This is a genomic window from Nonomuraea sp. B5E05 (assembly GCF_039880665.1).
Lineage (GTDB): Bacteria > Actinomycetota > Actinomycetes > Streptosporangiales > Streptosporangiaceae > Nonomuraea.
Map to the genome: position 1 here is coordinate 1 of NZ_JBDPMJ010000035.1, position 55,368 is coordinate 55,368.

Here is a 55,368-nt window from a genome sequence, read left to right on the forward strand (position 1 = left end):
CGTACCAAGGAGTACCTGGACGAGTACGTGTTCGGGGTCAAGGACCACCAGGAATATCTGGACAAGGTGGGCGCCCGGCGGCTGCTGGGTCTCCAGCAGACGTTCCGCTGAGCGGGGTCGGCGCGGGGCCCGGGCCGGGGAAGATGGCGTCGAGGCGGTCGAGCGTCTTGTCGTCCAGGTTCACCTCGAAGGCGCGGGTGGAGGCGTCGAGCTGGGCCAGGGTGCGCGGCCCGATGATCGGCGCGGTCACGCCGGGGCGGCCCAGCAGCCAGGCCATCGCGACGTCGGCGGGGCTCGCGCCGAGCTCGTCGCACAGGTCCTCGAAGGCCTGGACGGCGGCGCGGTGCCGGTCCAGTTTGATCAGTCGCTTGCCTCGGTGGGTGGCCACCTTGGCGCCGGGCAGCGGGGCGCCCATCCGGTTCTCCCGCTCCTTGCGCAGGATCCCGCCGAGCAGGCCGGCGTCGAGCGGCGACCACGGCATCATGCCGACGCCGTAGTGCGCGCAGGCGGGCAGGACCTCCAGCTCGGCGGTGCGTTCGAGCAGGTTGTAGATGGTCTGCTCGCTGACCAGGCCCAGGTGACCGCGCCGGGCGGCGGCCTCCTGCCCGGCGGCGATGTGCCAGCCGGGGTGGTTCGAGGACCCGACGTAGACGATCTTGCCCTGGGTCTTGAGGATGTCCATCGCCTCCCAGATCTCCTCCCACGGGGTCGATCGGTCGATGTGGTGCATCTGGTAGATGTCGATGTGGTCCGTGTTCAGCCGCCGGAGCGACGCCTCGCAGGCCCGCCTGATGTGCAGCGCGGACAGGCCGGCGTCGTTCGGCCAGGCGGACATGCGGCCGTACAGCTTGGTGCTGAGCACCATGCGTTCGCGGCGGCCCCCGCCGGTGGACAGCCACCGGCCGATGATCTGCTCGGTCAGTCCTTCACCGAACTGCCAGCCGTACACGTCCGACGTGTCGATCAGGTTGATCCCCAGCTCGTGGGCGCGATCCATGATCTGGAACGCGTCCTCCTCGGTGGTCTGGGTGCCGAAGTTGTCCGTGCCGAGCACCAGACGGCTGACGGTCAGACCGCTGCGACCGAGTTGGGTGAACTCCACGAGATCTCCAAATTCCATTTATCGGACGATGAGTCCTATATTTGAATTTCGATGGTAGCGTTCCGGTGCAGACGAGGTAAAGAGCGCTGGTCCGGCAGGCAGTCACGGTTCTGGCCGCATCTGGACCTGGGCCATGGCACAGATCTGCCCAAGGAGACTCCTCGATGAGCACCAACCTGTCCGAGCACATCGCCGTCGCGGAGTTGCCGGCGGCGCACAGCTTCGCCGGAGGGGCGCTGCGCGGTGGCGGCGGAGAGGTCTTCCCGACCTGTCATCCGGGTGACGGCTCGCTGATCGCCCAGGTCGAGGCGGCCACGGCCGGGTTCGTCGACGAAGCCGTCGCGGGCGCGGTCGCGGCTCAGCCCGCCTGGGCGCGCACCTCCCCGCACGAACGCGCGCGGATCCTGCGCACGGCCGCCGACCTGATCGAGGCGCAGGCCGTACGACTCGTCCACCTGATCGCGCTGGACAACGGCAAGACGACGGCGGAGGCGCGCGGTGACGTCTTCGTGGCGGCGGCCCACCTGCGTGCCGCGGCGGGGTGGGCGCCCACCCTCGAAGGCGGCACCCTGCCCGCGGACGGCTCCACGCTGCGGATGACCTTCCGGGAGCCGGTGGGGGTGGTGGCGGCGGTCATCCCGTTCAACACCACGTTCATGTTCGCGGCGCAGAAGGCCGGCCCGGCGCTGGCGGCGGGCAACGCGATCGTGATCAAGGCCCCCGAGCTCAGCCCGCTGGCGGCGCCCGCGTTCGCCGAGATCCTCACGGCCGCCGGACTCCCCGGCGGCCTCGTCCAGGTGCTCCAGGGCGCGGGAGAGGTGGGCCGCCGGCTGGTCGAGCATCCCGGGGTGAGCATGGTGTCGTTCACCGGCAGCACCGCGGTCGGCCGGCAGGTGATGGGCTCGGCGGCGGACGGGATGAAGCGCGTGCTGCTGGAACTCGGCGGCAAGTCAGCGAACATCGTCTACGCCGACGCGAACCTGGACGCCGCCCTGCACGCCACGGTCGGCGGCATCTTCCGCAACGCCGGGCAACGATGTTTCTCCGGCTCCCGGCTCCTGGTCGAAGAGCCGATCGCGGACGCGTTCGTCGAACAGGTCGCCGACGTGGCGCGCTCGATCAGGGTCGGCGACCCGTTCGCGCCGGACAGCCAGCTGGGCGCGCTGATCTCGGCCGGCGAGGCCGCCAGGGTCCGCGCGATGATCGACACGGCGGTGGAACAGGGGGCGCGCGTCCTGGCGGGCGGTGATCGGCCGCCCGGCGTCCATCCCGCCGGCGCGTTCGTCGCGCCGACCGTGCTGGAGATCCCCTCCGGGCTGCCGCGCGTGCCCGCCATCGTGTACGACGAGGTCTTCGGACCGGTGCTCACGGTCCAGCGGTTCAGCGGCACGGAGCAGGCCGTCGCGCTCGCCAACGACTCGCCCTTCGGCCTGGTCGGCGGCTGCTGGACCCGTGAACTGGGCCGGGCGCTGACGACCGCCAGAGCGGTGCGATCCGGCTATTTCTGGATCAACTCGTATGGGGCGCTGGCGCTGGACGCCCCCATCGGCGGCGTCGGCCTGTCAGGGCTCGGACGGGAGCTCGGCCGGGTGGGGCACGAGGCGTACACGGAGCTCAAGACCGTGATCGTGGACACCGTCGCGGCCGACGCGCCCCGCTGGTACTGACCTTCAGCTCGATCCTAGGGAGTGATCCATGTCCGAGCACTACCAAGGCGCCGTCGTGCGAGAGGCGCACGGGCCGCTGAGCTTCGAGGACATCCCGCTGCGGGGCCTGACCGGCGACGAGGTGCTGGTCAGGGTGACCGCCTGCGGGCTGTGCCACAGCGACGTGCACTTCATGCACGGCACGTCGGGAACGGACTTCCCCTACCTGGTCGGCCATGAGGTGGCCGGCGTCGTCGAGGCCCTGGGGCCGGACGCGACGGGCGTCGCGCCGGGTGAGAGCGTCGTCGTCGCGCCGATGGTGGCCTGCGGAGACTGCAGGCACTGTCGTTCGGGACGGCCGGAGGCGTGCGCGTCGAAGTTGCCGCGCCGGCCGAAGGTCACCCTCGGCGACGGCGCCGCCGCGACTCCGGTGCTCGGCGTCGGCGGCCTGGCCGAACGGGTCATCGTCCCCGCCCGGCAGGCCATCGCGATCGACCCGAGGGTGCCGCCGCCCGTCGCCGCGCTGCTCGGCTGCGGCGTGCCCAGCGGCTTCGGCGCGGCCGTCAACACCGCGGAGACCGGGCCGGCCGACGACGTGGTGGTCATCGGCTGCGGTGGCGTGGGCATCGCGGCCATCGCCGGGGCCGCGTACGCGGGGGCACGGCGGATCATCGCGATCGACACCAATCCCGGCAAACTCGCCGTCGCCGAACGGTTCGGCGCCACCCACCTCATCGACGCGTCCCAGGAGGGCCCCGGCGAGCGCGTCCGCGAGTTGACCGACGGCCTGGGCGCGGACGTCGTCCTGGACGCGGTCGGCGGGCCCGCCACCTTCGCGACGGCCGATGGCCTGCGGGCCCCCGGCTCGCGGCTGGTGATCGTCGGCGCCCCCAAGCAGGGGGACGTGGCCGAGGTGCCGCTGCGCCGGCTGTTCCTGACCGGCGGGTCGATCAGGGTCTCCATCTGGGGAGACTGCGTCGCGGCACGGGACCTGCCGCTGCTCGCGAACCTCTATCTGGAGGGCCGGCTGCCGCTGGACGAGTACGTCTCGGGGACGTTCGAGCTCGCCGACGCGCAGAAGGGTTACGACCGGCTGCTGGCAGGAGAGGCGCTGCGCAGCGTGGTCGTTCCCTGAGGCCGTGGTTGACAAGTTGACATCCACGGCCGGACAATCGATTCAAATTCCGGACGAGTTGTCCGATAATTGACACACACCGAGGATCAGATGATGGCGACAGCCGATCTCCGCGCACCGCGCTCGCTCAACCACATCGCCTATCCGACGTGGGACTCCCAAGCCACGCACGACTTCTACACCGAGGTACTCAAGTGCGAGCTGCTCACCGCGATCCAGCTGGACGAGGTGCCTTCCAACGGAGCCCGCACGCCCTACCTGCACACCTTCTTCGGGCTCGGCGACGGCAGCGCCATCGCCTTCTTCGAGGTCGAGGACATGCCCGACCCCGGACCCGACTCGGTGCCCTCCTGGGTGCGGCACATCGCGCTCAACGTCGACTCCATGGAGGAGCTCAACGAGTGGAAGGCGCACTTCGCGGCCAAGGGCGTGGAGACGGTGGGCATCGTCGACCATGACGGGGTCTGGGAGTCGCTGTACCTCTTCGACCCGAACGGGATCCGGGTCGAGCTGACCTTCCAGACCCGCCCTCTCGACGACGCCGACGCGCGCGCGGGCGTCGAGACGCTGCGGAAGTGGACCGCGCGCGGGTAGCGCTCAGCCCGCCGATCCCACCCCTGCCACATCCGCGCTGATCAGGAGCCGCCCCGTGCTGTCCCGCGAACTACTCCCCATACCGATGACGCCTGGTGGACGCCTGGACATCAACTCCGGCGTCGCCCGGATGAGCGGGAAGATCTGGGCCACCCTCTGGAAGAACGATCTGCGGCCGCCGTCGACCGCCGTGCTGATCGTGCACCCGGCGTCCAACTTCATCGGTCACTACGCCCTGGAAGACCTCGCCGCCCGCGGGGTGGCCGCGGTCGGGCTCGCCACACGTTACGTCGGCAACGACTCCGCGCTCATCATGGAGAACTGCCTCCTGGACATCGGCGCGGCGATCCGCCACCTTCGCGAGCTGGGCTACCAGCGGGTCGTCCTGGTCGGGAACTCCGGCGGCGGCGGGCTCGCCGCGCTCTACCAGGCGCAGGCGGAGAACCCCACCATCACCCACACCCCGGCCGGCGACCCCGTCGACCTGGCCGGGGCCGGGCTCATCCCGGCCGACAAGATCGTCATGGCCATGGCGCACCCCGGCCGTGCGGTCGTCTACACCGAGGGGCTCGACCCGGCCATCACCGACGAGCAGCGGCCCTTCGACCGGGACGCCTCACTCGACATGTTCGATCCCGCCAACGGCCCGGCCTACGGCGAGGAGTTCGTCGAGCGTTACCGCCTCGCCCAGATCGACCGCAACCGCCGGATCACCGCCTGGGCGCGCGAGCAGATAGAAGCGCTGCGCGGGTACGTCCGCGAGTCGGCGGCGGGGGAGGCGGGGGAGAAGGTGGCCCCCGACGACCTCCCCTTCGTCGTGCACGGCACGGCAGCCGACCCGCGCTTCCTGGACCTGACCCTCGACCCGTCCGACCGGCGGCCCGGCACCCTGTGGGGCAGCCCATGGGCGGCCAACTTCCAGCCGGCGTCGCTGGGCCACCTCACCAGCCTGCGGTCCTGGCTGAGCCAGTGGAGCTACGACCACAGCCGGGCCAACGCCTACGTCGCCCTCCCAGAGGTGCAGGCGCCGGTCATGGTCGTCTACGGCTCGGCCGACTGCGCGGCCTTCCCCAGCCACGCCCGCACCATGTACGAGGCCGTCGCGCACGACAGGCGTGAGCTGGTCGAGATCAAGGGCGCGGACCACTACTTCCAGGGCCGCCCGGATCTGGCCAGGATCATGTGCGACCACATCGCCGAGTGGAGCAAGTGATGGGCATCCTCGACGTGGCCGTGGTCGGCGCAGGCCCGGTCGGGCTCACCGCGGCCCTCGCCCTGGCCAGGCGCGGCGCGTCCGTCACCGTCTTCGAGCAGGCCGACCGGCTCAGCACCGAGTGGCGGGCCTCGACCTTCCACCCGCCGACGATCGAGATCGCCCGCGACCTCGGCGTCGTCTCCACGATGCTGGAGGCCGGCATCGTCGCGCGGAAGTACCAGGTGCACGATCGCCGCGACGGGCTGATCGCGGAGTTCGACTTCGGCATGCTCGCCGACGAGACCGCCTATCCCTTCAGATTGCAGCTCGAACAGTACAAGTACACACAGATCATCAAGGACGCGCTCAACGAATGCCCCGCCCCGGTCGACGTACGGCTGGCCACGGGCGTGACGGACGTGAGCCAGGACGAGGACGAGGCGGTGCTGAGCACCGCCTCGGGAGAGCGGGTCGCGGCCCGCTGGGTGCTCGCCGCCGACGGCGCGCGGAGCACCATCCGCAAGGCTCTCGGGAGCACGTTCGAGGGGCTCACCTACGAGCACCGCTACCTGGTGCTGAGCATCGACTATCCGGTGGAGACGCTGCTGCCGGGCATCTGTGACGTCAACTACATCGCCGACCCGGTGGAACACCTGCTGATCCTGCGGGTGCCGGACGTCTGGCGGATCGTCGTCTCGGTGCCGCCGCACGTCACCACCGATGAGGCCATCTCCGACCGGTACGTCGCGGACCGGCTGCGGGGCGTCTTCGGCGACCATCCCGAGTTGCCGCTGCGCGAACGGAAGATCTACTCCGTGCACCAGCGGGTGGCCGACACCTTCCGTAAGGACCGGGTGCTGCTGCTCGGCGACGCGGCGCACGTCAACAGCCCGATGGGCGGCATGGGCCTCAACGGCGGCATTCACGACGCCTTCGACCTGTCCATCCAGCTCAGCGCGGTGCTCCGGGGCGAGGCAGGCACCGACGTGCTGGACGCCTGGGCACACCGCAGGCGCAAGGCCGCCGTCGAGGCGGTGCAGGAGCTTACGCACCGCACGACCACCGCCATGGCGGAGCAGGACGAGTCCGAGCGGCGCAAGTTCCAGCGGCAGATGTCGGAGATCGTGGCCGATCCGCTGCGCGCGCACGACTGGATGATGGACGCCGCGATGATCTCCAACGTACGCGCCCACGACCTGCCGCCGCGGGCCGGATGACCGGCGTACCGAAGGAGGGCCGATGGACTTCGAGCTGAGTGACGAGCAGCGCGACATCCGCGACACCGTGCGCGCCTTCGTCACCAAGGAGCTCCTCCCGCTGGAGGAGGACTTCCTCCGGCTGGTGCGCGACGGCGGCGCGCGGCTGCCCCGGGAAGAGGAGCGCCGGCTGCGCGCCAAGGCACGCCGGTTCGGTTTCTGGGGGCTCAGCACGCCCGAGGAGTACGGCGGGATGGCGCTTCCCGCGGTCACCCAATCGCTGATCCACGTCGAGCTGGCCAAGACCTGCGTCCCCTTCCGCTTCGGCGGGGAGGCCGACAACATCCTGTACGGCGCCGACGCGGCCCAGCAGGAGGAGTACCTGAAGCCGACGATCGAGGGCGAGCGCCTCGGCTGTTTCGCGCTGACCGAGCCGGGCGCGGGGTCCGACGCCGGGGCGATCAGCACCTACGCGCGGCGGGACGGCGACGACTGGCTGATCAACGGCGAGAAGACCTTCATCAGCAATGGCCACGAGGCCGACTACGCGATCGTCATCGCGCTCACCGACCGGGACAAGGGCGCCCGCCACGGCGCGACCGCGTTCCTCGTCGACCGTGAGGCCGGCTGGACCTCCTCGCCGATCAGCACGATGGGCAGCTGGCACCAGCCCGCGTCGCTCACCTTCGACGACGTACGGGTGCCGGCCGGCAAGGTCCTCGGCGAGGTCGGCGGCGGGTTCCAGCTGGCCATGCGGTGGGTCGGCAAGGGCCGCTACGTGATCTCCGCGCAGTGCGTCGGCATCGCCGAGCGCTGCCTGCGGATGGCGGTGGACTACGCCGGCCTGCGCGAGACATTCGGCCGCAAGATAGGCCAGAACCAGGCGATCCAATGGATGATCGCCGACTCCGAGACCGAACTCGAAGCGGCCCGCTGGCTGGCCCTCCGCGCCGCCTGGGACGTCGACCGGGGGGCCGACGCCAGACACGCGTCGGCCATGGCGAAGCTCTTCTGCACCGCGATGGTCGGCCGGGTCGTGGATCGGGCACTCCAGATCCACGGCGGGATGGGCTATACCAAGGAGCTTCCCCTCGAAGGCTGGTATCGCGCCGTCCGGGCGATGCGCATCTTCGAAGGCACCGATGAGGTGCAGCGGCTCATCCTTTCGCGCGACCTGTTGCGCGGCCATACCCGAATCGGAGGCCACCTTGCCTGACTCCACCGACCGCACGATGAGCGTTGCCACGGCCCTGCGCGCCGCGGCCGAGGTGGTGGGCGACCGGCCCGCGGTGATCCAGGGCGACCGGTCCGTCGGCTACGCCGAACTGGACGCCCGCTCCTCGCGGCTCGCCGGGGTGCTGGCCGAGCACGGGGTCGGCCCGGGCTCGACCGTCGCGATCTCCCTGTACAACTCGTTCGCGTACCTGGAGATCATGTACGCCGTCTTCAAGCTGGGCGCGCAGCCGGTCAACATCAACTACCGCTATCTCGCCCCGGAGCTGCACTACGTGCTCGACTACACCGATGCGGCCGCGTTCGTCTATGACAGCAGCCTGGCCGCCCAGGTCCAGCAGATCGACGGCGACCTCCCCAAGCTGGGCCTGTTCCTGGAAGCCGGATCGGCCACCGAGCCGCCCGCACCGGCGGTGTCCTTCGCGTGGGCGGCCGAGCACGGCCCGGTCCACGAGGCGATCGACACCGGCTCGCCGCACGGCATCATCCTGCTCACCGGCGGCACGACCGGCCGGCCGAAGGGCGTCGTCTGGGACCGTGACGGGCTGCTGGGCATCATCGCCTCGGTCTTCCGCCAGCACGGACTCCCGGCGCCGGAGACGCCGGACGACGTGCGGGCGCGGGTCCGCGAGCTGCACGAGAGGGGCCTCGTCCCCACCGTGCTGCCGATGTCGCCGCTCATCCACGGCACCGGCCTGCTGCAGACGCTGCGCAGCCTGTACGGCGGCGGCACGATCTGCTTCTGCACCTCCAAGTCACTCAACGCGGACGAGGTGTGGCAGACCGTCCAGCAGCACGCGGTCACCGACATGGTCATCGTCGGCGACGCGTTCGGCCGCCCCCTGGTGGACTCCCTGGCCGCCGCCGAGAGCTCCGGGAAGCCGTACGACATCAGCAGCCTGCGTACCATGACCAGCTCCGGCGTCATCTGGAGCGCCGACGTCAAACGCCGGCTGCTGCGGCACGGCGACGACCTGACCCTGATCGACAACATCTCCGCCTCCGAGGGCGGCCCGTTCGGGATGGCCGTGGCACGCTCTGAGGCCGACCTGGCGGACGGGCGGTTCACGCTGGCCCCCGTGGCCCGCGTCCTGGACGAGAACGACCAGGACATCAAGCCGGGCACCGGTCAGATCGGCATCCTGGCCAGCGCCGGACCGCAGCCGGTCGGATACCTTAAGGACCCGGAGCGGACGGCCAGGGTCTGGCGGGTCGTCGACGGCGTCCGCTACTCGGTGCCGGGGGACCTCGCCTCGCTGGACGCGGACGGGAAGCTGATCCTGCTCGGCCGGGGCGACGGCGTGATCAACACCGGGGGTGAGAAGGTCTTCCCCGAGGAGGTCGAAGAGGCGCTGCTGACCCACCCGAAGGTCACCGACGCGGTCGTCGTCGGCGTCCCGGACCCGCGCTGGGGCCAGATCGTGGTGGCCGTCGTCGCCCCGGCGAGCGCGCTCGCCGACATCGAGGACGAGACGCTGAGCGGCCTCGTGGCCGAGCGGCTCGCCGGATACAAGCGCCCGCGCCGGGTCGTCCGGGTCGACTCGCTCCCCCGGAGCCCGGCCGGCAAGATCAACCGCGCGTCGGCCCGTGAAGTGGCCACCCGCCACCTGCAAGCAGAGGAGACAGCGTCGTGACCGGCATACCGTTCCCGATCGAGCAGGGCCACGTGCGGGCCTTCGCCCGCGCCCTGGGCGAGGACACCGACGCAGTCCCGCCCACCTTCCCGATCGCCTTCGCCCAGTTCGACCCGGACTGGGGGCTGCGGATGCGCCCCGGCGCGCCCTGGAACGGCTCCGGGAGCGGGCCCGGCGTGTCATCGGGCGGAGCCGGCGGCCTGCACGCCGAGCAGGAATTCGAATACTTCCGCCCGATCCGGGTCGGCGAGACGCTGACGGCCCGCAAGCGCGAGGGCCGTACGTGGAGCAAGACCGGCGGGCGCGGCGTCCTCAACTTCGCCGAGCGGCACGTCGACTTCTACGACGCCGACGAAGAACTGGTCGCCCGCTCGACCACGGTCTCGGTTACGGTCACCCCCAAGACCGACGACACCCCGGAGGCAGGCCGATGACCGCGACAACCGACCAGGAAGTACGTCAGGTCGTCGTGACGGACCTCAAACGCACGCAGATCGTGATGTACGCCGGCGCCGGCGGAGACTTCAACCCGCTGCACACCGACGAGCCGTTCGCCACCCGGATCGCCGGCCACCCGACCGTCATGGCCCACGGGATGCTCACCATGGGCCTGGCCGGCCGCGTGCTGACCGACTGGTTCGGGCACGAGAACATCCGGCGTTACCGGGCCCGGTTCAAGGCGCCCGTCTGGCCCGGCGACACCATCACCGCGACGGCGACCGTCACCTCGGTGGAGACGGTCGACGGGCAGCGGCGCGCCGAGCTCACCCTCTCGGCGGTGAACGCGGCGGGCGTGGAAGTGCTGTCCGGCAGCGCCACCGCGATCGTCGCCGAGCAGGAAGAGAAGGCGTGATGGACATCACCGCGCTCGACGCGATCGACGTGCACACCCACGTGCAGATCTCCGTCCACGACACTCCTGGGTCCGGTGACGACAGGTTCTCGGCGATGGCCGACTACTTCAAGGCCGGCGCGGTCCAGAGGTTCACCGTGCCCATGATCGCCGAGTACTACCGCGAGCGGAACATGGCGGCGATCGTCTTCGGCGTCGACTCCATGCACGTCAGCGGCAAGGAGCAGTCTCCCAGCAACGAGGAGATCGCCGAGCAGGCGGCCCTGCACAGCGACGTGCTCATCCCGTTCGCGAGCATCGATCCGCATCGCGGCGCGGCGGGCGTACGGGCGGCGCGGCGGCTGGTCGAGGAGCACGGCGTCCGCGGCTTCAAGTTCCATCCCACCTCGCAGGGCTTCTTCCCGAACGACCGGATGGCCTATCCGCTCTACGAGGTCATCGCCGAGCACGGGCTGACCGCGCTCTTCCACACCGGCCAGACCGGCGCGGGCGCGGGCACGCCGGGCGGCGGCGGGCTGCGGTTGAAGTACTCCAACCCGATGCACATCGACGACGTGGCCGTCGACTTCCCCGACCTGCAGGTCATCCTCGCGCACCCGTCGTTCCCCTGGCAGGACGAGGCGCTGTCGGTCGCCATGCACAAGCCGAAGGTGTACATCGACCTGTCCGGGTGGTCGCCGAAATACTTCCCGCCACAGCTGGTCCAGTACGCGAACACGCTGCTCAAGGAGAAGGTGCTCTTCGGCTCGGACTTCCCGATGATCACCCCGGAGCGCTGGCTGGCCGACTTCGCCAAGATCGCCATCCGGGACGAGGTTCGCCCGAAGATCCTCAAGGAGAACGCGGCCAGACTGTTCGGGCTCGGTTAGGGAGGTCGCGATGCACTGCACAGGTCCCTTCGACAGGACCGTCGACGTGGTCGTACTCGGTCTGGGCGACGCGGGCGCGGTCGCCGCGGTGACCGCGCACGACGAGGGCGCCGAGGTGCTCGTCATCGAGAAGCAGCGGGCCGACGACCACCGGCCCAACAGCCGCTACGCCGCCGGCTACTTCCTCGTGCCGCAGGACGTGGACGGCGCGGTGGAATACCTGTCCGCGATGTACGCGGTCAACGGCGAGCTGCCCCTGATCGATCCCGGCCTCATCCGCACCTGGGCGGAGGAGACGGCGGCCAACCCGGCCTGGCTCGACGCGCACGGCGGCAAGTACCAGAAGACGAACATCCATGGCGAGCACCCCTCCCTGCCCGGTCACGACTCGATCAGGGTCTACAAGGCGCAGCCCACGAACGCCCCCGACGGCTACACCGGCTGCCCGATGCACGGCTTCCTCCGGAGCCTGGTGGCCGAGCGCGGGATCGAGGTCCGGTACGCCACGGCGGCCAAGAGGCTGCTCACCGACGACCGCGGCGCGGTCGTCGGGGTGGAGACCGAAGGCGCGGGCGGAGCCCAGCGGATCGGCGTGCGTCGCGGCGTCGTCCTGGCGGTCGGCGGTTATGAGGCCAGCGAACGGCTCAAGAAGCACTACCTGCCGGTTACTCCGGTGCATTTCTACGGCACCGAGCACAACACCGGGGACGGCATCACCATGGCGGCCGAAATCGGCGCGGAGCTGTGGCACATGAATGTCTGGCCAGGTCATTTCGTGGCGAGATTCCCCGGCGGCGGATACACCGGGGGAACGGCCGTCGACCTGTGGGGATCAGGCCGGTTCGGACCGGCCGAGGGCGTGACACCCCCCGGTTCGATCTTCGTCGACGGGTCGGGCCGGCGATTCATCCGCGAGCCGGGCAAGCAGCACACCGCCCATCTGGCGCTTTTGGCGATGGACGCCGATCAGCTCACTTACCCCCGGATTCCGACGTGGTGGATATTCGACCAGGCCCGTTTCGAGCGGGCGGCGCTGGTCCCCACCTATTCGGGCCCCGCCGGCCCGGTCCAGGACTACACCTGGAGCGCGGACAACGTGGCCGAACTGCGGCGCGGCTGGATCCAGTCGGCCGCGTCGATCCCCGAGCTGGCCCGAGCCTGCGGGCTCGACCCGGAGGCGCTGGAGCGGACGGTCTCCCGCTACAACGAGCACTGCGCGGCGGGCGTCGACGCCGACTTCGGCCGCGACCCCGGCACACTCACGCCGATCAGCGGTGATCGCTATTTCGCGGTCCCTCTGTGGCCGGGCGGCTCGCATACCGCCGGCGGGCCGCGCCGCGACGCGAAAGCGAGGGTGGCCTCGATTCACGGAGGTTGGATAGACAATCTGTACTCCGCCGGTGAGCTAGGATCAATGCACGGCCTGCTTTATCCGACGGGTGGCGGCAGTATCGCCGAATGTCTTGCGTTCGGTCGGATCGCTGGGCGTAATGCCGCAGCTGACCGGACCGTCGGAAGTTGACTCTCTTGCGACGAGTGATATCAGGCCTGATCGATATCAGCATAATGCGCGTTGTAAAAACTGACAGCGGTAGGGATGGCTTGACGTGAGCACTGGTGATCGCGCCGGCGACAGCGGGAGTCAGGGCAGCGGGTCCCAGACCTTGGATCGGGGTCTGAAACTGTTGGAGCTGCTCGCCGTGGAAGACCGTGACATGACCGTCGCGGAGCTGGCCACGTCGTTGGGCATGCACCGCCAGGCGGTCTATCGGCTGCTCACCACGCTGCGCAACCACCGCCTCGCCGCCGAGGGCAGCTCGGGCCGCTACCGGCTCGGGCTGGGCGTGATCCAGCTGGCCAGGCAGGCCAACCCGCAGCTGCGGCGCGCGGTCGTCCCCTACCTGCGCACGCTGGCCGAGGAGCTCGGCGTCACCACGCAGTGCGTCGTGTCGGAAGGCGCCGACGCCGTGGTGCTGGCGGTGGTCGAGCCGTCCGACGCGGTCTTCCACCTGTCCCAGCGCAGCGGCGCCCGCCATCCCCTCGACCAGGGGGCCAGCGGCCTGGCCATCATGCTGGCCAGACCGCCCGAGACCGACGACCCGGCCGGGGTGGTCGAGGCGCGGGAGCGCGGATACGCGGTGTCACGCGGCAACCTGACACCGGGCGCGGTCGGCATAGCGGTGCCGCTCTACGACCGCGACGGGCATTCCCTGGAGGCCAGTCTCGGCATAGTGTCGATGGTCGACCTGGACGTCGAGCGCACCGCCAAACGCCTGCTCGCCACCGCGGAGCAGATCACCGCCCGCGTGTAACGGCCCGAGCCGAACCCGCGGGCGGCTCGCGGACGAGTCCGAAGACACTGAAGAACGGCGACTTAATTGGCGCAATGGCGATTCTGAACGACCGGACTCTCTCCATCGAATGACCGAGATTGACATACCGAAATTGGCTGTGTCGTTCGCTGCCCCGCGCTGATCGACCCCGGCGCGAAATCGGTGCGCTTGCGCGATGGCCGACCGCGACGGGTTCGGAGCGCAGGCGGATGCCCGCCTGCCGCTCCACCTGTCCGGCCTGGGTGTGCAGCGTGGCGGCGCGGTGTATGTCCTCACCGGCAGGTGTCACGAACCGCCACCACGGCTGGTAGTTGTAATGATTCCACGCGATCAGCGCGGTCAGCATCACTGCCCGCAGGACGCACAGGGTGGGCACCACTAGCGGTGTCACGCCCGTGGCCAGGGCGGCCCACACCACCCCGACCGTCACCGCCGCCGCGGTCCAGCCCAGCACTGCTACTCTTGCGACCCGCCGGTCAATTTCGGAGTAGGTCGTCTCCCGCCCCGCCGCGCAGCACCGGCTGCGCACTGATGGCGGCGATCCTCCGCACTCCTGCCTCGGTCATGGCCTGCGAGATCGCCACCCGGCTGGGCGTCTTCCTGCCCAACGCCAGCGACCTGGTGAGCGACCTGTGCCGGGCCGGCTTGGCCGACCGCGCGCCCGACCCGGCCAACCGGCGGCGCACCCTCGTCCACCTCAGCTCCGAGCATCGCGCTGCCGTGGAGGAGTTCCTTCACATGCGGGCAGCCCCGCTGCTGCGCGCGATGGACACGCTCACGCCGCGGCAGCGGGAGGGTTTCCTGGCCGGGCTACGCGCGTGGGCGGCCGAAGTCGCCGATTGAGGATGAGCCGTTCGGCGTCTGAGAACGCCACCGCCGCCGGTGACGCCCGCCATCAGCGCGAGGGCCCGGGCATCACGGGCGGTTCGGGCAAGGTGAGGGCCGAATGGGCCGGTCGCCCCGCTGAGGAGGGGATGGCGGTGAGCTTGCGCAGCCTGTCGTTGCGCTGCTCCAGGGCCTCGGCGGTGGTGGGGAAGAGCGTTGCGCCGCCCTCGCCGACCAGCCCTTGGTTCAGGGTCACGAACGCGCGGGTTCCTTGTTCGTAGGCGGCGAAGCCCGCGGTGTGGTCCCGGCCGGCCAGGGAGTGGGCGAGCATGTACGCGCCGACGAGCGCGAGGCTGGTGCCCTGTCCGGTGAGGAAGGAGGGTGCGTGCGCGGCGTCGCCCACCAGTGCGACCCTGCCGCTGGACCAGCGGGGCATGCGGATCTGGGCAACGGCGTCGAAGAACACGTCGTCCGCGTCGCGCATGGCGGCCAGCATGCCCGGGACCTCCCACCCCGCGTCGGCGAAGACCTCGGCGAGCAACTTGTTCTGGGCCTCCGGGTTCGGGAAGGCGTCGAACGGCGGCTCCGGACGGGCGAAGTTCAGGAAAACGTGCACTCTGCCGTCGTCCCTCGTGGCGTACAGCGCCGCGGCCCGGCCCGGGGTGTTCCACATCACGGTCTCGTGGGAGAGCCCGAAGGTGTTGCGCATCGTGAACACGGCGAAGCAGTAGCCGAGGTACCGGTGGAACTGCTCCTCGCGGCCGAACAGCATCTCCCGCGTACGGGAGTGCATGCCCTCCGCGCTGAGCACCATGTCGAACCTGCGGCTCCCGCCCCCGTGGAAGGTGACGTCGACCCCGTCGCCGGACTGGTCGAGGGTCTCGACGACACCAGGACCGTGCGCCTCGGCGCAGTACGGTTATACGTCATTCTTTGACTCCTTTGTCCAGCTTTCGGACGGTCAACAGGGACAGCACCGCGATGGCGCCGCCGATGACGAAGCCGGTGATGAAGGCCGATTCGGTGGGGACGTCCGATCCGGCGGGGATCCCGGCGGTCAGGAAGGCGCCGCCGATCTGCGCGCCCGCGGCGAAGGCGACCACGCGAATCACCAGAAGCAGGCTGGTCGCGGTGCCGGTGTCGCCGTGGCTGACCGCGGTGGCGGTCTTGACGACCACCGCCGTGACGCAGACGCCGCTGGCCAGGGCGACCAGCACCTTGCCGACGACGAGGTGCCAGATCTCCCCGTGGAGGAACACCAGGGCGAGCAGCGCCGTGATCATGCAGATGACTCCGACGGTGACCGCGGGACGCGAGCCGAAACGCCGCACCGCGACCCCGGCGATCGGCCCGGCGACCGCCGCCGCCACGGCCCCGGGCAACAGGTAGAAGCCGATGTCGGTGGCGCTGGCGCCGAAGCCGTACCCGTCGCCGGTCACCGCGAGCAGCTGCGGAACGAGGTACATCGACAGCGAGGTGCCCAGGCAGACGGCGAAGGTGATCGCGTAGGAGCTCCACACCGCCGGCTACTTCAGGGCGCCGGTTGAGGTGGCCAGCAAGCCGAGAGCCGCGACGGCGGCCTTCCCGATGCGGACCGGGGAAACTTCAGTGGTGCTCATGAACGCCCTCTCCTCGTGGCCGGGCGAGTAGGTCGTCGGCGCGTGGCACTGCCGCTCGCCGGGGAGCTCACGCCGGGTGCATGAAGGTCGAGTGCATGAAGGACGCGCCCATCCGGCCGTGTCCGACGTACCGAAGGTCGCGGACGGGCGCCGGTCGTGGCAGTCACCACGGAGTGTGCGGACGGGTGGCCGAGACCGGTCACGGCCGGTACGACGACCGCTGCCACCAGCCCGGCGAGACCTGGGCGCACCTGGCACGGTGCCGCGCCGGCGGCTGCTCCGACGGTGCTGAGGGTGACGGACACGATCCGGCGGCGCGCAGCACCCGGCGGCCCGTCACGAAGGTGAGGGCGAGCATCGGACCGAGCGTGGTCACATGCCGTCGCACAGCGGGTCGTTCAGCCGAGTGCCGGAGCGGCCACCGGAGGATCGCCGCGGCCTGGGGCACGTCGTGTGGAGAGGATCGTCGGTCGGTGACGGCTGTCGACCGGCCATGTCGTTCACATCCCGTTCTCTGGCACGTGGTGGGTGGCGTGGTGAGCGGCGAGGACGTCGCCGCCGAAGTCGGTCTCCGGGTCCCGCCATACGGCGTGGGCGTGGTCGGCGCCGCGGTGGACGTTGGTCCACTCGACGAGCAGCCGTGGTCCCTGCAGGCGGTAGTAGTGCGGCTCGCCCGCCGTGGTGGAGCCGGCCCAGGCGAGGTGCACGGCGTCGAGCGCCGCCGGGTCGTCGTAGCGGGGGAGCGGGGACACCCCGTCCGGGACCCGGCCGAGGTAGGTGCCGAGCAGGGCGCGCAGCAGTTCCCGCTGTGCGGTGTCGAGCTCCGCGCCCGGCACGCCCTTGGGCGTCGGAGTGAGGGCCAGCGCCTGCCGGTCCGCACCGTACAGGCCGGTGGCCGGCTGATCGGCACGGTCCGGGGTGTGCCGGCCGCGGCGCCAGAGCTCACGGCGGGTCAGTACGCGGTCGTCGATCCGGGCGCTGTTGCCCGCCACGACGTCGTCCGGGGGCGCGCCAGCAGCACCGCGCGGGCGGCGAGCTCGGGGTGCAAGGAGCGGACCAGTTCGCGGGCGAGGTCCTCCGCCGCCCCCAGCGGGCGCAGCGTCGCCCCGCCCAGCAGCGGCGACGCGGCAGGGTCGGCGCCCAGGAAGCACGGTGTGGTGGCGGCGACGCGCCCGTCCACCACGAGGTGGTTGAGCGAGACATGGTGGCCGCCGAACCGCCATCCCCACGGCAGCGTCCCGCCGGGCTCGCCGAAGACGCGCACGTAGTACAGCGCCTGAACATGGCCCAGCCGCCGCTGTCGCGCGCCATCCGGCAGCTGGAGCGCCGCCTGGGCGTCGTGCTGCTGGATCGAGGGCGTCGGGGAGTCTCGCTCACCACCGCAGGGGAGACCATGGGCCAACTCGTCGCTCTCGGGCGTACGCTCCTGGTCATTCCCGCTTCCAGCCGCGCTTGGCAGTGGCCGGAACACGTCGCGGTCCCCGTCCTCGACGCCCCTTTGGTCACGACCCTCCTCGCCTGGCCCGCCGGCGTGCGATCCACGGCACTGGCCGAAGTCGTGGAAACGGCCGGACGCCTGAAAGAGGGCGACAGAGCGCATCCTTGACAATCTCTGCCGCGTTCCGGGCACTGTCCGCCGCTTGACTCGATCTCGCGTAACCCTCCCACGCACGCCGAAGGCGGTGGCCCGCGCCACCGCCTTCGACTCGCGAGGACCAGGTCCGCGCCACCACCCTCGACGTACGGGGACTATGCCTGCGCGCCGACCGGCTCGGGTGCGGCCTGCGGTGCCGCGGTGGGGGCGGGCGTCCTGCGGGAGGGCTTGGTGCGGGGGAACAGCACGACCGTGGCCAGGATGGTGGCGGCGGTGATCCACCAGGCGGTGGCAAGGCCCAGGTGCATCGCGACCCAGCCCAGGCCCGCCGCCGCCACGGCGCCGCCGGCCTGCAGGAGCAGCGAGTCGACCGACAGGAGCGTGGTGCGCTCGGCCGAGGTCGCACGCTGGTGCAACATCTCGCCGCGGAGCAGTTCGCTGATGCCGCACCCCAGGTAGAGAGTGACGTAGCCGAGCCCGGCGAGCACGATGCCCAGGGTTCCGCCGAGCGGGGTGGAGGCGGCGAGGATCGACAGGGACACCGCGGTGACGCAGGTGCCGATGATGGCTCCCCGTCGCGAGCCGCGCGCCACCCGGGCGGCCAGCGGGGCCAGCGCGCTGCCGAGAGCGCTGCCCGCGTAGCCGATGGCGCCGACCACGGCGTAGATCATGCCCGCGCTCTCCGGCTGCCCGGTGAGGTCCTGCAGCCGGCTCGGGGTGAAGATCTCGATGGAGGTGAGCACGACTCCCACGCCGCCCGCGACGAGCAGCAGCCTGGTGATGGCGCGCTCGCGCAGCCCGCTGCGCAGCCCGCCGGTGATCGCGATCGGCACGCCGCGCAGCACATGTGCGAACGAGGCGCGGCGGCGCGGCGGCTCGGGCATGGCCACGAGGGTGACGACGAACTGCACGGCGGCGGCCGCGGCGGCCAGCAGCATGGGCACCGACAGCGGGACGAGCGGGCCGAACGACCAGGACGAGGGCAGCGCCAGCGGAACGATGCCGCCGACGAGCGTGCCGCCGCACAGCGCGATGGAGCTCATGGACGCGCCGCGGGCCAGGCCGGGCTTGAGGTTGGCGTCGGGGCCGTCGATGGTGTGCATGGTGTCGACGTACCACGCCTGGGCGGGGCCGCTGGCCAGCGCGCGGGAGACCGCCTTGAGCACGAAGGCGATGGCGAAGAGCCCGAAGCCGGTGGCCAGGCCCATCAGGAGCAGGCTCGCCAGGGCGAAGACGGCGGAGGCCGCGATGGTCGTGCGGCGGCCGATGACGTCGGCCAGCCCGCCGGTGGGCAACTCCAGGGAGACGACCGCGATGGAGTGGATCGCCATGACGAGGCCGACGGAGGCGACGTCCATGCCGCGCTGGAGCATCAGCAGGACCATGGGCGCTCCCATCAGGCCGGCGGGCAGCCAGGCCAGGAAGCTGATGAGGGCGTAGCGGCCGGCTGCGGCGCGGGCGGTGAGGGGCGCTGTGGTGGCTAAGTCCGCTGGCATACCTTCACGATAGATTCGCAAAGATAATTTTGCAAATGTAATTTTGCGATCTTGGCATGAAAAAGGGGCGGACCGTGATGGTCCGCCCTTCTACCTGCGGGTTCAGCTGGTTGATCGCCCGTTGCCCGATGGCCTGCCAGGATCGCCGGTCGCACCGCGGGCGATCCTTCTGATCTCGCCGCCCGGTCGCCGCGGTTCGCGTCGAAGATGCTCAGCCGGCCTCTGGTTCGGCGAGTCCCACCAGGGACGGCAGCGCCGCGAGGTCGTCTATGACGAAGGTTGGCTGGTCGGGTGCCGTGTCAAGGTCGGTTGGATCGGTCACACCAGTCAGGACGAGCGCTGTGTCCAGGCCGTTGCGCGTGCCCAGACGAACGTCTGTTTCGAGCCGGTCTCCAACGACGAGTACCTCATGAGCGTCGGCTTGTAGCCGATCGAGTGCGGCGTGTGCCATCATGGCCGACGGCTTGCCCACGACGACCTCGACCCGGCGTCCGACGGTAACCTCGAGAGCGGCGATGATTCCCCCGCAATCAGGGACCTCCCCATCGTCGACGGGACAGGTCGGGTCGGGGTTCGTGGCGACGAACCGGGCTCCGGCCCGCAGCGCGCGGAACGCCTCCATCCACTTGCGATAGTCGAAGGTACGGTCGAATGAAGCCACGACCACATCCGCGTCGCGGCCGCTGTCGACGAGACCGATGCCGTGTCCGGCGAATTCGGCGTGCAGGCTCGATTCGCCGACCAACAGGACCTGTGCGCCCGCCGCCTCGGCCAAGAGCCAATCTATGACAACGCCACCCGAGGTCAGCACGTCTTCCGGCTCTGCAGCCACGCCCAGTGTCCGCAGCCGTTCGGCATACGATTCCGAGGAGCGGGTGGGGTTGTTGGAGACGAAGAGAACTGGCACGTTCGCCGCGCGCATCCGCCCCAAGGCCTCGACGGCTCCTGGTAGCGGCCGACCTGCTCGATACACGGTGCCGTCGAGGTCGCAGATCACGGCCCGGTACGCCTCCCGGCGCGGCACGGTCCGGCCTGGACGCCTGCGCTCGTTGTCGCCTCGCACGGGTTCCTCTCGTCAGTGGTGGCCCGGAAATCTTCACGGATGACGTCTGCTCTCACCGGGCCATCATGGATTGGACGAGGTCCACCAGGCGCTGTGTGACGATTTCGCTGATCTGCTGCCCTTTTTCGGCGGAGGCGGCCTGGGGGTCGCCGAACACGCCCGTGGACGAGACGTCGGCGAATCGGCGGTAGATGATGGCGCTCCCCGAGCGGAGCATGTCGGCCGTGTCCCAGCTGTACCAGTTCTTGTTCTCGCGCGGCGGTATGGCGGACTCGTCGACAAGTTGGGGGGCGATGGCCATCAGCAGCGAGGTTTCGAGTTCGCACGCATGACCGACACCGCCTGGGCCGGTCGTACTGATGGCGAGCAGGGCCTCGGAAGCGATTTGCCACCACGCCGTCCGGACGATCTTGCATTCGGGCCGGTTGTGCCCGAGCTGTTCCAGGGCGACCTGGGCGATGCCTTCGTTGCCACCGTGGGCGTTGAGAATCAGCAGGCTGGCCATGCCGTGCCGCAAAGCCGAGTCGGCGGTCTGCACGATCTGGTGCAGCAGTGTTTCGTGCGCCAGGGACAAGGTGCCGGGAAAGTCGTCGTGGTGCCTGGAGTAGCCGACTGAGATGGTGGGCAGGATCAGCACATCGTCACCGAGGCGTCGGTCAATCTTCTGACAGAAGTGGTCGACAAGGATGCGGTCTGTCGCCAGTGGTAGGTGTGGTCCGTGTTGTTCGACCGCACCGAGCGGGAGTATGACCGGCAGGGACCTGTCGACCGTGGCGAGTCGTGCCGAGGTCATCTGTTCCCAGTACGTCATGAGGTGGCTCTCATCGTGCGACCGCCCACATTTCCACTTCGACGAGGAGTCCGTCGAGCAGGGCCGCTCCGACCACTGTGCGCACGGGGCAGGGTTCCGGCATGTACGTCCGGTAGACCGAGTTGAAACGTTCCCAGGTCGCCATGTCGGTGAGATAGGCGTTCACCTTCACGACGTCAGCGAGCGTGCATCCGGCGAACGCCAGTTGGCGTCGGCAGTTCTGGAGAGTGAGATGCGTTTGCTCTTCTATGTCATCCCCGACGATCGAGCCGTCCGGCACGATCGCGGCCTGGCCGGACACCACGACCAGGCGGTCCGCGCGCACCGTCAGGACGGGGGAGTAGGGCCCGGCAGTGGCATGTTGGGTGGCATGGGCGGGGAGTTCTTTCGCGGGGGACGCGACGGACCTGTCCCCCATCGGGTTCGGCAGATGGCCGATGAACCCCCTGATGCGCCAGCGACCGGCGTCCTGCCGGCAAAGGTAGAGGGTCTGCCAGTCGAGGTGCACCAGTCCGCCGTCGCGACGGCGGATCGTCCCGTCGAACTTCTTGTGCGCGACAGCGTCTCCCTCGTGGATCTCGATGTCCCGGAGCGTCGTGGCCTCCCGCAACCCGGCCTCCAACGTGTCAGCCGAAACGGCCGCGTTCAGTTCCGCGCTGCCCGCCGACCATGAGTCACGGTAGGCCGCGAGATTCTGCCCGACTCTCCAAGAATCGGGGTTCGACGTCCTTCTGGCATCGATGGACACGAATTCCGACGAGCTGACATAGTCGGCCTCGACCATGGCCCACTCGTTGCGGACGTACGCGCTGATGTCGCGGTCGACGAGCATCGTCCAGATCGCGGCGCGATCCGGATCTGCTGGGAATGGATTCTCTGGGCTCACTGCGGCAGGTACTCCTTCTCGGCTGTCCGGAACTCGACGCGGGCCTGCTCGTCGAGCTGGACGCCGAGACCGATTCCGTCTGGAAGAAACGCGTAAGGGGGCTCGATCCGTAGTGGTTGGCGGAGAAGGTCGTGGGACCGGATCAGGCGTCCGAAGATGTCGCTGGGCTGCACGCATGTTCGTGCGGCGGCGCAGGAGTGGAGATAGGCGGCTTCCGCGATACCGAGGTCGACCTGCGATCCATGCCAGGTCGGCATGTTGAACAGGTCCACGGCATGGTCGAGGCGACGGAAATCGCTCAACCCCGCGGTGATGTTGAACATGTCCGCGGTGCCGTGCCGGAGTACGGCGACGGCTTCACTGCCGCGGTCGGAAAACTGCGGATAGGCGAGCGATATGTGGCGTGCCAGCGGTATCGGGACGACGGATCGCAATCGTGACCACTCATCGAGCATCCAATGCGGGATCGGATCCTCAAGGCAGGCGACATTGCCTATCTCGGCCAGCGCCAGCCCGATGGCGCGCGCTTCGGCGAGGTGTTCGAAGCGGCCGTTGGGATCGAGTACGACTGACATGGTGGGTGCCCGCTCGGCGATGGCTCTGCACCACGCCACGACGTCGTCCTCGAGCGAGCATTTGAACTTGACGGTCGTGAAGCCCGCGGACGCGAAGGAGCGGACCAGATCGCCGACGTCATCCACTGTGCGGTGGCTCGACCACGCGCTCACCGCGACCCGGTCGCGCAGCGGTCCGCCGAGCAGGTCGACAACCCTCAGGCCGAGGGATCGCGCGAACGCATCCCAGACGGCCATCTCGAAGCCGTCGAATTCGTGGACGCGAGGGAGCGGCACGTCCTGCATGCTCACTGACCGCAGATCCAGACCCACCAGCGCGGTGGCCAGTGCGTCCACGGACTCCCAGTCGTGCGCGCGGTACAGCTCGCCGAGGCCCACCGTCCCGTCCCGCAGCTCGAGTTCGAGGATGACCTTGGGCATCTCGTCGAACTGGACGGACCAGCTCGCGGCACCCTTCCACGGCTTGTTGTGCAGCGGGCGGTGGAGCGATGGTGACTCGATGACTCCGGGATGCGCGGGCACGACGACCTCGGTCGCGCGGATCCGTGAAATCTGCATGGGATTGTTCATCGCGCGTCCGGGCCTTCCGCACGTAGCGCCGCCTGCCGTTTTCGATCGGCATAGATGCGAGCGCTCATCTCTCCGTTGTAGAGCCGGGCGGTGAGCCCGGCATCAATGGTGATCACCTGGCCCGTGACGCACCGGCTCTGCTCCGACAGAAGAAACCGCACTGCCCAGCCACAGTCGATCGGCTCGATCGTCCTCTGGAGCACCTGCTCGCTGTTGGTGTGCGCGGCGATCCAGGAGGCGTCGTGCGCGGGATGGCCGGGCGGTACCAGGTCCTGGTTGATCGGGACATATCCCGGCGCTATGGCGTTGCAACGCACGCCGATCGATCCGAATTCGACGGCGCAGGCGCGGGTCAGCCCCTCCACCGCGGCCTTGGCGCTGGCGTAGATGGCGTACTGGCCGATCGTCTTCTCGGCGTGGACCGACGAGACATTGACGATGGCGCCCGGCCGACCGTGCGCCACCGCTGACCGGGCAAAGGCCTGGCTCATCAGCCAGACACCCCGGAAGTCGATGTCGACGATGCGGTCGAACTCGGCTTGGGTCGCGTCGAGCATCGGTGCGATGAGCCCGACGCCGGCATTGTTGACGAGTCCGGTCAGGGGCCCGGCGCTGTCAATCGCCTCCTCGAATATCCGCGCCACGTCATCCGGCCGCGAAACGTCCCCGACCACACCCACCGCGCCGGGGTAGCGACGCACCGTTCTCCGTACGTGCTCATCGGCCAAGTCGTTGATGACGAGGCGCGCCCCTGCTGCATGGAGCGCGTCACACACCCCGGAGCCGATTCCGGGGCCGGACGCCCCAGTGACAAGGACTGTGTGGCCGGCGAGGTCGTGAGCGGGCACGGCGCTCTCATGTGCTGTAGAAGGAACGATTCCGGCCGACGGTCGCGGTCCAGACTCCACCACGAGATACCCTCGATCCTCATTTGCTTTGTCCCGGTTTATGGGACGGTGGCCCATTATAGGCGGCACGGAGATCGAGTCAATCATGAGCCGTGGGCTGCCATCAATGACGGCGATGCGAACAGAAGGTTGCGTTCTGCAGGCATCTTGGGTGGGGCCGTTGACACGCACCGCAAGCACTGCCTAGCTTCGACACCCTCGGGAAACGGTCCGCTGTCCCGCTGAATGGGACGCGTTGAAGGGATGCGCCCATGCAGATGCGATACCGGCGCCGCCGCAACAAGGCTGCCGCCCTCATGCTCACCGTCACACTTGGACTGTTCGGTTCAGCCTGTTCCGCCGACGACTCGGGGGGCGACTCCGCTCAGGAATTCACCTATTGGTCGATGTGGCAGGAGAAAGAGCCGCAGGCCAAAGTTCTGGCGAAGGCGCTCGCGGACTTCGAGAAAGAGTCCGGCATCAAGGTCAAGGTGGAGTGGCAGGGGCGCGACAACGTCACGAAACTCCTGGCGGCGCTGCGCACCGACAACGTCCCCGACCTCATCGATCAGCAGTACTTCACGGTCAGCAACGCGATCGTGAAGAATGATCAGTTCAAGGACCTGAGTGACGTACACAAGATGGAGATACCTGGCGAAAGCAAGACCGTCCGCCAGGTGATCCCGAAAAAATACGACCAGTTCACGACCGCGGCCAACGGCGCCCAGTTCCTGATCCCGTACGAGGTGATCGGATACTCCATCTGGTACAACGCCAAGACCTTGCCCGACGTTGCGAGCAACCCGCCGAAGACGTGGCAGGAATTCACGGACGTCCTGGCCAAGTCAAAGGCGTCCGGCCGCAACCCGATCGCCCTTGACGGGGACATCGCCGGGTACGCGGAGTTCTGGACGGCGACGGCACTGGCCCGAACGCTCGGCACAGGTGGCTTCTACAAGCTCGTGTCGGACAAGCAGGCAAGCGGCTGGGACAACGCCGACGTCCGCAACGCGCTCGCCGCCATCGCCGACCTCGCGAAGCAGGGTTACTTCATACCGGGGTACGACAGCAGTAAGTTCCCCGCCATCCAGACGAAGTGGGCGCAGAATCAGGCGGACTTCCTCTACATGGGTAGCTGGGCTCCGACCGAGACCGAGACGCTGGCGGCCCCCGGTTTCGAGTACCGGTCGTTCAACTTCCCGATGCTCGGAAATGACGACTCATTGCCGGCGAGCGTCATCGGTTTCGCTATCCCGAAGTCGGCGGGCCACGCCGAGGAAGCGCAGAAGTTCATCGCCCACTTTCTCCACAAGGAACGGCTGTCCAAGATCTCCAGCGAGGCGAACAACCTCACCCCCCGATCGGATGTCGAGGTGCCCAAGCAGTTGGCGGACGTCAACGCCCTTCTGCAGGAAAAGAACCTGAGCAAGATCACTGACGGAGTTCTCGGAGACTTCTCGGACTTCGACAAGAAGGTCTTCCAGCCGCTTAATCTCAAGCTCATGACCGGCAAAGTCACACCGGACGAGTTCATCGCCCAGATCACCACCGGTCAGCGCGACTTCTGGGCGGGACACCACTCATGACGCTCGCGACACCTCCTGCAGGTGAGCCGCGCCTCTGGCGTGGCTCACCCCGGAGCACGGGGGCCTTCGACCGGTCGCGCCGACGGTTGTACCTGCCCTTCGTCGTTCCCGCGCTCGTGTTGTACCTGGCCTTCGTCATCGGGCCGACCCTCGCCGCGCTGTGGATCAGCTTTCACAGGTGGGACGGCGTGAGCGAGATGCGGTGGAACGGCCTCGACAACTATTCCGCGCTTTTTGGCGACCCCACCTTCCGCACTGCGCTGGTCAACACCCTCATCATCCTGGTCGGAGCCGGCGCTGCCATCTTCGCCATCAGCTTCGTCCTGACCATGATCGTTCGCGAGATGCGTGGGCGGTCGTTCATCCGTTCAGTGCTCTTCTTTCCCCACATCGTGTCCGCCATCGTCCTGTCGATCGTGTGGGGGTTCATCTTCGAGCACAACGGTACGGTCAACACCATCCTGTCCAAGGTGTTCGGGGCGGAGCCGATCCCCTGGCTGAACTCCGACAATCTCTTCCTGATGATCCTCATCGGCACGGTCTGGATCTCTACCGGTCTCTACGTCACGATCATCCTGGCGGCCGTTGACCGTATTCCGCGGTACTTCTACGAGGACGCGCTGCTGGCCGGGGCGAACGCATATCAGCGGCTACGATTCGTCACGTTGCCGCTGTCGTGGGACGTGATATCGGTTGCCGCCATCTTCTGGACGATCAGTTCGCTGAAGATCTTCGAATTCATCTACGCCTTCGGCGGAACGACCAATGATCTGCCACCGCCGGCCGTGTGGAACTCGGCGCTCTTCGTCTACGGCGAGTCGTTCGGCGGGAGGAGCCCGTCGTACCTCTTCGGTTACGCATCAGCGTCAGCCATCCTCATGCTGGTGCTGTTCACCGTCCTGATCGTCGTCCTGAGGCGCCTGCTCCGGAGGGATCCCATTGAATTCTGAGAACCCAGGTGCGCAGGCCGGGGTGTTGCAGCCGCGTAGCGATCCCGCCGTTGTACGCGAGGGCCGTGACCGACGTCCTTCCCGTGGAAGATCCCCGCAAGTCCAAACGGCGAGGGCCGACCCACTCCGCGCCCTCGGCCGCGTCCTGGTCTGGGCCTTCGTCACCTTCAACCTGCTGGTTTTCGCGTTCTTGATCCTGTCATCGTTCAAGACCACCACTGACATCTTCAGGGCGCCCTGGGGGTTTCCGAGCTCGCTCCACCTGACCAACTGGAAGAACGCGTGGAATGAGAGCGGCTTTGCCCGTGCCACACTCAACACGGCCGGGCTCGCGCTTGGAGCTTCTGTCTGTACCCTGGCGGTCTCCGCCCCCGCCGCATACGTGCTCAGCCGCATCCGCACCCGCTCCGCCGGGCCGCTCAGTGTGTTCTTCGCGCTCGGGCTCGGCATCCCGGCACAGGTGACCGTCATCCCGCTGTTCGAGATGATGTCGAGAGTCGACCTGGTCAACAGCCTCCTGGGTCTCTTCATCATCTACACCGCGACGCACGTGCCTTTCACCGTGTTCCTGCTGACCGGATTCATGCGCACTCTGCCGCGTGAGATCGAGGAGGCAGCCGCGATCGACGGGGCCTCTCCGTTCAGGTCCTTCTGGCAAGTCATGCTTCCCCTGGCTCGCTCGGGCCTTATAACCGTCTTGATCCTGAACATCATCTCGATGTGGAACGAGACACTGCTCGGCATTGTCTTTCTGCAGACCGTGGACAAGTACACGGTTTCCTTGGCGCTGCTCAACTTCTTGTCGAGCATGCAGTTCTCGGGCGCCGACTACGGCGGGCTGTTCGCCGGCGTATGCATTCTCGTCCTGCCCATGCTGGCTCTTTACCTGTGGTTGTGGCGCCGAATCATCGAGGGCATCACCCTCGGGGCGGGGAAGTGATCGGGGCGCCCGAACGACGCCGAGTACGGCAGCAAGTCTGCGCGAAGTCGGCCGTTGCCCCGGTCTGTACCGGTACGACTCCGGTGGTCCTCCCGCAAAGCCTGGGGTGCCATAATCACAGCAGCCTGCCGCGAGGGAGTAACATGAACGAATCCGTCCGCAAAGCTGCGGATATCCTGTCCGCCCTCGCCGAGGTCGGCCGTGACGCCAGCGCCCGCGAAATCGGCGTTCTCCTTGACCTGCCGAAGAGCACCGTACAGCGACTGCTGCAGGCGCTGGAGCAGAGCGGTCTCGTCCGGCAGGATTCCGCCTCACGCAGATATGGCCTCGGCCCGAAGACCCTGACCCTGGGCATGTCGTACCTGGACCGAATCGACGTCCGCTCCCAGGCCCTACCGCACATGATGCGACTGCGAGATGATCTTGACGAGACCATAGCTCTCGCGGTGCGCGTAGGGCATTCCCGAGTCTACGTGGAGCAGGTCGAGTCGCGGTCCGGGCTCAAGGCGAAGGCCGAGGTCGGCAGACCGTACCCGCTGTGGGCCGGCGCGGCCGGCCGGGTCCTACTGGCAAGCCTGTCACGCGAAGAACTCATTCAGTTCACGCTGGACGTGGGAGACGCGGCATTCACCCACGTAACCCCTCCAACCTTGAACGGACTTCTCGCTCAGATCGAGGAAACACGCCGCCGCGGGTACGCCTGGGCGTTTGAAGAGACCATGCGAGGGGTCCACACAGTCGCCGCACCCATCCCCATCTCCATGTCGGAGGTAGCAGCACTGAGCGTCTCCGGACCGTCGACCTGGTTCGACGAAAGCCGCATGAAGGACGCAACAGGTCCTCTGATGGACGCGGCCAGAGCAATCTCCTCATCGATGGGATACACCCACCCCCTGCCCGGAGTGTCAACTTAACGGCTGATCTTGGAGCCAGTCGTCTCGGGGCGGAGGCGTCGCGGCATAGGGGGCGGGTGCAGTCGGGACTTCGTCCGAGTGGTCGGTCGATGCGGTGGCTCCTGCGCGGAGGCCGGCTAGCACCGTGCCGAGCATGCGGCCTGCCAGTCCCGGGTCGGCGTCGATGCCGAGGCAGGATGAGGACGCCGCCGCGAGCGAGCCGGCGAGGAACGGCAGGTCCTGCCATCGCGCATTGGGATGCATGGCTCCCGCTTCCTGGGCCCGTTCGCCGATACGGCGGACGAGGTCGCGGATCCGGGCCCGCTGCTCGGCGAAGGTTCCTCCGGCCGCTGCCGAATCGCCGGTGAGCAGGTCGTAAAGGCCCCGGTGCCGGGACTGGTGCTCCACGAGGACGCGCAGCGCCTCTTGGAGCCCTGCCGCGGGATCCTTCTCGGTGGCCTCCTGAAGGCTTGCCTCGACTGAGGCGAGCACATCGTCGAGCACGGCGGACAGCAGTTCCTCGCGGGAGGCGAAGCGTCGGTAGAACGTCGCCTGTCCCAGCCTGGCGCGCCGCACGATCTCGTTCACGGACACCGCCAGGCCGACCTCCGCCACGGCCTCCCGGGCGACCCTGATCAGGAGTTCGCGGTTGCGTACAGCGTCGCTGCGCGTACGGGTTTTCTCGTCCTGCACACCAGCAGCCTACCCAAAACGGATACCCCCTCTCCTGTTAATGTAGGCTCGCCATTAACGGAGAAGGGGTTTCCGTTTACAGGAGTAGGGGCGCGAACCATGGAACATCTTGCCGGGCGTACGGCACTGATCACGGGGGGCAGCGAAGGGCTGGGGCGCGTGATCGCCGAGTCGTTCGCCGCCGAGGGCGCGAGTCTCGTGCTGCTCGCCCGCGACCAGGACAAGCTGGCCGAGACGGCCGATGCGCTGCGGGCCAACGGCAGGGTGGTGCGGACCCTCGCCGTGGACCTGACCGACCTGCAGGCCCTGACCGACGCGGTCGCCCGGCTCGACGCCGGCGTCGACGTCCTCGTCAACAACGCCGGCCTGGCGCGCCTCAAACCGCTGGCCGACCTCACGCTGGACGACGCGGAGGCCATGGTGCGCGTCAACCTGCTGGCGCCCTTCCACCTCACCCAGCTCCTGTTGCCCTCGCTCACCGCGGCACGGGGGACGGTCATCAACATGTCCAGCTACTGGGCCGCCACAATGGTCGCAGGACGCCCCTCCTCGCTCTATTCGGCCACCAGAGGGGCCATCGAGTCTCTCACCCGCGCCCTCGCCAACGAGCTGGGCCCTCTCGGGGTACGGGTCAACGCCATCGCTCCCGGCTCGATTGCGACTCCTACCTTCGACCGCGAGTTCCTCGGCCGGATGACCTCCGGGCAGCGCACAGCGTACGAACGCTACGTGGAGAGCGCCTACCCCATGGGCCGCATCGGCCGCATGGAGGAGGTCGCGAACGCCGCCGTGTATCTCGCCTCCGACCAGGCGTCATGGACGACGGGCACCGTGCTCAAGGTGGACGGCGGCCTGACCCTCCGCTAGCTCCTTGGGGCATCAGTGTCTGTTATGAACGATGATGTTGAGCCTGCATGTCCGAACGATCGGGGGGAGTTTGAAGCGCCCCGACTTTGATGGAGACCTCAACGGTTGATTCCGGCGGGTTCGTTGGGGTGGTGTTGAGCGTAGTGGAGAGCGTCGAACTCCTCTGGTGGCAGGTGCCCGATCGCTGAGTGCAGGCGGGTGGTGTTGAACCAGTCGGCCCATTCGGCGGTGGCCAGTTCGAGGTCGGCCAGGCTGCGCCAGGGTCCTCGGGGCTTGATCAGCTCGGTCTTGTAGAGGCCGATCTGTGATTCCATCAGGGCATTGTCGAGCGCTGCGCGACTACGGGACGGGCGCCGCGAGCGTAGCGGCCGAGCCGCTGAAGAGCAGTTATACCTACGATGCCGGGGGCAACATCACCCAGCTGACCACCCCTGGTGACGGCACCTGGAATCTCTCGTACGACGGCCCGGGTCGCTTGACCAAAGCCGAGCCTGCTCCCACGGTCAGAGCCACCACACCCTGCTATGCCTCGGATTTCATGCTGGGCAAGAGAGCCGGCTGCTGGGTCGACCCGGTCTACATGGACAACGAACCCGAGGAACAGGGCAACACCAAGATCTCGCCCAAATGGACAAAGACACCCGGCAACTGGTCGGTCGTCGGCGTCCCGTGGGACCACTGCACCAACCCATACATCCCGAAAATAGCGAAGGAAAACCCTGCGGGGATTTCTTTCGCCGCCGCCTGCGACAGCCACGACTACGGATGCGGCATCATCTACTCACACAAGTTCAGCAACTTTCTCAAGCCCAAGAAATACGCTGTCGACGCCGTCTTCTACAACATCATGAAGAACGGCACGTGCAACTACTACAAGAATTACCCCACGACCAACTATGGTCAATGTGTGGGGTGGGCCTGGATCTATTATCAAGCGGTGTACTACCAAGGTGGCATAGAGATGAATCCCGAGGGATAGCCGCACGCTACATCCCGTACGAACCGGGGTCCCCGATCGACGCGTCGGGGACCCCGTCACGATGATGAGGACGAGGCCGGAAGGCCGCCGGTAACGCCCCGACAGCATGGAAGAAGCGACAGACGAAAACCAAGGGGACGGCTTGATCCGCAGAAAATATGCGACGCTCTTTGCCGCGGCATGGATCGTCTTCGTGGTGGCAGCCCTGTTCGACTACGCCAGGCACGGCGGCCACAAAGGAGGAATGGAGCTCGCGTGGTCCTTCCTGGCGAGCTTCCCCCTGAGTCTCGCGATGAAGTGGGCCTGGTCAGCGGGTCTGGATTCGCTGGTTCCAGACGGGTTGTTCGGAGGGGACAGGGTCCACGCATATGCCGGATTGCTGACCGTCACGGGGCTCGTTCAAGCCCTGCTGATCTGGCGGATCGTTCGCGGCAAGGCGTCACGACCACTGCCGGCAGGCGGCGTGCCGCCCTACGACTGGCCAAGCAGATTTCTGACGAGAGTGACCGTGTCCTATCTGGCCATCGTCGTGACGCTCACCCTGCTCAGTCTGCTCACCATGCCTGACAGACCCACTGAACCATGGGTCGGCGGCGATCACCCCGATTTCTGGCCCCTGAGCTTTTACGCCGCATTCCCCACGTCCATGCTGCTGACGTCGTTCACCGGTCTGTTCACCGCCGCTGTGGATCACAGACTCCTCGTCGCGGAGTCCTTCCTCGCGGGCTTGATCCAAGCCGTCGCCTTCTGGATGACCCTCCGCTGCAGCCAGCCCGGCGGAGGAAATCACCGCCTGGATGATCGCCCGGCCCACCAGTGATTTCTGAGGCGCGCAACGTACCTCTCAAGTTCGTGTCGCTCGATCCGGGCCAGTAGGTCTCCGAGGCCGGCCGGCCGGTGACCCGATTCATGTGACAGCGCGGCTTTGTGACCTGCGTCACCAACCATGGGTGTCACATAGCGGTGGGGACCGCGGTCGTATGTATGGCGCGACCGCGAATGAACAGACAGGAACCGGCAGTGAGCGAACGCGACGAGCAACCGCAGATCGTACGCCGGCGCATCGACCGGGCGCGCCACGTAGGCACGACGAGCCGATCGCGGTGCTGGGCAAGGGCCCGGTCGCGGTGGCTCAGACGCTGTCGGTGGGGCTATGGACGCGCCGGTTTCGATCTGCTGCGTCTCCAGAATCTTCACGCGGACTGAACGCCCCCGACAGCGCGTGATCAGTCCACATCAATTGGTTCAGAAAGGCTTGCATGACCGCCGTCAGCCCAGCCCTTCATCGCCGTACTGAAAGCGTGCCGATCTGCTCGAACAATGCCGGAGAAGCGATCGGGTGACCGCGCACCTCGTGCAGAAGTAGGCCATCCGCCGGGAGTCACTGCCCGCACCGACCTGCCAGCCACACGCTGCCACTACGAGCAGGAAAAGAATCCACGGGCTTGTGTCTCCAGCGAATGTCAGCTGACGCGAGTGTCGAATCAATCTTCAACGCTTCAGGTGAACTGAAAATCAATGTGGCGTTGATTCTCCTTAGAGGGTGGGAGGAGCTTTTTGTGATGGACGCGTTCCAAGCAACGGTCAAGGAACTCGCAGACCAGGTCAACCAGCAGGTCGAGCGTTTACGCGACGCGTACGGGGCAATCAACGCGATCGAGTCCACGAGGGCGTCGCCCGACGGGATGATCAGCGTGACAGTGGGACCGCAGGGGCAGGTCCGCGGTATCGAGCTGAACCCGCGCGTCTACCGCAAACTGTCCGCCTCCGAGTTGGCCGGCGCTCTCATGGAGCAGATCAACCGCGCCACGGCCACGGTCACCGAGCAGCGCAGGCGGCTGATGGAACCGCTGATGCCGGCGGAACTCCCCTACGAGCAAGTCTTCGGAGAGAACGTCACACTCGACGCTTTCCTGCCCCCACGTGTGGATCCGGACGCATGACCAACCGCGACGCCCGACCCGAGACGGGCTACTCCGTCCGCTCGGAGTCGCTGCGCCTGCAGAGCCAGGTCTTCACCGCCCAGCGGGAAAGCCTCGCGAAAGCACGCGACGACCTGCGGGCCGCCTTCGACCGCGACAGGAACACGCTCGGCAATGACGAGTACGGCGCCGAGCTGGCCAAGAAGTTGCCTGAGATGGAGCGGAACATCTTCACGGCGTTGAAGGGCTGCATCGACGAGTTCGACGGCCTGGCCGGCGGCCTGCACACCAACGCCGGAAACTACGAGGCCGCCGACCGTCCGCGAACCGGTAACCCATGAGCTTCGACGGATTCCTCGTGCCCGACTGGGCCAAGCCGTACGTCGGCTGGGTCGTCGGCATGGACTGGCCGGAGGGTGACGAGAGCGGCTGTTTCCGGCTCGCCGACGCGTGCGTGACCGCCGCGCACGCGGTTGTCAAGGGCAGCGCCGCCGATCAGCCGTGGAGCGCGGACAAGATCGGCTCGGACTGGGACGGCGATGCGCACCTGGCCTTCGCCGAGCACGTCAGCGAGACGGTGGGCGGGCAGGTGGCCGACACGGTCAACCGGCTGATCAACGCCGCCGTCGCGCTCAACGGCGTGGGCATGCAGATTCAGTACGCCAAGTACATGATCGAGGTCACCGTCTGGCTGCTGATCCTGCAGCTCTCGTACCTGCTGACGATGGCCGTGGCCAGCGGCGGGGCGAGCCTGGCGCTCATCCCGGCACGTGTGCAACTCGCCCGCATGACCGTCGCGCAGATCGCCCAGAGGACCGTGCTCAACATCGCGATCTTCGCGGGGATCGTCGCGGGCATGGACGCCGGCGTCCAGCTCCTGCAGATGGCAAAGGGCCGCAGGGATGAGCTCGACCTGACCCAGATCGGGATCTCCGCGCTCAGCGGCGGCGCCATGGGCGGACTCATGGGGTTGTTGAGCGGCGGGCTCTCCCGGCTGGCCACGCCCGCCCTGCGCGCCGGGCTGACCAGGGCGGAGATGGGCGCGGCCGAGCGGCTGCTGTCAGCGGCCAGCTCCTCGTTGTACGGGCAGGCCGCGCAGTACGCGGTGACCGGCGGCCTCACGACGGCCGGGACCATGCTGGCGCAGGGAAACTTCGACTGGGACCTGCTGGCCAAGGGAGTCACTTCCAGCGCGCTTGGTGCGGACGGCCAGCACTTGAGCGCGCCGCTTCCGCACCGCAGCGACAGCACGCCGAATCCGTACGGCGGCTCCCTTCCCGACCTGGGTCCTCACCCCGACCCCGGCTCGCGTCCCGACGCCGGCCCTCGTGGGAACGGCTCCGATCAGGCTCCGTTCCGGGACCGCGACGGTACGACTCTGAGCCATGCGACCGACACCGGGCCCGCCCGCCAGAGCGCCGACCCGACCGGCCCGCCGGAACGGCAGCCGCTCAGCGCACAGGGAGAGACCCGGCCGCACACCGTGTCCGAGCAGGGCCCGGCGGCAGTGCGCACCCCGGAGGCTCTACGTTCCAGGACACCCGATCAGAGCACACCTCTTACGGGCCACGGCACGCCGGACCACAAGCCCGACGGCGCCTCCCGCCAGCCGGGCGACCGGCAATCCCACGGCACCACGCCGCACCGGCCCCCGGAGCGCCCTTCCGCCGCCGCGCCGCACCAGCCGCCGGAACGAGAAACCGGAGGCACCCCGCATCAGGTGCCGGAGCGGACAGCCGGTGACGCGCCGCGACAGGCGAATGACCGCACTCCTGGCGGCGCGGCGCAGCAGGCCGAACGTGGCCCCGGGAGCGGGAGCCCCGACGCGGCCGGGCGTGGCGACGGCGCGGAGCCGACCGCCTCCGCACGTTCGGAGCGGGGAATGCCAGGCGAGACACCTCCCACGGGGAGGATCGAACGGCTGCTCAACCATGCCCCCGATTCCGTCCCCGATCCCGACGGCACCACGCCGACGCCCCCTGCGGCCCGCGCGCCCGGCCTGGCGGGCGACGGCACGCCCGTGCCGCCGTTCCGTCCCAGCGACACCTCGGCCGGGCCCGCCCCGGGCAGAGCCGATGCGCGAGGCGGCACCCCGCCACGGGTCCCGTTCGGCTTCGAGCGTTTCCTCAACGATCCCCGCTGGTCACACGACGCCACGGGGTTCGAGCAGCGCCTGGGTGCGTACTACTTCAACGACCCGCAGACCGTGGACGCCGCCCGCGCCGCGCTCGGCAAGCTGCGGGACGTCCTCATGAGCCTCACCCCGAGACAGCCCGGCGAAAGCCCCGCGGCCTTCGCCCGCCGCGTGGACGGCGTCTTCTTCAAGGACGACCCCTCCTGCGCCGGCCAGGTGGGCACGCGCTCCGGGGTGACCGTCGACGACCTGCTCGCGCACGGAAATTTGCGCGAGCTGGTGACGGCCTTCTACAACGGCGCCTACTACAATCGCGCCAACCCGAACATCTTCGGCAAGGCCCTGCTCGACCTCATGGACGCGCGCGCCTGGGATCGGGCCGGCGAGGTCGGCCTCGACGTCGGCGAGGTGCGGCGATCACAGCACCAGCTCGACGAGCGGTGGCACCGGCCGGCGCTCGGCCGGCTGGAGACCAGCTTCAGGCCCGGCAGGCACACCTTCGCCCGCGACCCGTTCGGCACGGGCAACGTGGGCATGCTCGCGGAACGCGGGGCCAGGGACGTAGCGGAGATGATCTCAAGCCAGTACAGCCGCCGTGACCGCTCGGAGGCGGAGATCCAGGAGCTCGGCCTCAACACGACGCCCGGCCACTACGAACGGGTGGGGGCACCGCTGGGCAGGTTCGAGTCGGCGTTCGTGGAGGAGCACCTCAGCAGGCCGCTCGACCCCGGCACGCCCCTTACCTGGCGTGAGGGCGTGACCATACACGACACCACCGGCGGCCGGTGGGCGAGGCAGATCTCCAGCGAAGGTTTCCCGGTAGTCGACGGCATATCCGGCACCACCGCCAAAATGCTCACCGCGGTCAAGTTCCTCGACCTCGGGCCCGGGACGACCGAGCGTTTCCTCGGCGCGCTCATGGGGTGGATGTTGCCGGGCCGGAACCACTCGTTGTTCGAGGTCGCCAGAGGCGCGCAGATCGCGGACGTGGGCAGCATGCGGCTTGAGCCCGGCTCCCGGCCCAGCGCGGTGGACTTCTACCGGAGCCTGCCGGGTGTGGACCTCGCCACGTTGCGGCGAGAGGTCCTGCCCGACGGCATGTTCCCGCACGAGTCCAGATATTTCGTGAACGCCAGAGACAGCGCCGGTTTCTCCGAGACGCAACATCCGAAGGTGGGCGAAACCGTCGACCGCCTCTGGCCCCAGCTCGAAAGCGGCCGGGTCACCGATCCGGACCTCGCGGCCTGGCTGGACCGCTCGGGCATCGACGCGGCCGATCCGGCGGCGGTGAGGGCTTTGGGCGACCGGCTGTCGCCCGCGCACGTGATGGCGCTGACCGTGTACACCAGGCACAGCCACTACCTGATCAACAACGTGACGCGCACCCAGCTCTGGACCAACGGCCTGTCGGAGCCGCTGGTCCGGAACCAGATGGTGGGCAAGGTCAACCAGCTCGTCGGCAACTATCTGGACAACCTCGCCGCGGGCGCCAAAGCGCTGCCGCTGCCCCTGGCCCTGCGCCCGCTCCTGCACGTGGGCGATGGTCACCTGAACTCCAGGTCACCGCTGAACTCGCTGGCCGACGCCTACGTCGATGCGGGGCGCCGTATCGACGAGGCCAAGGATCGGATGGCCGAAGCCAGGGAGGAAAGCCGCAAGGAGGATGTCAAGCAGGCCGGCCAGGACCTCAGGGAGGCCCGCAGGGAGCAGAAAGATGCATGGAACGCGCTCCAGGAGAAACTCGGCAGTGTCACCCCGAAACTCTGGGACGAGATGCGCTGGCACGCCGACATGGTGCACGACGCGATGGCCCAGCTACCGGGGGTCGGCTCGCCCGAGCACCCGGTGCAGGCGTACCGGGGGGACTGGATGACTCCGGTGCACTCGCCCATCTACGGCTCCAAGCTGTACCCGCACGGGACGGCCCGCGAGTTCCTCAGCGTGAGCAAGCTGCTGGAGGTGGCGATCAGATTCATGGTCGAGAACCCGGCCGGCGACCGTAAGGTCCTCGTCGCCTATCAGCTCGTCGGGCAGCAGGCCAAGGACATCTCGATCTTCTCCTCCTTCGCCGAGGACCAGGAGGCCGTCTTCCCGCCGCGTTCGCGTATGCACCGGGTGAACGATCCGGAGCTGGACGCGAGGCTTCGCGCGGAGGTGAGCGAGCTGGCGGCGGACATGGTCGAACGAGGCGTCATCCCGGAGGCTCCGAGCTCGTATGAGATCATCGTGATGGAGGAGAGCTGACGTGAGCGCCGAATGGGCTGAGCTGGACGACAGGGCATGGCGGCTCTACAGCGGCATCCACCGGATGTTGCTCCGCCTGGCGGGCCGGTTGCCCGACGAGCTGATCACCCGCACCCGCACCATGCTGGCCGAAGGCGACCTGGCCTACCTGCCCGACACGGTGACGATCGCCGCGGTGGAGGCCGGGATCCCGCTGACGGCCGAAGAGAGCGCGGTCATGCGCGAGGTGTTCGCGGCGCTCGGCCTCGAAGGGGCGCCGACGGGCGGCGACGAGGTCACGCTCACGACGACCACGCCCGCGACCGGTCACACGTTCTCCCCCGACTCGGAGCGACCACCGCGCGTTCCCGCCGGGCTCGACCTGACGGACGGCGTTCCCGACGAGCTGGCCGACCTGGAGGACGACCTGTTCGACCTCACCGACCACCTCGTGGTGGACGCACTCAGTGGGCACGCGGGGGTCGCGGCGGTACGCCGCGCCTGGCGCGACGGTCCCGGCGGGGTGCGGCGGGTCCACCTCGTGGAGGTCGATCCAGGGGTACCCGCCTGGGAGGTGGCGTTGGAGGGGCAGGCCGAGTCGTCGCAGATGGACGAGAGCGACCCCCAGGTCGAGGTCTACTGGACCGGAGACGACCTGCCGCCCTATCACCGGGCCGCGATCGAGGCCGCGACCCTGCTGTGGCGGCGCGGGTGACGGTCCTGCCTGCCTCGTAGCGGGGTGGCACCTCGCCACGGGCGTGGTAGTCCTATCCGAGACCCGCCGTCCCGAGCAGCATCCCGGCGCAAAGATCGTCTGCCGTGATCGCGGTGATGCCTATGCCGAGGCCGTACACACCGCCGCGCCGGAGCCGTGCAGGTCACGGATCGTTTCCACGTCTGGCGCAACGTGTGCGACGCGGTGGAGAAGTGCGTCCTGCCGCACCGGACCTGCCCGCCGAGCCGGCCGATGACGAGCTGCGCGGACTTCTTGGTCAGCTTCACCCAGCGACCTGAGTTGGCGGCGATCTCGGAACCCGCCTGTGCGGCCCAAGCCCCGGCACTGCAGGTCAGCGGCGGCGGGAGGCGCAATTCATGCAGGTCCTGATGGCCGGGAGCACCTGCAGGCGCGGGCGCTGTGGGTGGCACGGGACAAACGAGGGTGTCCCGTGCGGGGAGACGCCCTTCGCCAGCGTCAAGCTCCACTACGCCGACTTCCAGCCTGTCTACTCCGCGTGCGAGCGTGCCGTGCGGGAGATTCTGAGCGGTACGGCTTCCCGATACCGCCCAGCCACTAGACCCTGAGAGCCCGCGAGACCCGGCTTAGGGTTTCGGTGCGCGCCTACAGGTCACGGTCAAGGATCAGGACCTTAGGCTCGGTCGAGCGGATTCCCGCGGGTCTACGCCGACTGCCACGAGTCCGTCACCATCCAGCACGCCACAGGTAATCTCGCACTGATCGTAGGCTCCGAAGATGATCAATGCCCGGGCGATTCGGGGATCCGCTGACCCGCGCTGGTCTCACGCGCATCTGAGGAAACACAGTTGACATAGAGCCGCCGCGCCCGTTGTAGGCATTGATGGAAGCTCGATCATGGTCCACAACTGGTCCACAGCCAGCGAGCGTCAACGAGAACGGGCGGGACTCCGTGAGACTGGAGGCCCGCCCGCACCTGCGATGTTTGCCCTGGTCAGCCGTCGGAACCGCTGGTCAAGGTCGAGTGCCCCCTGCAGGATTCGAACCTGCGCACCCGGCTCCGGAGGCCGGTGCTCTATCCCCTGAGCTAAGGGGGCTGACGAGTGACAAGGCTATCAGCATCCCGACACCACTCGGCACCGGATAACGCTCCTTGAACACATCCCGCAAAAACCCGGCGTGACCACCCCACTACAGGTTAACTTGGCGCCCGTGGGCGAGGTTCTTGGGAAAGTACTGGTCGTGGACGATGACGAGGTCATCCGCCAGCTCATCGCGGTCAACCTGAACCTGGAGGGGTTCGAGGTGACGACCGCGACCGATGGGCAGGATTGCCTTGATCGCGTGCTCGAGGTCATGCCGGACGTCATCACGCTCGACGTGATGATGCCCTGCCTGGACGGATGGACGACGGCGGAGAAGCTGCGCACCGACGAGGCCACCAGGCACATCAAGGTGGTGCTGATCACGGCGCGGGCGCAGGACGATGATCGGGCGCGCGGGCTGGGCATCGGGGTGGACGCCTACCTGACCAAGCCGTTCGACCCGGCGGAGTTGATCCAGGTCGTGCGGGATCTGGCGGCGGGCGTTCAGGAATGAGCTAAAACGGGCTGGCATTCAGGGGCGAACGGGCCGGCGTGAAGGAGCATGCACCCGTGGCGGGCGCCGGGCGCGTACGCGGTTGTGGGGGTTTTTCCGTACGCTGGCGGGCACAGCTTCTCGAAAGGTAGACAACGTGCGCAGCTCGATCTTCGGAAACCTCGACGCCCAGCCGCTGCCCCCTGGCTTCGCCCTCCAGAACGGCAAGATGCTCCGGGTGCAGTTGCCCGAAGTGCTGGCCAAGCAGGGCTCGATGGTCGCCTTCCAGGGGAAGATGGATTTCGACTACGAAGGCTCGGGCGGCCTCGGCAAGCTGTTCAAGAAGGCGATGACGGGCGAGGGTGCGTCGCTGATGCGGGTGCGCGGCGAAGGGCTGCTCTATCTCGCCGACAACGCCGACGACATCCACCTGTTCTTCCTGGAGAACGAGGGGCTCACGGTCAACGGGCGCAACCTGCTGGCCTTCCAGCCGCAGTTGTCGTGGGACATCCAGCGCGTCCAGGGCGCCGGTGTCGCGGCGGGCGGGTTGTTCAACACGACGGTCACCGGCACCGGTTGGGTGGCGGTGACGACGCACGGCACGCCGGTGTTGCTCGATGCCGCGCAGATGCCGACGTTCGCCGATGGGCAGTCCGCCGTGTGCTGGAGCACCAGCCTGCAGGTGGGGGTGAACAGGTCGATGAAGGCGGGGGCGCTGATCGGCCGGGGGAGCGGCGAGGCCATGCAGCTGGCGTTCAACGGGCAGGGGTTCGTGCTGGTGCAGGCCAGTGAGGGCGCTCCCGTGGTGCAGGCTTCCTGACCGGTTCCAGTCTCGGCCTACTTCCTCCGTAGTACGGAAGAGACGCTCCTCCCGTCGGATGCCTTCGTATACCCCTCCCGGGCATTGTGGAGGCGTGCGGAGAAGTCTGTTCCGAAGGGTGGGGTGAGCGCGATGCTGCTGATCGATGTGTACGTTCCCAGGGGAGCTCTGAGCGAGGACGAACGCCAGAAGCTGGGGCGCCGGCTCATCGACACGCTGATGGTCGAGGACGACAGCCACGCCATGGAGATCATCGATGCGCAACGTCTGATCACGCAGGTCCTCGTGCACGAGCCGGCCACCTGGGTTCTCGGTCAGCGGCCGGCGGCGGATCCGGCGGCTCCGCCGCGCTATCTCGTACGCGTCACCGTCCCGGCGTCGTGGCGCAAGGAGGTGTGCGAGCACATGGTGGAAACCGCGACCGCCATCCTGGCCGAGATCGAGCGGGAGGCCGGCCGCGATCCCGAACGCGTGCGACGCGAACCCCACGCGGTGATCCTCGTCGAGGGCATCACCGAGGGCGGCATCGGGATCCAAGGGAGGGTCATGGACAGCATGGATCTCACCGAGCTCGTCTCACGCCCGTACCGCGACGGCGCGTCCGAGCGTGAGGCGCCGCCCCAGGTGGACGACAAGCTGATCGACCCGATCTGCGGCATGAGCGTGGATCTCGACACTCCTCTCACCCTTGTTCACCAGGGCACCTTGTACGGCTTCTGCCACGGCCTGTGCCGGAGGGCCTTCGCCGACGAGCACGGTCTGTCGCTCAGCAGGCAACACGGAGACACCCCCTGAGAGCGCCGGGTGTGGATGTATCCGACCGCGGCACCGAGCAGGCACACCCCCCACGTCAGAAAGACCGGGTACGTCCCGGCGAACGCCCAGCTGCCGTCGAGAACCTCGGCGCCACCCTCGGGCGCGCACGTGCGGGTGAAGCCGAAGGCCAGGCAACTCGTCATCATCGCCCCGTACTGGCCGACGAGCAGCCCGACTGCCAGGGCCGGGACGGCGGCGAGGCCGGTCGGCACCCGCCGGCCGCCGAGCCACGGCACCCATGCGGGCACGATCTGCCCCCATCGGCTGATCAGCCCGAGGGCGAGCAGGCCGCCGGCCACCGGCCCTGCGACGAGCAGCCCCCCAGTACACCGGCGAGCCGCGAGCCCCGCTGCGGAGGGTCCCGCCACGCCGAACGGCACGCCGAGCCCCCACAGCAGGTGCGGTACGGAGAACCCCAGCACCGGCACGCGGGCCGCGTACGCCACGAGGAGCCTCGCCTGGCCTCGATCGCCGCCGGTCAGGAGCAGGTGGGTACGGGCGCGGTGTTGGTGCCGTTCCACGAGGCCAGAAAGCCGAACGTGGCCGAGGCGCCGGGCGCGAGCGTGCCGTTCCAGCCGACGTCGCGCACGATCACCGCGGAGCCACTGGCGCTCAGCGTGCCGTTCCAGATCTGGTTGATCCGCTGCCCGTCGGCGAACGCCCACCGCACCTCCCACCCGTTCATGGGAGCCGTGCCGGTGTTCGTGACGGTGACCTCGCCCTGGAAGCCGCCCTGCCACTGTCCGGCGTTCCTGTACGAGGCCGCGCAGTCACCCGGAGGCGGGTCGGTGGGATCGGGGTCGGGGTCAGGGTCGGCGCCGGCCAGGGCGTCCACCAGCGCCGGATACCACGTGTCGGCCATCTTCTGGTCGCCTGCGGCGTTGGGGTGCACCCCGTCGTAGGTGTCCGTGGCGGTGCTGAACCCCGTCCACTGGTCGACGACCGTGATCGGCGACTGCTCGGTGGTGGTGGCGGCGGCCCAGGCGGGGATGGCGTTGTTGAAGGCCACGGCCCGCTGGGCGCAGTCCGCGCAGCTGGACGGGTTCATCGGGATGATCTTGGCGACGAGGATCTTCATGGCGGGGTTGCTCGCTCGCATCTGGTTCACCAGCGTGGTGAACGCGCCCAGGATCGTCGCCGGAGCGATGTTGCTCCACACGTCGTTCGTGCCGAAGTGCATGAGCACGACGTCGGGCCGGGTCGCGGAGAGCCAGCCGGGCAGCTGGTTCTGGGCGGCGACGTTGGTGGCCAGGAAGCCGCCGTGGCCCTCGTTGTCGCCGTCGTGGGCGACACCGCAACCCTGGGGCGGGAGGGTGCCGACGAAGTCGATGTTCGTGTGGCCGGCGTTCTGGAGCCTGTTCCAGAGCAGCGCCCGCCAGCAGCCGGGGGAGCCCGTGATCGAGTCGCCCAGGGGCATGATCCTGGTCGCCGCGGCGCCGGCGGGCGTGGTCGTCGCGAACAACACCGCGGCGGCCGCGGCCAGCATGGCCGCCAGCACGGCGCTGATCCTGCGCATCGTCTGCTCTCCCGTCGTCGCCTGCGCAGATGGTAAGAAGCACCGGTCCGCGGTGGGAAGCAGGCGCGCACGCCCGCCCGGGTGACCTGCGGCGACGGATGTAACTTTCAGGCCCGCACCGCGCCAAGGAGCGGGAGCGCACCACGGCCGGGGCCGGCCCGCACCACGCCGAAGGTCACACCACGGCGGGGGTCAGACCCGCACCACGGCGAGGGGGCAGGGGGTGTGGTGCAGCAGGGCCTGGCTGATCGAGCCGAGCAACATGCCGGCGAGCTGCCCGTGCCCGCGTGAGCCGACCACGAGCAGGTCGGCGCCCTCGGCCGCCTCCCTCAGCACCTCGACGGGGTGGCCGTGCACGACTTCGGGCAGCACGTCGACGTCCGGGTGCCGCTCCTGGCGCTCGGCCAGCAGGTCTTTCAGCTGCTGCAGGGTGTGCTGCTCGTTCTCGGGGTCGGCGGGGACGAAGCCGCCGGGCCGCGGCCACGCCCACGCCTGTACGACCCGCAGCCGCGCCTCGCGCAGCTCGGCTTCGGTGAAGGCGAAGTCGAGTGCCCGCAGGCCGTGAGGCGAGCCGTCGGTGCCGGCCACGATCTCGCCGCGCGGCGCCGCGGGCCGCTCGCCGACCACGACGACGTTCGTAAGGGCGTGGGCGGCGACCCCGTGGGCGACGGATCCGACCAGCAGCCCGCGTACGCCGCCGATGCCGTGGCCGCCGACGACCAGCAGGTCGGCCTGTTCCGCGGCCTTGATCAGCGCGGAGCGGGGGTCGCCGGGCAGCAGGGTGGTCTCGACGATGATCGCGGGGCGTTCGCGCAGCGCCCGGTCGTGGGCGGCGACGAGCACCGAGTTGGCTTCGTCGCGCATCCACCGGGCGACCTCGGCGTAGCGGTGGGACAGCGCGTCGTTCACCCACCGCGGCACGGCGTGGGCCACGGTGAGCGTTGTGCGGCGCAGCGCCGCCTCGGTGGCCGCCCAGCCGGCGGCCTCCAGCCCGGCGCGCGAGCCATCCACCCCAACAATGATCATGGCGTCTGCCACCTCAGGAGAAGGCGTAGCACTCCACTTCGGCGCGGCGGAACGAGATGCCGTGCTCCTGGGAGTCGCGGATGCAGGCGCGCTCGGCCTCGCTGAGCTGGAGTGTGCCGCACACGGTCACGCCGGCGTACGTACGGCAGTCGAGATCGGCGTCCCTGGCGCCGATGCGGAAGATCTCCTTGACCGTCGAGCGGCAACGAGCCTTGCCCGTGTCGGCGTAGCGGCACTGGGCGAGCAGCGTCCGGTATTGCTCCTCGCTCACCTCGTGCTGGTCCGTCCCGTCGCCGTGGGCGGCGGGGGCGCCGAAGGTGGCCAGCAGCACGAGTCCTGCGACAGCGGCGATCTTTTTCATAGTCCCCCTGATGGGGTTGGTACCGCTGGAGAGTGCCGTCAAACCTCGCGCTTGATCGCCAGGACGCTCAGCCACGTGCGCCCGGCGGTGTTCAGGCCGTGCTCGACGGTGTCGAATCCGGCCGCGTGGACGAGGCGCAGGAGCGTGCCGGGGTCGCGGTGGACGGTGGCCGCGGTCGTTGACGTGGGATCTTCCATTTTGCGGATGATGTCATGTTTCGTCCTGACATGGGCGTGGGTAGGATCACCGCCGTCCAACGCGGGAGCCCGGTGCGGACCGGGCTGAGAGGACGGCTGAGAGCCGCCGACCGCCAGAACCTGCTCCGGGTAATGCCGGCGAAGGGAGTTTGCGCGATGACCGACGCGCGTGTCCCCACCTTTACCAAGATCTACGAAAGCGACCTCCGCGTCCCCAAGCGCCAGGTCAACCTCTCCGACGGCTCGTCGGTGACGCTCTACGACACCTCAGGCCCGTACACCGACCCGTACGTCGAGACCGACGTGCGGCGCGGGCTGGCGCGCCTGCGCGAGCCGTGGGTCGCAGGGCGCCGCGCGGCGGGCGAGCCCGTGACCCAGGTGGCCTGCGCCAGGCGGGGGATCGTCACCAGGGAGATGGAGTTCGTAGCCGTGCGGGAGGGCGTCACCCCCGAGTTCGTACGCCAGGAGGTCGCCGCCGGCCGGGCCATCATCCCCGCCAACGTCAACCACCTCGAGACCGAGCCGATGATCATCGGCCGCAACTTCCTCGTCAAGATCAACGCCAACATCGGCAACTCCGCCGTGACCTCCTCCATCGAGGAGGAGGTCGAGAAGATGACCTGGGCCACCCGGTGGGGCGCCGACACGATCATGGACCTGTCCACCGGACCCGACATCCACGAGACCCGCGAGTGGATCATCCGCAACTCGCCGGTGCCGGTCGGGACCGTGCCCATCTACCAGGCGCTGGAGAAGGTCAAGGGCCGCCCGGAGGCGCTGTCGTGGGAGGTCTTCCGCGACACCCTGATCGAGCAGTGCGAGCAGGGCGTCGACTACGTGACCGTGCACGCGGGGGTGCGGCTGGCGTACGTGCCGCTCACGGCCCGCCGCAAGACCGGGATCGTCTCGCGCGGGGGCTCGATCATGGCCGCCTGGTGCCTGGCGCACCACCGCGAGAGCTTCCTGTACGAGCACTTCGACGAGATGTGCGAGCTCCTGGCCCGCTACGACGTGTCGTTCTCCCTCGGTGACGGGCTGCGCCCCGGCTCGATCGCGGACGCCAACGACGAGGCCCAGTTCGCCGAGTTGCGCACGCTCGGCGAGCTGACCACGATCGCGCGGGCGCACGACGTCCAGGTGATGATCGAAGGCCCGGGGCACGTGCCCATGCACAAGATCAAGGAGAACGTCGACCTGCAGCGCGAGCTCTGCGACGACGCGCCGTTCTACACCCTCGGCCCGCTCGTCACGGACGTCGCCCCCGGATACGACCACATCACCTCGGGCATCGGCGCCGCCATGATCGGCTGGTACGGCACGGCCATGCTCTGCTACGTCACCCCCAAGGAGCACCTCGGCCTGCCGAACAAGGACGACGTCAAGACCGGCGTGATCACGTACAAGATCGCCGCCCACGCCGCGGACCTCGCCAAGGGCCACCCCGGGGCTCAGGCGTGGGACGACGCGCTGTCGGACGCGCGGTTCGAGTTCCGCTGGGAGGACCAGTTCGACCTGTCGCTCGACCCCGACACCGCGCGGGCCTTCCACGACGAGACCCTGCCCGCAGCGCCGGCCAAGACCGCTCACTTCTGCTCGATGTGCGGCCCCAAGTTCTGCTCCATGCGCATCAGTCACGACGTGCGGCGCTACGCCGACGAGCACGGGCTGGACACGCAGGAGGCGATCGAGGCCGGCATGGCGGAGAAGGCGGCCGAGTTCACCAGGCGCGGCGGCAGGGTCTACCTGCCGATGGCCGACTGACCAGGGCTAACCGGGCAGCGTCTCGCCGCCGATCGGGGCCAGCACCTCGCCCGTGTAGTACGACGACATCCGGTCGGAGGCGAAGAACACGTACGAGGGGGCGATCTCGTCCGGGTCGGCGGGCCGGCCCATCGGGACGTGCCCGCCGAACGAGCCGACCTTCTCCTCCGGCAGGGTCGCCGGGATCAGCGGCGTCCAGACCGGGCCCGGCGCCACGGCGTTGATCCGGATGCCGCGATCGACCAGGTTCTGGGCCATGGAGTAGGTGAAGGCGTTGATGGCGCCCTTGGTGGCGGAATAGTCGATGAGCGTCTTGTTGCCGCGCAGGCCGTTGATCGAGGAGGTGTTGATGATCGCGCTCCCCTCGCGCAGGTGGGGGAGCGCGGCCTTCATGACGCGGAAGTAGCTGTGGATGTTGACCGCGAACGTGTGCTCCCACTGCTCGTCGGTCAGCTCCTCCAGGCCGTCGACGGGCGCCTGGTAGGCCACGTTGTTCACCAGGACGTCCAGGCCGCCCAGCTCGGCCACGGTCTGCTCGACGACGGACGCGCAGTGGTCGCGGTCGCCCAGGTCGCCGGGCAGGAGCACGCAGCGCCGCCCGGTCGCCTCCACCAGCTTGCGGGTGTGCGCGGCGTCCTCGTGCTCGCTGAGGTACGCGATCGCGACGTCGGCGCCCTCCTTGGCGAAGGCCACGGCGACCGCCCGGCCGATGCCCGAGTCGCCGCCGGTGATCAGCGCCTTCTTGCCGTTCAGCAGGTCACGGCCCACGTAGTCGCGCATCTCGTCGCGCGGCTCAGGGGCCATCTCTTCCGTACGGCCCGGGTACGGCTGGTTCTGGGCGGGTGGTGTGTGCGACATGTCCAGCGGCTGCCCGCGCAGGGGCAGGGTTAACGCCTTTACCGGACGAATCCCTCGTCCCGCAGCCAGTCGCGCGCCACCAGGGCGGGCACCTTGCCGTCCACGTCCACCTGGGCGTTGAGGCCGCGCATCACGTCGTCGGTCAGCTTGGCGCTGATGGGCGCGAAGATCTTCGCGATCTCGGGGTGCGCGTCCGCCAGCTCGCGCCGCATGGTCACCGCGGCGTTGTAGCTGGGGAAGAACTTCTTGTCGTCCTCGAGCAGCACCAGGTCGAGCGCCTGGACGCGGCCGTCGGTCGTGGTCACCATGCCGACGGCGCACTGGCCGCTGGCGACGGAGTTGTAGAGCACGCCCACCGACACCCGGCGCACGTTCGCCCTCGGGACCTCCTTGCCGTAGGTCATGCCGTACGCCTTGATCATGCCGAGGAAGCCGTCGTCGCGGCCGAAGGTCTCGTGGTCGACGCAGAACGTACGCTGGTTGACCGGGATCTTCATGATGTCCGAGATCGTCTTCACGCCCCACTTCTGCGACGTGGCCCGGGTGACGCCCATGGCGTAGCTGTTGTTCAGCGGCGCGGGCGGCAGCCAGACGATGCCGTTCTCGCGCAGGTCGAGGTCGCGGACCGCGACGTACTGCGCCTGCGGGTCGGGCAGCGCCTTGGTCTGGCCGAGGTAGGTGATCCAGCCGGTGCCGGTGTACTCCCACATCAGGTCGGCGTCGCCGCGGGTCAGGGAGGCGCGGGCGTTGACGCTGCCCTGCACGTTCGTCTGGTCGCTCACGTCGGCGCCGGCGGCGGTGAGGGCGAGCACCGCGATCTTGCCGAGCACGAGCTGCTCGGTGAACTCCTTGGACGTCACCCGTATCCGCGTGCCCTCCAGCGACGGGATGGGCTGGATGCCGGCCGGCTCGACCGGCGGCACGAACGACGACGCCGGCTGCAGCCCGCACCCAGCCATGATGAGGACGAGCAGCAGGGCCAGGAACGCTCTCACGACAGCCCCTTCGGGGCGAGGACCCGCTGCGCGAGCCCGCCCACCCAGTCGATGATCAGCGCCAGCACCGCGATCAGCACGCACCCGGTGACCAGCACCAGGTTGCGCTGCGTGCTCACACCCGTGGTGATCAGGTCGCCGAGCCCGCCCGCGCCGATGAAGGCGGCGATGCTGGCCGTGCCGACGTTCAGCACGAGCGTGGTCCTGACGCCCGACAGGATGACCGGCGCGGCCATCGGCAGCTCCACCTTGAACAGCACCCTGGCCGCCGACATGCCGATGCCGCGGCCGGCGTCGACCAGCCGCCAGTCCACCTGTTGCAGCCCGACCATGGTGTTGCGCAGCGTGGGCAGCAGGCTGTAGGCGAACAGGGCCGCGACCGCCGTCCAGAAGCCGATCTGGAAGACCACCGCCAGCAGCACGACCATCCCCACCGCCGGAGTGGCCTGGCCCACGTTGACCACGGCCAGCACGAACGGTGTCGCCCGGCGCATCGCGCCCCTGGTGAGCAGGATGCCCAGCGGCAGGGCCACCAGCAGCACCAGCACGGTCGAGAAGAACACCAGCTGGATGTGCTCCCACGTGCGGCCGAAGATGTAGGGCAGGTTGAGCGAGCCGCGCTCGATGCCGTCGAGCGGCACCGACTGCGTATAGATGATCATGGCCGCGCCCACGGCCAGGTAGCAGAGGAGCGGCAGCACGATGTGCCAGGAGCGGCCGAGCCGCGGCTCCGGGCGGACGGCTTCGCCGGCGGCGGCCGTGGGAGCGGTCATCCGCTCTCCCCGAGGTGGTTGCGGTGCAGGCGGCGCTCGCGTTCTCTGGTCTTGATCGCCTGGATAGCGTTCTGCACGGTGCTCAGCGACAGCGCTCCCGCGTACGCCCGGCGCCTGCCCACCACGGGCACCACGTCGCTGTCGGCGTTGAGCAGCGACTCCAGGGCGTCCTGCAACGTCATCCGGTGGTGGAGGGTGCCGGTGATCGGGTCGCCGGCCGAGCCGACGGGCCCCTCGATCCCCTCGAGGTGCTCGGCGCCGACCCAGCGCAGCGGCCGCCGCATCCCGTCCGTGATCAGCGCGTAGCCCCGGCCGTCGCGCTCGATCTCGGCGCGCACCTCGGCCGCGTCGGCGTCCTCCGACGCGTACGGCACCTGGTCCACCTCGATGTCGCCCACCTTGGTCAGGCGCAGCAGCCGCATCGAGGAGCCGGCGCCGAGGAACTGCTCGACGTAGTCGTCGGCCGGGTTCGTGAGGATCTCGGCGGGGGTGGCGTACTGCACGATGTGGCCGGGCGCCTTCATGATCGCGATATGGTCGCCGATCTTCAGCGCCTCGTCGATGTCGTGCGTGACGAAGACGATCGTCTTGGCCAGGTCGTCCTGGAGGCCGAGGAGCTCGTCCTGGAGGCGTTCGCGGCTGATGGGGTCGAGCGCGCCGAACGGCTCGTCCATGAGCAGCACGGGCGGGTCGGCGGCCAGCGCCCTGGCGACGCCGACGCGCTGCTGCTGGCCGCCGGACAGGCGGCGCGGGAAGGTGTCGCGGTAGACCTGCGGGTCCAGGCCCACCAGCGTGAGCAGCTCGTCGACCCGCTCGGCGATGCGGGCGCGGTCCCAGCCGAGCATCTTCGGCACCTGGGCGATGTTCGCGGCCACCGTCATGTGGGGGAACAGGCCGGCCTGCTGGATGACGTATCCGATGTTGCGCCTGAGCCGGTCGGGGTCGATGTCGTGGGAGCTGCGGCCGTCGATGACGATGTCGCCGGAGGTCGGCTCGATCAGGCGGTTGATCATGCGCATGGTGGTGGTCTTGCCGCACCCGGACGGCCCGACCAGCACCACGATCTCGCCCGCGGGGATGTTCAGGTCGAGCTCGCGTACGGCGGGGTCGCCGCCGCCGGGGAAGGCCTTGGTCACCTTGCGCAACTCGATCGGCACACCGGAGGTGCTCTGGTCAGCCACGGACACCTCCTGTGGTCAGGCGCCGGCTCAGCGGGCCCTCCGGCCTGGTCAGCTTCCCGAGCAGCACGAAACAGGCGTCGAAGAGCAGCGCGAGAACGGCCACCCCGATCGTGCCGGTCAGCGTGGAGTTGACCGCGTTGGCGCCGCCCAGCCGGGCCAGCCCGGAGAAGATCTGCTCGCCCAGCCCCGGCCCCGAGACGTACGCGGCCACCGCGCCGATGCCCATGGCCAGCTGCGTGGACACCCGGATGCCCGTGAGGATCACCGGCCAGGCCAGCGGCAGCTCGATCCTGGTCAGCGACCGGCCCCGGCCCATCCCGATGCCGCGCGCCGCGTCGACGACGAGCTGGTCGACGCCCTGCAGGCCGACGACGGTGTTGCGGATGATGGGAAGCAGCGCGTACAGGGTGATCGCGGTCACGCTGGGCGCCACCCCGAGCCCGAGCGCCGGGATCAGCAGGCCCAGCATGGCCAGCGACGGCACGGTGAACAACACCCCGGAGGAGGCGGTGGCCAGCGACGCCAGCCGCGGGCGGCGGTAGGTGGCCACGCCGATGAGCACGCCGAGGACGGCCGCCACCAGGACACATTGGGCGACCATGCTCGCGTGTTGCGCCGTCTCGAAGAGGATGAGGTCCCACCGGTCCTCGACGTACTCCCACAGGGTCATCGAGTACGTACTAACCGGGATTCGGAGTACCAAACCTCACAACTGAAACGTTTGTCCCTTTAGTCACACCTGTCTCAGGTGAGCCACACCACCAGAGCGAGGGCCATGAGCGCGTAACCGGCGACCGCCCCGAACACCTGCTTCCGCTCCGCCCGGAGCTCCAGCAGGCCGGCCCCCGCCTGCACCGCGAACGTGAGCAGGACCAGCAGTGGGTTCCACACGACGAGCAGCCACGCCGCCATCTCCTTGGCGATCATCCCGCCGCTGATCAGCACGTACACCGGTCCAAGCGCGGGCTCGGGCCTCTCCTGCGGCCTGCGCCCGGCCGCGGGCAGGCGCCTCAGCCCGACCAGCCCGAGCGGCAGCACGAGGCCCCACCCCAGCAGCCCGATCCACGCGGCCTCGACCGCGCTCACGCCCGACCAGAGCACCAGTCCCAGGCGGATCAGCTCCTGCAGCGCGAGATGGACCACCATGACCACCCTGATGTGCCGAGCCGGGTCCGCGGAGCGCCCGAGCAACCGCCCGGTGGGCAGGCCGGCCAGGAACGAGCCGGCCATGAAGGCGATCGACAGCCCCACCGCACCCCACGTGGGGCCGCCCGCGAAGATCGCCAGCCCGGCCGCGACGAGCACACAGATCATGGCCCGTACGAGCAGCTTCCTCCGCGGACCGTCCCACGGCCCCGCCGTCATCGAAGCCTCTGTCATGTGCCGTCCTTGCCGCAGAGCGGGCGGTCGTCCTGCACCCGGCCGTTCAGCGCCCCTTCCAGCGCGTCCACGGACGCGAAGAGCGTCTCCCGCGAGACCTTGTCCTCCCAGACGCCCCGGGCACACCGGCGGAACAGCTCGCTGAACTGGGCGTAGTAGGGCGACTTCGGCCGCGGCCGGGCCAGCTCGATCGACTCCCTGGTCTTCGCCGCCAGCTTCGCCAGCTCGTCCAGGCTCGGGTTGGTGATGTCGGAGCCGTCCTGGCGCGGGCACGACGGGCCGCCGCCGCCTTCGTAGTGCTCGTACACCTCGGTGAGCACCGGCGAGTAACCGCCGCAGGCGAACAGGTTGGCCTGCACCTCGGGGCTGGTGAGCCGGTCGATCAGGCGCCTGGCGGGAGCCAGCTTGGCCGGCTTGATGTGCTGCGAGACGGCCAGCACCGACCCGCCGAGCACGCCGCCGCGCGCAGCGGGCGCGTGCACGTCGAAGCGCAGGTCCTTGCCGGAGACGCGCATGCGCGGGTCGGCCGCCAGCTGGTGGAACGCGATCGGCCAGTTGCGCATCCAGGCCACCGGCTGCCCGCCGGCGTGGCCCTGCTTGAAGGCCACGACGCTCGCGTCCTCGTCCATCTGGAGTGACTCGCGCAGCACGGCGACGTTCTCCCCCGTGGTGGACAGCGTGCGCCTGAAGGACCGCAGCGCCTCCCACGTGGCGTCGCGCCGCTGGTCCAGCACGATGGAGGTCCTGTCGTCGCCGTCGAGCACCTTCCCGCCGCCCAGCTCGATCGTCTCCAGGAAGTTGATCGTGCCCATCTCGTTGTCGTCGAGCTGCAGCAGGTAGCCACCGGACCGCCGGTCCAGCCGCCGGAACTCCAGCGGCGCGTCCGCGGCGAACGGCACGCCGTACTGCTCGCCGTCGATCCGCCCGGTCCCCAGCGGGCCGGACAGGAACTCGTCGTCGCGATCCGCCAGGTCGATCGGCTGGATGTAGCCGTGCCGGGCGAACTCGGTCACCCACGCCACGTCGAGCACGAGGATGTCGTACGCGCAGCTGCCCGCCTGCGCCAGCGCCGCCATCTGGGCCCGCCGCACGTCGGTGCTGTCGGACAGCTCCAGCAGCTTGGCCCGCGGATCCCCGGGCGGCTTCATCAGGTCGTTCCACTCCTCGATCGCCTCGCGCCGCACGCTGCCCGTGCTGACGTCGTCGCCGGTGGCCACGACGAGCTCGGCGTCGTTGCCGCCGCAGTTCTCCTGCGGCGTGGCGGGCGCCGAGGGCGGGGAGATGGTCGTCCGGGGCCTGTCCGGCTGGGACGGCCCTGCGGACAGGCCGGACTGCCACGTCAGGAGCAACACCATCAGCAAGGCCCCGCAGCCCAACGCCACCAGGTTCCTGCGCCCGACATGTTCGCGCCAGCCCGGCGGGAGCCACGCCATCATCGCCACCCCCGCACCGTGATGATGGCCCGGGTGAGCGCCTGGTCCGCGCCCTCGCCCGCCGTCACGCAGCGGTACGGCTTGCCCGTGCCGGGCAGCGCGGTCACGGCGCACTCGTCCTGTCCGAGAACGATGACGTACAGACCCGAGACCGTCGAGGCGCGCTTCAGAGCTTGGGCGATCACCTTCGCGGCGTCGTCCTCGCCCTCGTTGTCGAACAACCTGCCGTCGGTCAGCAGCACCACGGGAGCGGCCACCGCCTCGTCGCCCGCGCCCAGCCGGGTCAGCCCCGCGGAGGCGGGGGCGTCCCAGTGGTCGAACGCGGTGCTCTCGATGTCCGCGGCCACGGCGCCGAGCTCCTCCCTGGTGCTCTCGCCGGCGATGCTCGTGACCTGGGCGGGCCCGTTCCTCGTACGGGCGTGCAGGCCGAACACCCGGACCCCGTCGCGCGGCCCGAGCAGCCTGTTGTTGGCCCGCACCGCCTCGGCGGCCTGGACCCGCACCGGGCGGTCCGCCGATCCCGAGGTGTCGACGAGCAGCCGCAGGTCGAGCTTCGGGCGCAGCTCGTCCAGCACCAGCTTCTTCAGCTGCCCGAGCTCCTTGTGGTCGAGCTCGCCGTCGGCCGGCCCCGGCGCGTTGGGGAAGAGCGGGTGGGCCCGCAGCCACGCGCCGAAGTGGTCGACCAGCTTCTCCCGCTCGGCCGAACGCTGGTCCGGCCACGACACCTTGACGAACTGGTAGTCGAGCGTGCTCAGGTCGTGGTGCCGCACCCCGACGAGGGGCGCGCTGTCACCCGTCCCCTCGCAGCCTTCCACCCGGCCCGCGTTGTAGTCGTCCACGCTGTGCCCGGGAACCAGCAGGGCGATCTTCGGATTTCCGGCGCCCGACCTGTCGGCCAGCCGGTCGAACTCGCACAACAACGAGGTGACGGTGTCCGCGCCGAGCCCGTTCTCCACCAGCTCCTGCTCGGCCTCCAGATAGCGCGACTCGGGCAGCCCGCGGTCGTGGAAGACGTCGTGGGTGCCGATCAACGCGGCCACGGACGTCTCGGGGAACGGCCGGGCGATGGTCATGCCCATCCTCTTCGTCAGCGTGTCCCACACCTCGCCGAACGGGTAGCCGTCCGGATTGTCCATGTACGTGCCCAGCTCCTCGCGCCGCTGCCCGGTCATCGCCAGCACCAGCTGGTCCCGCCCCACCGCGTCCTCCGGTTTCCGGGCGCTGAGCAGCCGGAGCTCATCCGCTCTGAGCTCGTCCGGCTCGGCGGCGGAGGAGGCGACCCAGACGTCGGGCTGCAGGTCGTAGAGGCGGGCGTACGGCTGGTCGCGACGGTCCTCCTGCCACTCCCACCGGTTGTCGAAGGCGTCACGGAGATGGATGGGCGGTGGCGCCACGCCCACGGTCATCCTGACCACGGGGCAGCCGTCCTCCGTCTGGTGCTCGCGCACGTAGCTCTGGGCGCGCGCGGTCAGCTCGGTCACGTTCTCGGGCGCGGTGACCAGCCGCAGCTCCGCGGGCGCCGGGCACTGGTCGTCGGCGGCGACCGTCTGCACCCCGGTCCACACCCCGGTGGCCAGCGCCCCGCCGGCCAGCACGCACAGCGCCGTCGTGACCCTGCTCGGATGCTTCTGGATGAGGTCGCGCAACACCGGAATGAGCGCCACGGCACCGAGCGCGACCCCGGCGACCAGGGACAACCACAGCTGGACGTGGAAGGGCTGGCGCTGGAACAGGTCGAGCCACGGAGCGGAGATCCACGTCACGAACGCGCCGGCCAGGGCACCGATCAGCGCCGTCTGCACCGCTGAGGCGAACTGCGACCTAGTCCGCTCCGGCGCGCGGGCGGCACGAGGACGTTGTGGCGGGGGGCGCGATGGCTTGGCATCGCCGTCGACCCGGCGCACGTGTTGTAACTCTTCCGGATTGACATCGCTCATGTGAGAGGGCGCCCTCCTGCGACGGGATCACTTGAAGACTAATCCGGCTGTCCGACGCATGTGTCGCTGTTATGCAGTCGTTCGATATCGGCCCAGGGCGAATTCCAACCGGAATGCGATTTTGCCCGGTCCGTTTTCCCGCCGCCCTTCCGCCTTCCCGGGCTCTACCGTGGAGGAATGCTGACCATCGGCGTCGATCTCGCAGCGGAGGCGGCACGGACCGCGGTGGCCTGGCTCGACTGGACCGGTGGCCGCGCGCGGCTCGTCGAGGTCTACCCGGCCGCCAGCCTCAAACAGTAGGGGCTGCCCCACCGCGGCTACAAGCGCGCCGCCAACCCCCATGCGGGATGCGCTCCTGAGCTCGTTCGTCAGTACGGTGGCCGGACTGTGCCGCCTCGATCAAATCGCCATCGACGTGGCTCTGCAAGCACTAAGCCGCTCACTTTTCGCAGCCGTACGTGTCAGTGCTTTGGATCAGAGGGTTACCGGGTTTCCAGGGAAGCTCTTTTGTGGCGCTCTTCCGCGCGTCTGGTCTGCGGATGGTCGGGGCCGTACATCGTCGTGTACAACTCCAGCACCGCGCGATATTCGCGGCGCGCCTCGTCCCAGAGGCTCCGTTCCTCCAGGACGCGGGCGATCTCGTACCGGGTCGCGACCGTCTGCGGATGCGCCGGCCCCAGCACGCGAACCTGGCGCCGCAGCACGTCGCGCAGCTCGCGCTCCGCCCGATCGTGCGCAC

At 69.0% G+C, this 55,368-nt stretch carries 57 protein-coding genes, 1 tRNA gene, 1 pseudogene and 1 riboswitch (1 of these 60 only partly in view); of the genes and pseudogenes, 30 read left to right on the forward strand and 29 right to left on the reverse strand.

Annotated features, from left to right (window positions below; all coding sequences use genetic code 11):
- Positions 1 to 37: 37 nt before the first annotated feature.
- Positions 38 to 1,120, reverse strand: coding sequence for an aldo/keto reductase (locus ABGB01_RS40030; protein ID WP_347779040.1), 1,083 nt, complete (start codon positions 1,118 to 1,120; stop codon positions 38 to 40).
- A gap of 146 nt (positions 1,121 to 1,266) precedes the next feature.
- Here ABGB01_RS40030 and ABGB01_RS40035 point away from each other — a divergent pair, with 146 nt between their 5' ends.
- From ABGB01_RS40035 to ABGB01_RS40090, 12 genes are all read left to right on the forward strand, one after another.
- Complete coding sequence (locus ABGB01_RS40035; RefSeq protein ID WP_347779041.1) at positions 1,267 to 2,769, forward strand: aldehyde dehydrogenase family protein; 1,503 nt, start codon at positions 1,267 to 1,269, stop codon at positions 2,767 to 2,769.
- A 28-nt stretch (positions 2,770 to 2,797) separates the two neighbouring features.
- Positions 2,798 to 3,883, forward strand: coding sequence for a zinc-binding dehydrogenase (locus ABGB01_RS40040; RefSeq protein ID WP_347779043.1), 1,086 nt, complete (start codon positions 2,798 to 2,800; stop codon positions 3,881 to 3,883).
- Between the two features lie 93 nt (positions 3,884 to 3,976).
- Positions 3,977 to 4,477: a VOC family protein gene (locus ABGB01_RS40045; protein WP_166427184.1), complete on the forward strand. Its 501-nt coding sequence runs from the start codon at positions 3,977 to 3,979 to the stop codon at positions 4,475 to 4,477.
- 85 nt (positions 4,478 to 4,562) lie between these two features.
- Positions 4,563 to 5,690, forward strand: coding sequence for an alpha/beta hydrolase (locus tag ABGB01_RS40050; RefSeq protein ID WP_347779044.1), 1,128 nt, complete (start codon positions 4,563 to 4,565; stop codon positions 5,688 to 5,690).
- Complete coding sequence (locus tag ABGB01_RS40055) at positions 5,690 to 6,889, forward strand: FAD-dependent oxidoreductase (RefSeq protein WP_347779045.1); 1,200 nt, start codon at positions 5,690 to 5,692, stop codon at positions 6,887 to 6,889. The genes ABGB01_RS40050 and ABGB01_RS40055 overlap by 1 nt, the downstream gene beginning before the upstream one ends.
- A gap of 22 nt (positions 6,890 to 6,911) precedes the next feature.
- Positions 6,912 to 8,084 carry an acyl-CoA dehydrogenase family protein gene (locus ABGB01_RS40060; protein ID WP_347779047.1) on the forward strand — a complete coding sequence of 391 codons (1,173 nt, stop codon included), beginning with the start codon at positions 6,912 to 6,914 and terminating at the stop codon, positions 8,082 to 8,084.
- 16 nt (positions 8,085 to 8,100) lie between these two features.
- Positions 8,101 to 9,735, forward strand: a complete 1,635-nt coding sequence (locus tag ABGB01_RS40065) for an AMP-binding protein (protein WP_347779049.1) — start codon at positions 8,101 to 8,103, stop codon at positions 9,733 to 9,735.
- Entirely contained in the window at positions 9,732 to 10,169 is a 438-nt protein-coding gene (locus tag ABGB01_RS40070; protein ID WP_132630218.1) for a MaoC family dehydratase N-terminal domain-containing protein, read from the forward strand. Before ABGB01_RS40065 ends, ABGB01_RS40070 begins: the two co-directional genes overlap by 4 nt.
- Positions 10,166 to 10,588 (forward strand): MaoC/PaaZ C-terminal domain-containing protein, encoded by a 423-nt coding sequence (locus tag ABGB01_RS40075; protein WP_347779050.1) that lies wholly within the window; start codon positions 10,166 to 10,168, stop codon positions 10,586 to 10,588. Before ABGB01_RS40070 ends, ABGB01_RS40075 begins: the two co-directional genes overlap by 4 nt.
- Positions 10,588 to 11,457, forward strand: coding sequence for an amidohydrolase family protein (locus tag ABGB01_RS40080; protein WP_347779051.1), 870 nt, complete (start codon positions 10,588 to 10,590; stop codon positions 11,455 to 11,457). Before ABGB01_RS40075 ends, ABGB01_RS40080 begins: the two co-directional genes overlap by 1 nt.
- Before the next feature lie 10 nt (positions 11,458 to 11,467).
- A complete protein-coding gene (locus tag ABGB01_RS40085) occupies positions 11,468 to 12,979 on the forward strand; it encodes an FAD-binding protein (RefSeq protein ID WP_347779052.1) in 1,512 nt (503 codons plus the stop codon).
- Positions 12,980 to 13,064: 85 nt separating this feature from the next.
- The gene (locus ABGB01_RS40090; RefSeq protein ID WP_132630215.1) at positions 13,065 to 13,769 is read left to right on the forward strand and encodes an IclR family transcriptional regulator; all 705 of its coding nucleotides are present in this window, start codon (positions 13,065 to 13,067) and stop codon (positions 13,767 to 13,769) included.
- On the opposite strand, the gene ABGB01_RS40095 is transcribed toward ABGB01_RS40090, so the two are convergent.
- Positions 13,753 to 14,244, reverse strand: coding sequence for a hypothetical protein (locus tag ABGB01_RS40095; RefSeq protein ID WP_347779055.1), 492 nt, complete (start codon positions 14,242 to 14,244; stop codon positions 13,753 to 13,755). The genes ABGB01_RS40090 and ABGB01_RS40095 overlap by 17 nt on opposite strands.
- Positions 14,245 to 14,321: 77 nt before the next feature.
- Here ABGB01_RS40095 and ABGB01_RS40100 point away from each other — a divergent pair, with 77 nt between their 5' ends.
- Positions 14,322 to 14,633, forward strand: coding sequence for a hypothetical protein (locus ABGB01_RS40100; protein WP_347779056.1), 312 nt, complete (start codon positions 14,322 to 14,324; stop codon positions 14,631 to 14,633).
- Between the two features lie 52 nt (positions 14,634 to 14,685).
- On the opposite strand, the pseudogene ABGB01_RS40105 reads toward ABGB01_RS40100, so the two are convergent.
- The 4 genes and pseudogenes from ABGB01_RS40105 to ABGB01_RS40120 all read right to left on the reverse strand — a co-directional run.
- A pseudogene (locus tag ABGB01_RS40105) lies at positions 14,686 to 15,444 on the reverse strand (FAD-dependent monooxygenase); the annotation flags it as partial.
- A 97-nt stretch (positions 15,445 to 15,541) separates the two neighbouring features.
- Positions 15,542 to 16,135, reverse strand: coding sequence for an MFS transporter (locus tag ABGB01_RS40110; RefSeq protein WP_347779058.1), 594 nt, complete (start codon positions 16,133 to 16,135; stop codon positions 15,542 to 15,544).
- A gap of 599 nt (positions 16,136 to 16,734) precedes the next feature.
- On the reverse strand, positions 16,735 to 17,226 hold the full coding sequence (locus tag ABGB01_RS40115) for a DUF3500 domain-containing protein (RefSeq protein ID WP_347779060.1): 492 nt from the start codon (positions 17,224 to 17,226) through the stop codon (positions 16,735 to 16,737).
- Positions 17,187 to 17,636 carry a DUF3500 domain-containing protein gene (locus tag ABGB01_RS40120; RefSeq protein WP_347779061.1) on the reverse strand — a complete coding sequence of 150 codons (450 nt, stop codon included), beginning with the start codon at positions 17,634 to 17,636 and terminating at the stop codon, positions 17,187 to 17,189. The genes ABGB01_RS40115 and ABGB01_RS40120 overlap by 40 nt, the downstream gene beginning before the upstream one ends.
- Between ABGB01_RS40120 and ABGB01_RS40125 the strand changes: the two genes are divergently transcribed.
- On the forward strand, positions 17,517 to 17,840 hold the full coding sequence (locus tag ABGB01_RS40125; protein WP_347779062.1) for a LysR family transcriptional regulator: 324 nt from the start codon (positions 17,517 to 17,519) through the stop codon (positions 17,838 to 17,840). The two genes, ABGB01_RS40120 and ABGB01_RS40125, sit on opposite strands and share 120 nt — an antisense overlap.
- A 143-nt stretch (positions 17,841 to 17,983) precedes the next feature.
- Here ABGB01_RS40125 and ABGB01_RS40130 read toward each other — a convergent pair whose 3' ends face one another.
- The 6 genes from ABGB01_RS40130 to ABGB01_RS40155 all read right to left on the reverse strand — a co-directional run bounded on the left by ABGB01_RS40130 (position 17,984) and on the right by ABGB01_RS40155 (position 24,224).
- Positions 17,984 to 19,324, reverse strand: coding sequence for an MFS transporter (locus ABGB01_RS40130; RefSeq protein ID WP_347779064.1), 1,341 nt, complete (start codon positions 19,322 to 19,324; stop codon positions 17,984 to 17,986).
- A gap of 211 nt (positions 19,325 to 19,535) precedes the next feature.
- Positions 19,536 to 20,321, reverse strand: a complete 786-nt coding sequence (locus ABGB01_RS40135; protein ID WP_347779065.1) for an HAD-IIA family hydrolase — start codon at positions 20,319 to 20,321, stop codon at positions 19,536 to 19,538.
- Between the two features lie 118 nt (positions 20,322 to 20,439).
- On the reverse strand, positions 20,440 to 21,198 hold the full coding sequence (locus tag ABGB01_RS40140; protein WP_347779066.1) for a creatininase family protein: 759 nt from the start codon (positions 21,196 to 21,198) through the stop codon (positions 20,440 to 20,442).
- A gap of 10 nt (positions 21,199 to 21,208) precedes the next feature.
- Positions 21,209 to 22,084: a RidA family protein gene (locus ABGB01_RS40145; RefSeq protein WP_347779067.1), complete on the reverse strand. Its 876-nt coding sequence runs from the start codon at positions 22,082 to 22,084 to the stop codon at positions 21,209 to 21,211.
- Entirely contained in the window at positions 22,081 to 23,229 is a 1,149-nt protein-coding gene (locus tag ABGB01_RS40150; RefSeq protein WP_347779068.1) for a mandelate racemase/muconate lactonizing enzyme family protein, read from the reverse strand. The genes ABGB01_RS40145 and ABGB01_RS40150 overlap by 4 nt, the downstream gene beginning before the upstream one ends.
- Positions 23,226 to 24,224, reverse strand: a complete 999-nt coding sequence (locus ABGB01_RS40155; protein ID WP_347779070.1) for an SDR family oxidoreductase — start codon at positions 24,222 to 24,224, stop codon at positions 23,226 to 23,228. The genes ABGB01_RS40150 and ABGB01_RS40155 overlap by 4 nt, the downstream gene beginning before the upstream one ends.
- Before the next feature lie 164 nt (positions 24,225 to 24,388).
- Here ABGB01_RS40155 and ABGB01_RS40160 point away from each other — a divergent pair, with 164 nt between their 5' ends.
- The 4 genes from ABGB01_RS40160 (at position 24,389) to ABGB01_RS40175 (ending at position 28,506) form a co-directional block, all read left to right on the forward strand.
- Positions 24,389 to 25,702 (forward strand): extracellular solute-binding protein, encoded by a 1,314-nt coding sequence (locus tag ABGB01_RS40160; RefSeq protein ID WP_347779072.1) that lies wholly within the window; start codon positions 24,389 to 24,391, stop codon positions 25,700 to 25,702.
- Positions 25,699 to 26,652, forward strand: coding sequence for a sugar ABC transporter permease (locus ABGB01_RS40165; protein WP_347779073.1), 954 nt, complete (start codon positions 25,699 to 25,701; stop codon positions 26,650 to 26,652). Before ABGB01_RS40160 ends, ABGB01_RS40165 begins: the two co-directional genes overlap by 4 nt.
- A complete protein-coding gene (locus ABGB01_RS40170; RefSeq protein WP_347779074.1) occupies positions 26,642 to 27,592 on the forward strand; it encodes a carbohydrate ABC transporter permease in 951 nt (316 codons plus the stop codon). The genes ABGB01_RS40165 and ABGB01_RS40170 overlap by 11 nt, the downstream gene beginning before the upstream one ends.
- Positions 27,593 to 27,735: 143 nt before the next feature.
- Complete coding sequence (locus ABGB01_RS40175; RefSeq protein ID WP_347779075.1) at positions 27,736 to 28,506, forward strand: IclR family transcriptional regulator; 771 nt, start codon at positions 27,736 to 27,738, stop codon at positions 28,504 to 28,506.
- Here ABGB01_RS40175 and ABGB01_RS40180 read toward each other — a convergent pair.
- A complete protein-coding gene (locus tag ABGB01_RS40180) occupies positions 28,498 to 29,178 on the reverse strand; it encodes a helix-turn-helix domain-containing protein (RefSeq protein WP_347779076.1) in 681 nt (226 codons plus the stop codon). The genes ABGB01_RS40175 and ABGB01_RS40180 overlap by 9 nt on opposite strands.
- Positions 29,179 to 29,277: 99 nt before the next feature.
- On the opposite strand from ABGB01_RS40180, the gene ABGB01_RS40185 reads away from it, so the two are divergent.
- Positions 29,278 to 30,045: an SDR family NAD(P)-dependent oxidoreductase gene (locus tag ABGB01_RS40185; protein ID WP_347779077.1), complete on the forward strand. Its 768-nt coding sequence runs from the start codon at positions 29,278 to 29,280 to the stop codon at positions 30,043 to 30,045.
- Between the two features lie 98 nt (positions 30,046 to 30,143).
- Here ABGB01_RS40185 and ABGB01_RS40190 read toward each other — a convergent pair whose 3' ends face one another.
- Entirely contained in the window at positions 30,144 to 30,359 is a 216-nt protein-coding gene (locus ABGB01_RS40190) for an integrase core domain-containing protein (protein WP_347779078.1), read from the reverse strand.
- Between ABGB01_RS40190 and ABGB01_RS40195 the strand changes: the two genes are divergently transcribed.
- From ABGB01_RS40195 to ABGB01_RS40220, 6 genes are all read left to right on the forward strand, one after another.
- The gene (locus ABGB01_RS40195) at positions 30,350 to 31,024 is read left to right on the forward strand and encodes a phospholipase A2 (protein WP_347779079.1); all 675 of its coding nucleotides are present in this window, start codon (positions 30,350 to 30,352) and stop codon (positions 31,022 to 31,024) included. The two genes, ABGB01_RS40190 and ABGB01_RS40195, sit on opposite strands and share 10 nt — an antisense overlap.
- A 106-nt stretch (positions 31,025 to 31,130) precedes the next feature.
- Positions 31,131 to 31,844, forward strand: a complete 714-nt coding sequence (locus tag ABGB01_RS40200; protein ID WP_347779080.1) for a hypothetical protein — start codon at positions 31,131 to 31,133, stop codon at positions 31,842 to 31,844.
- 640 nt (positions 31,845 to 32,484) lie between these two features.
- Positions 32,485 to 32,967, forward strand: a complete 483-nt coding sequence (locus ABGB01_RS40205) for a YbaB/EbfC family nucleoid-associated protein (protein ID WP_347779082.1) — start codon at positions 32,485 to 32,487, stop codon at positions 32,965 to 32,967.
- Entirely contained in the window at positions 32,964 to 33,287 is a 324-nt protein-coding gene (locus ABGB01_RS40210; RefSeq protein ID WP_347779083.1) for a hypothetical protein, read from the forward strand. Before ABGB01_RS40205 ends, ABGB01_RS40210 begins: the two co-directional genes overlap by 4 nt.
- A complete protein-coding gene (locus ABGB01_RS40215; protein ID WP_347779084.1) occupies positions 33,284 to 37,324 on the forward strand; it encodes a hypothetical protein in 4,041 nt (1,346 codons plus the stop codon). Before ABGB01_RS40210 ends, ABGB01_RS40215 begins: the two co-directional genes overlap by 4 nt.
- Position 37,325: 1 nt before the next feature.
- Complete coding sequence (locus tag ABGB01_RS40220; RefSeq protein WP_347779086.1) at positions 37,326 to 38,018, forward strand: hypothetical protein; 693 nt, start codon at positions 37,326 to 37,328, stop codon at positions 38,016 to 38,018.
- 1,004 nt (positions 38,019 to 39,022) lie between these two features.
- Here the strand turns inward: ABGB01_RS40220 and ABGB01_RS40225 are convergent.
- Positions 39,023 to 39,094 (reverse strand) — tRNA-Arg (locus tag ABGB01_RS40225).
- A gap of 115 nt (positions 39,095 to 39,209) precedes the next feature.
- On the opposite strand from ABGB01_RS40225, the gene ABGB01_RS40230 reads away from it, so the two are divergent.
- The 3 genes from ABGB01_RS40230 (at position 39,210) to ABGB01_RS40240 (ending at position 41,190) form a co-directional block, all read left to right on the forward strand.
- Positions 39,210 to 39,596, forward strand: coding sequence for a response regulator (locus ABGB01_RS40230; RefSeq protein ID WP_347779088.1), 387 nt, complete (start codon positions 39,210 to 39,212; stop codon positions 39,594 to 39,596).
- 136 nt (positions 39,597 to 39,732) lie between these two features.
- The gene (locus tag ABGB01_RS40235) at positions 39,733 to 40,395 is read left to right on the forward strand and encodes an AIM24 family protein (protein ID WP_347779090.1); all 663 of its coding nucleotides are present in this window, start codon (positions 39,733 to 39,735) and stop codon (positions 40,393 to 40,395) included.
- Positions 40,396 to 40,527: 132 nt separating this feature from the next.
- Positions 40,528 to 41,190 carry a YHS domain protein gene (locus ABGB01_RS40240; RefSeq protein WP_347779091.1) on the forward strand — a complete coding sequence of 221 codons (663 nt, stop codon included), beginning with the start codon at positions 40,528 to 40,530 and terminating at the stop codon, positions 41,188 to 41,190.
- Here the strand turns inward: ABGB01_RS40240 and ABGB01_RS40245 are convergent.
- The 5 genes from ABGB01_RS40245 to ABGB01_RS40265 form a co-directional block, all read right to left on the reverse strand.
- Entirely contained in the window at positions 41,088 to 41,732 is a 645-nt protein-coding gene (locus ABGB01_RS40245) for a hypothetical protein (RefSeq protein WP_347779092.1), read from the reverse strand. The genes ABGB01_RS40240 and ABGB01_RS40245 overlap by 103 nt on opposite strands.
- Positions 41,690 to 42,727, reverse strand: coding sequence for a cellulose binding domain-containing protein (locus ABGB01_RS40250; protein ID WP_347779094.1), 1,038 nt, complete (start codon positions 42,725 to 42,727; stop codon positions 41,690 to 41,692). The genes ABGB01_RS40245 and ABGB01_RS40250 overlap by 43 nt, the downstream gene beginning before the upstream one ends.
- A gap of 192 nt (positions 42,728 to 42,919) precedes the next feature.
- Positions 42,920 to 43,753 (reverse strand): universal stress protein, encoded by an 834-nt coding sequence (locus ABGB01_RS40255; protein ID WP_347779096.1) that lies wholly within the window; start codon positions 43,751 to 43,753, stop codon positions 42,920 to 42,922.
- Positions 43,754 to 43,766: 13 nt separating this feature from the next.
- Entirely contained in the window at positions 43,767 to 44,114 is a 348-nt protein-coding gene (locus ABGB01_RS40260) for a hypothetical protein (protein WP_347779098.1), read from the reverse strand.
- A 38-nt stretch (positions 44,115 to 44,152) separates the two neighbouring features.
- Positions 44,153 to 44,311: a hypothetical protein gene (locus ABGB01_RS40265; protein WP_347779099.1), complete on the reverse strand. Its 159-nt coding sequence runs from the start codon at positions 44,309 to 44,311 to the stop codon at positions 44,153 to 44,155.
- Positions 44,312 to 44,362: 51 nt separating this feature from the next.
- Positions 44,363 to 44,475, forward strand: a riboswitch (TPP riboswitch).
- On the opposite strand from ABGB01_RS40265, the gene thiC reads away from it, so the two are divergent.
- A complete protein-coding gene (gene thiC, locus ABGB01_RS40270; protein WP_347779100.1) occupies positions 44,468 to 46,072 on the forward strand; it encodes a phosphomethylpyrimidine synthase ThiC in 1,605 nt (534 codons plus the stop codon). (Overlaps the previous riboswitch by 8 nt.)
- A 6-nt stretch (positions 46,073 to 46,078) precedes the next feature.
- On the opposite strand, the gene ABGB01_RS40275 is transcribed toward thiC, so the two are convergent.
- The 8 genes from ABGB01_RS40275 to ABGB01_RS40310 all read right to left on the reverse strand — a co-directional run bounded on the left by ABGB01_RS40275 (position 46,079) and on the right by ABGB01_RS40310 (position 54,494).
- Complete coding sequence (locus tag ABGB01_RS40275; RefSeq protein WP_347779101.1) at positions 46,079 to 46,930, reverse strand: SDR family oxidoreductase; 852 nt, start codon at positions 46,928 to 46,930, stop codon at positions 46,079 to 46,081.
- Positions 46,931 to 46,968: 38 nt separating this feature from the next.
- A complete protein-coding gene (locus tag ABGB01_RS40280; RefSeq protein WP_347779102.1) occupies positions 46,969 to 47,925 on the reverse strand; it encodes a glycine betaine ABC transporter substrate-binding protein in 957 nt (318 codons plus the stop codon).
- Entirely contained in the window at positions 47,922 to 48,698 is a 777-nt protein-coding gene (locus tag ABGB01_RS40285; RefSeq protein ID WP_347779104.1) for an ABC transporter permease, read from the reverse strand. The genes ABGB01_RS40280 and ABGB01_RS40285 overlap by 4 nt, the downstream gene beginning before the upstream one ends.
- Positions 48,695 to 49,879: a betaine/proline/choline family ABC transporter ATP-binding protein gene (locus ABGB01_RS40290; protein ID WP_347779105.1), complete on the reverse strand. Its 1,185-nt coding sequence runs from the start codon at positions 49,877 to 49,879 to the stop codon at positions 48,695 to 48,697. Before ABGB01_RS40290 ends, ABGB01_RS40285 begins: the two co-directional genes overlap by 4 nt.
- Entirely contained in the window at positions 49,872 to 50,549 is a 678-nt protein-coding gene (locus ABGB01_RS40295; protein ID WP_347779106.1) for an ABC transporter permease, read from the reverse strand. Before ABGB01_RS40295 ends, ABGB01_RS40290 begins: the two co-directional genes overlap by 8 nt.
- A 74-nt stretch (positions 50,550 to 50,623) precedes the next feature.
- A complete protein-coding gene (locus ABGB01_RS40300; RefSeq protein WP_347779107.1) occupies positions 50,624 to 51,259 on the reverse strand; it encodes a hypothetical protein in 636 nt (211 codons plus the stop codon).
- Positions 51,256 to 52,692 (reverse strand): hypothetical protein, encoded by a 1,437-nt coding sequence (locus ABGB01_RS40305; protein WP_347779108.1) that lies wholly within the window; start codon positions 52,690 to 52,692, stop codon positions 51,256 to 51,258. Before ABGB01_RS40305 ends, ABGB01_RS40300 begins: the two co-directional genes overlap by 4 nt.
- Positions 52,692 to 54,494, reverse strand: coding sequence for a hypothetical protein (locus ABGB01_RS40310; protein ID WP_347779110.1), 1,803 nt, complete (start codon positions 54,492 to 54,494; stop codon positions 52,692 to 52,694). Before ABGB01_RS40310 ends, ABGB01_RS40305 begins: the two co-directional genes overlap by 1 nt.
- Positions 54,495 to 54,806: 312 nt before the next feature.
- On the opposite strand from ABGB01_RS40310, the gene ABGB01_RS40315 reads away from it, so the two are divergent.
- Entirely contained in the window at positions 54,807 to 54,929 is a 123-nt protein-coding gene (locus tag ABGB01_RS40315; protein ID WP_347779112.1) for a hypothetical protein, read from the forward strand.
- Between the two features lie 182 nt (positions 54,930 to 55,111).
- Here ABGB01_RS40315 and ABGB01_RS40320 read toward each other — a convergent pair whose 3' ends face one another.
- Positions 55,112 to 55,368 carry the final stretch of a tetratricopeptide repeat protein gene (locus ABGB01_RS40320; RefSeq protein ID WP_347779114.1) on the reverse strand. Its footprint extends 2,326 nt past the window's final position, so 257 of the gene's 2,583 nt are visible here — the last part of the coding sequence; the start codon falls outside the window, past its right edge — the gene reads right to left on this strand; the stop codon is at positions 55,112 to 55,114.

Excerpts from the sequence above, each read along its gene's own strand:
- ABGB01_RS40030 (WP_347779040.1), bottom strand. The coding sequence starts at position 1,120 with ATGGAATTTGGAGATCTCGTGGAGTTCACCCAACTCGGTCGCAGCGGT.
- ABGB01_RS40035 (WP_347779041.1), top strand. The coding sequence starts at position 1,267 with ATGAGCACCAACCTGTCCGAGCACATCGCCGTCGCGGAGTTGCCGGCG.
- ABGB01_RS40040 (WP_347779043.1), top strand. The coding sequence starts at position 2,798 with ATGTCCGAGCACTACCAAGGCGCCGTCGTGCGAGAGGCGCACGGGCCG.
- ABGB01_RS40045 (WP_166427184.1), top strand. The coding sequence starts at position 3,977 with ATGGCGACAGCCGATCTCCGCGCACCGCGCTCGCTCAACCACATCGCC.
- ABGB01_RS40050 (WP_347779044.1), top strand. The coding sequence starts at position 4,563 with ATGACGCCTGGTGGACGCCTGGACATCAACTCCGGCGTCGCCCGGATG.
- ABGB01_RS40055 (WP_347779045.1), top strand. The coding sequence starts at position 5,690 with ATGGGCATCCTCGACGTGGCCGTGGTCGGCGCAGGCCCGGTCGGGCTC.
- ABGB01_RS40060 (WP_347779047.1), top strand. The coding sequence starts at position 6,912 with ATGGACTTCGAGCTGAGTGACGAGCAGCGCGACATCCGCGACACCGTG.
- ABGB01_RS40065 (WP_347779049.1), top strand. The coding sequence starts at position 8,101 with ATGAGCGTTGCCACGGCCCTGCGCGCCGCGGCCGAGGTGGTGGGCGAC.
- ABGB01_RS40075 (WP_347779050.1), top strand. The coding sequence starts at position 10,166 with ATGACCGCGACAACCGACCAGGAAGTACGTCAGGTCGTCGTGACGGAC.
- ABGB01_RS40080 (WP_347779051.1), top strand. The coding sequence starts at position 10,588 with ATGGACATCACCGCGCTCGACGCGATCGACGTGCACACCCACGTGCAG.
- ABGB01_RS40085 (WP_347779052.1), top strand. The coding sequence starts at position 11,468 with ATGCACTGCACAGGTCCCTTCGACAGGACCGTCGACGTGGTCGTACTC.
- ABGB01_RS40100 (WP_347779056.1), top strand. The coding sequence starts at position 14,322 with ATGGCGGCGATCCTCCGCACTCCTGCCTCGGTCATGGCCTGCGAGATC.
- ABGB01_RS40125 (WP_347779062.1), top strand. The coding sequence starts at position 17,517 with ATGGCCCAGCCGCCGCTGTCGCGCGCCATCCGGCAGCTGGAGCGCCGC.
- ABGB01_RS40130 (WP_347779064.1), bottom strand. The coding sequence starts at position 19,324 with ATGCCAGCGGACTTAGCCACCACAGCGCCCCTCACCGCCCGCGCCGCA.
- ABGB01_RS40140 (WP_347779066.1), bottom strand. The coding sequence starts at position 21,198 with ATGACGTACTGGGAACAGATGACCTCGGCACGACTCGCCACGGTCGAC.
- ABGB01_RS40150 (WP_347779068.1), bottom strand. The coding sequence starts at position 23,229 with ATGAACAATCCCATGCAGATTTCACGGATCCGCGCGACCGAGGTCGTC.
- ABGB01_RS40155 (WP_347779070.1), bottom strand. The coding sequence starts at position 24,224 with ATGATTGACTCGATCTCCGTGCCGCCTATAATGGGCCACCGTCCCATA.
- ABGB01_RS40160 (WP_347779072.1), top strand. The coding sequence starts at position 24,389 with ATGCAGATGCGATACCGGCGCCGCCGCAACAAGGCTGCCGCCCTCATG.
- ABGB01_RS40165 (WP_347779073.1), top strand. The coding sequence starts at position 25,699 with ATGACGCTCGCGACACCTCCTGCAGGTGAGCCGCGCCTCTGGCGTGGC.
- ABGB01_RS40175 (WP_347779075.1), top strand. The coding sequence starts at position 27,736 with ATGAACGAATCCGTCCGCAAAGCTGCGGATATCCTGTCCGCCCTCGCC.
- ABGB01_RS40185 (WP_347779077.1), top strand. The coding sequence starts at position 29,278 with ATGGAACATCTTGCCGGGCGTACGGCACTGATCACGGGGGGCAGCGAA.
- ABGB01_RS40190 (WP_347779078.1), bottom strand. The coding sequence starts at position 30,359 with ATGGAATCACAGATCGGCCTCTACAAGACCGAGCTGATCAAGCCCCGA.
- ABGB01_RS40200 (WP_347779080.1), top strand. The coding sequence starts at position 31,131 with ATGGAAGAAGCGACAGACGAAAACCAAGGGGACGGCTTGATCCGCAGA.
- ABGB01_RS40205 (WP_347779082.1), top strand. The coding sequence starts at position 32,485 with ATGTCAGCTGACGCGAGTGTCGAATCAATCTTCAACGCTTCAGGTGAA.
- ABGB01_RS40210 (WP_347779083.1), top strand. The coding sequence starts at position 32,964 with ATGACCAACCGCGACGCCCGACCCGAGACGGGCTACTCCGTCCGCTCG.
- ABGB01_RS40215 (WP_347779084.1), top strand. The coding sequence starts at position 33,284 with ATGAGCTTCGACGGATTCCTCGTGCCCGACTGGGCCAAGCCGTACGTC.
- ABGB01_RS40240 (WP_347779091.1), top strand. The coding sequence starts at position 40,528 with ATGCTGCTGATCGATGTGTACGTTCCCAGGGGAGCTCTGAGCGAGGAC.
- ABGB01_RS40250 (WP_347779094.1), bottom strand. The coding sequence starts at position 42,727 with ATGCGCAGGATCAGCGCCGTGCTGGCGGCCATGCTGGCCGCGGCCGCC.
- ABGB01_RS40255 (WP_347779096.1), bottom strand. The coding sequence starts at position 43,753 with ATGATCATTGTTGGGGTGGATGGCTCGCGCGCCGGGCTGGAGGCCGCC.
- ABGB01_RS40260 (WP_347779098.1), bottom strand. The coding sequence starts at position 44,114 with ATGAAAAAGATCGCCGCTGTCGCAGGACTCGTGCTGCTGGCCACCTTC.
- ABGB01_RS40265 (WP_347779099.1), bottom strand. The coding sequence starts at position 44,311 with ATGGAAGATCCCACGTCAACGACCGCGGCCACCGTCCACCGCGACCCC.
- thiC (WP_347779100.1), top strand. The coding sequence starts at position 44,468 with ATGACCGACGCGCGTGTCCCCACCTTTACCAAGATCTACGAAAGCGAC.
- ABGB01_RS40275 (WP_347779101.1), bottom strand. The coding sequence starts at position 46,930 with ATGTCGCACACACCACCCGCCCAGAACCAGCCGTACCCGGGCCGTACG.
- ABGB01_RS40285 (WP_347779104.1), bottom strand. The coding sequence starts at position 48,698 with ATGACCGCTCCCACGGCCGCCGCCGGCGAAGCCGTCCGCCCGGAGCCG.
- ABGB01_RS40295 (WP_347779106.1), bottom strand. The coding sequence starts at position 50,549 with ATGACCCTGTGGGAGTACGTCGAGGACCGGTGGGACCTCATCCTCTTC.
- ABGB01_RS40300 (WP_347779107.1), bottom strand. The coding sequence starts at position 51,259 with ATGACAGAGGCTTCGATGACGGCGGGGCCGTGGGACGGTCCGCGGAGG.
- ABGB01_RS40305 (WP_347779108.1), bottom strand. The coding sequence starts at position 52,692 with ATGGCGTGGCTCCCGCCGGGCTGGCGCGAACATGTCGGGCGCAGGAAC.
- ABGB01_RS40315 (WP_347779112.1), top strand. The coding sequence starts at position 54,807 with ATGCTGACCATCGGCGTCGATCTCGCAGCGGAGGCGGCACGGACCGCG.